The organism is Actinosynnema sp. NPDC023794, from assembly GCF_040639675.1.
GTDB classification, from domain to species: Bacteria; Actinomycetota; Actinomycetes; order Mycobacteriales; family Pseudonocardiaceae; genus Actinosynnema; species Actinosynnema luteola.
In genome coordinates, this window is record NZ_JBFAFR010000001.1 from 913,317 (window position 1) to 970,573 (window position 57,257).

Here is a 57,257-nt window from a genome sequence, read left to right on the forward strand (position 1 = left end):
ACGCTCATCTTGCGCTTGGCCAGCTCGACGTCGATGCGCACGATGATCGCCATCAGATCACCTGTTCCATGTCGGACCGCAGCGTGGTGGCCTGCCGCAGCAACGCGCGCATCACCACCACCAACAGCCCCACCACGGTGATGCCGATCGACATCAGGAACAGCACGAGCGGCACGCCGGGGTCGTCCGCGTTGAAGCCGACGTAGAGGAAGAAGCACTGGAACACCACCCACGCGGCGGCGATCGCCCGCACGATCGCGTCCACCCACTTCAACGACGACTCGCTGAAGATGCGGTCCTCCCGGACCAGGGTGAGCAACTTCCAGATGGACACGATGACCGCCTGGACGCACAGCACCCAGAACACCGACACGGCGGTCAGCGGCCACCTCAGGTACGCCAGGTCCGGCGACTCCTCGGCCATGCTCCGGAACTGGCCGGGCAGCGACATGACCTGGAACAGCACCAGGACGCCGAACATCAACACGAGGAACACCCGGAGCGCGACTACCGCTCGATGCGTCGTAACCATGCATCGAGTTTCGCGCGCTACCTATCGAATGTCAATTGGTACCTATCGAACCACGTTAAGTCAGCACGCCGTCACGGATCGTCAGGCACCCTCGCCCCCACCGTCCGACGTGGACGCCGAGATCGGCGCGGTCACCGCCGCCGCGCTCGCGGGGGTCACGACACCGGCCGGCGCGGCCACGTCCACGACCTTCGGACCGTGACGATCACCGACGTGCCGGCCGCGACTGGTCGACAACGAGGTGCGCTGCGCCGGCGCGGGCGGCGGCAACGTCGTCGTCGAACGGGTGCCGTCCAGGGGCAGGCGAACGGCCTGACCGACGAATCCGGACCCGCGGCCCCGCCGTGCCGCAGCACAACTGGGCGATGACGCACCTGTTCGCCGTGCCCGGCGACCGGGCGCCGTCGGGTCAGCGACGCCGGGGGTGCCCCAGCGCGGCGGGTGGTGTGTTGCCCGCCGTGGCGCCCTCGGCGTACTGCGGTGTCACGATGAAGACGAACTCGTGCACGCGGTCGGCGGCGAGCCGGTCCAGGACGTAGGACTCGCCGATGCGGATGCCGTTGCGCATCAGCAGTTCCTGGTGCACGGGGAACGCCGTGCCGTCGTCGTTGACCGGGTTGCCCAGCACTTCCAGGGCCCACGTGTCGCTGCCGACGATCGCGGGCCGGGAACGGGCGAGCCGGCGGGCCTCGCGGAGGTAGATGCCGGGCAACCCGCGTGCGCCCGCCCAGCGGGCGAGGTCGGCCGGGTCGCGGCGGGCCAGCAACTGGTTCCAGCCGGTGCGGAAGAGCACGACGTCACCGGGCTCCAGGCGGTGCACGCCGCCGAACTCCATGGCGTCCCGGATGTCCTCCAAGGTGATCCGGTAGTTCTCGCGCAGCAGCGGCCGGCCGTTGCTCGCGGGTTCGGCCAGGTCCTCGACGCGGTCGCGGGCGAGCTTCACCCCGAGCACGTCCAGCAGCACGCCCCGGGTGACCACCGGGCCCATGTGCTCGGCGCCGAGCCGAACGGTGCCGTGGCCGCGAGCGATGTCGGACCCGCGCAGGCCGTTGTAGAACAGGTCGGACGCGCCGATGTGGTTGAGGTTGTCGAGCTGGCTGCCGATCTGGTACGTCGCGGCGAGCGGTTTGGGGTGCCGGGGCGAGAACTCCGCCTCGAACCGCTCCTCGTGCACGCTCAGCCTGTTGCCGCCCAACGGTTCCAGCTGGACCAGGACCCCGCCCTGCTCGGCGAAACCCGGTGGCGGCGGGTAACCCCAGATCGTGAGCCGCTGCTCGTACGTGCGGCGCGGGTCGGTGCTGAAGGCCGGGAAGCCGTTCCACAGCAGCTCGCCGAGGTTGTACGTGGTGACCTCGCGGTGTGCGCGCAGCAGGCCGAGCGCGGCGGCGGTCTTGGCCGGGGTGACCTCGTTGAACGTGCCGCGCTGGTCGTCGGGCCCGTACCGGCTCGGCGCCCAGTCGGCCAGGTTCGCCGGGTCGGCGTAGTCGAACGGCGTGTCGTCCGGCCGGCCGGTCTCGGCGGGAGCGGCCCCCGCGGGAGCGGCTTCGGCGGGAGCGCCCACCAGGCCGGCGGCACCGGCCGCACCGGCCATCTTGAGCACGTCACGGCGTCCGAAGCGGTGCTCGGCGAGGTAGTTGCGCAGCAGGTCCGGGTTCACTCGGCGGCTCCTTCAGCGGTGGGCAACCCCTCAGCCCTATCGAATGCGCCCATGGACCGCAACGGACGTCACCTCTACGCGTGAACGATCCGTGCGGCAGGCACCTGCTCCGAGGATTGCCCGGTGATCCATTTGGGCACACCACCTTGGTGATGACGACACGTGAGGCGCGGCAGGTGGTGGTCGCCGAGCGGTTCGTGGTGCGGAGTGCGGCGTCGTGGGTGGCGGCTGCCGCGGCCGGTGTCGCGTTCGCGGTGGTCATGGTGTCCGTGTGGGCGGAGTGGGCGCCCGTGCGCGAGGTCGACCAGGCGATCTCGGACGGGCTCACGCGGTGGGTCGGCGGGTCGGGAGGTCTCGTCTCGGCGATGAGCGCGATCACGCGGCTCGGCGACACGGCGACGCTCACCGGGGTGACCGCGCTGGCGGCGGCTTGGCTGCTCCTGCGCCGGCGGCCGTGGATGGCGGCGCACGTGGTCGTCACGGCGCTCGGTGGCGGGTTGCTCGGCGTGGTGGTGAAGGAGCTGGTCGAGCGGCTGCGCCCGCTGGTCGACGTCGAGGTGGCCACCGCTCCGGGCTGGAGCTTCCCCAGCGGTCACACGCTGGGAGCCACCGTGACGTACGGCGTGCTGCTGCTGGTGTTCGCTTCCGTTCGGCGGGCCCGTCGCGTGTTGGTCCCGCTGGTGGTCGCGGTCGTGGTGGTGGTCGGCTTCACGAGGGTCGCGCTCGGCGTGCACTTCGCCACCGACGTGCTCGGCGGGTGGTTGCTCGGCCTGGTGTGGCTGGCCCTGACCACCGAGGTGTTCCGCCGGTGGCGGCGTGACGAAGGGCTGCCGGACGTGCCGCTGTCCCGCGGTTTGGCGCCGGAAGCGGCGGACGACCTCCGGCCCGTCTCCGGACGCCGGGTCCGGGTGCCGGCCGACGTCCGGCTCGTGGCGGCCCGGCTGCTGGTCGCGTGGGGCCTGCTGCTCGGCGCGTTGTCCGCCCTCGGCTCGTGGCTGACCGCCGCCGGGCCGGACGTGCCGACCGCGTGGGACCGGGCCGTCGTCGACTGGATCGCCGAACGCCGCGTCCCCGGCTGGAACGCGGCGATGGACCAGGTCGAGACCTTCAGCGGCACGTGGCCGGTGATCGGGGCCGCGGTGGTCGTCTGCGTGCTCGCGTTGGCCAGGACGCGCTCCTGGCGGCCCGTGCTGCTGGTCGCGCTGGGGATGCTGGGCGAGGTCACGCTGTTCCTGATCACCACCTCGATCGTCGACCGCGCCCGTCCGGCGGCCAAGCTCCCCGACGACCTGCCGCCCACGTCGAGCTTCCCGTCCGGTCACGTCGCCGCGTCGTTGGTCCTCGGCACGACGGTGGCCGTCCTGGTCGTGCGCGGCACGCGGAAGTGGTGGCGGTGGGTGGTGGTGGCGACGGCCCTGGCGATACCGGTGGTGGTCGCCGCGCAACGCCTCTACTCGGGCGTCCACTACCCCACCGACCTGCTCGGCAGCCTCCTGCTGGCCCTGCCCTGGGTCACCGCGGTGGCCCTGTCGACGGTCTGCGCACCGACGCCTGCGCCAGGTTCGGCCCGGTAGCGGCACCCCGCGTGCGCTGTCAGGACGCGGCGAACAGCGGGGTGAGGGCGGCGACCAGGTCGGTGACCAGCGCGGCGGCCCTCGGGTACCCGGTGGCGCTGTCGTGCCCGGTCAGCACGGCGACGACGTAACGGCGGTCGACCACGCCGGTGGTGTTGAGCACCCGCAGGCCGTCGTAGCAGCACGCCCAGCCCTGCTTCACGGCCCACTGGTGCGCGCCGACGGCGTCGGGGATGCCGAAGGTCTGGTCGAAACCGTCCGCACCGGTCGGCGTCGCGCCCTCCAGCGCGGGCACGATCACCCCGGCGTGCCGCGATCGCAGCACGTACCGGTAGACGGCGACGACGTCGCGCGCGGTCATCCGGGTATCGCCCCACTGGTTCGGGTCGGCCGGCGGCGACAGGCCCGGCAGCCCGATCTCCTCCGCCCAGCGGCGCGGGATCGACGTGCGCCACAGGCGGTTGGCGATGTCGTCGTCACTGGTGGCGATCATCCGGGCCACGTCACGGGCCGGCGCGGCGCCGCGGTCCAGCGCGTCGAGCGCGATCAGCAGCTTCACCACGGACGCCGTCGGGAACGGCTGGTCAGGGCGTTCGGCGAACAGGTCCGCGCCCGAGCGCAGGTCGAGCACCAGGACACCGCGACGCACCGACGGCGCGAGCCCGGCCAAGCTCACCGGCTCCGGCTCCGGCTCCGGTATCGGTATCGGCTCTGGCTCCGGTATCGGCGTGGGCTCGGGCGTCGGCTCGACCCACGCCGTCACCTCGGGCGAGGTCACGGTCGTGCCCGGCGCGCCGACCGTGACCGCCACCGACAACACCTCGGCTCCGGCCCGCGGCGAGGCGTCCTCGCCCTGGGCCAGACCGGTGACGACCATCGCCACCACCGCGCCGACGCACATCGCCACCAACCCGCTCTGCGCTCTGTCCACACCCCTTCAACGCCGGTGGTGCGGCGAAATGTTGACCGGAAGTCGAGGCAACCTCACAACCGCTCGCGCGTCCTGCGCGCGACCGGACCGGGCCGCGAAGGGCCGCGCCGGAGCGCCGGAGCACAACGATCCGTGCCATTCGAAACCATTCGAAGTCGAATGCGGTCGAATAGCGGAGAAGGCACGCACACCGCTCGCATTTCCGAGCGATCCGGAATACCCGAAAACTAATCCATTGAACGTTAAAGCTCTTCACCACAAGTCACTTCCCTGCTAGCGTCCGATTTCTGGAAACGTTCCCAGGAATCCCGCCGCCACCTGTTCTGATCATCCGACCAGGGAGCCGAAGATGCCACTGAAGTCATCACCAGGCCTGACCGGCAGGCGGCGGGCACGTCGCGGGTTCGCGGCGACCGCGGCGTTCGCCTTCGCCGCGGCCATGGCGCTCGGAACGGGCCCGGCCGCCGCCGACGTGACCGCCGCGGCGCGCGTGGACAACCCGTACGCCGGCGCGTCGGTGTACGTGAACCCGGACTGGTCCGCGAAGGCGCGGGCCGACGGCGGGTCGGCCGTCGCCAACCAGCCGACGTTCGTCTGGATGGACCGGATCGCCGCGATCAACGGCACGACCGGCGCCCGCGGCCTGCGCGCGCACCTGGACAACGCCCTGAGCCAGGCGGCCGGGCGCACGATGGTCGTGCAGTTCGTCATCTACAACCTGCCCGGCCGCGACTGCGCCGCGCTCGCGTCCAACGGCGAGCTGGGCCCGGACGACCTGCCGCGCTACAAGTCCGAGTACATCGACCCGATCGCCGCGATCATGGGCGAGTCGAAGTACGCGAACCTGCGCATCGTGACGATCATCGAGATCGACTCGCTGCCCAACCTGGTGACGAACGTCGGCAGCCGCCCGACCGCCACCGCCATGTGCGACCGGATGCTGCAGAACGGCAACTACGTCAACGGCGTCGGGTACGCGCTGGCGAAGCTCGGCGCGATCGGCAACGTCTACAACTACATCGACGCCGCCCACCACGGCTGGATCGGGTGGGACGACAACTTCGGCACCTCCGCGACGTTGTTCGCCCAGGCCGCACGCGCGTCGGGCAGCACGGTGAACAACGTCACCGGTTTCATCGCGAACACGGCGAACTACGGTGTGCTGAAAGAAGACCACTTCACGATCAACGACACCGTGAACGGCACTTCCGTGCGCCAGTCGAAGTGGGTGGACTGGAACCGCTACGTGGATGAGCTGTCGTTCGCCCAGGCGTTCCGCACGCAATTGATCAGCGCCGGGTTCCCGTCGAACATCGGCATGCTGATCGACACCTCGCGCAACGGCTGGGGCGGTTCCCAGCGCCCGACCGCGAAGGGGCCGACGACGAGCGTGGACGCGTACGTCAACGGCGGCCGGTACGACCGGCGCATCCACCTCGGCAACTGGTGCAACCAGTCCGGCGCGGGCATCGGCGAACGGCCGAAGGCGAGCCCGGCCGCGGGCATCGACGCCTACGTGTGGGCCAAGCCGCCGGGCGAGTCCGACGGCGCGAGCCGGGAGATCCCGAACAACGAGGGCAAGGGCTTCGACCGGATGTGCGACCCCACGTACACCGGCAACGCCCGCAACGGCAACAACATGTCCGGCGCGCTCGCCAACGCCCCGCTGTCCGGTCACTGGTTCTCCGCCCAGTTCCGCCAACTGATCGCCAACGCCCACCCGCGGCTCTGAGCCCCGACGTGACGGGGGTTCCGGGCCGTTCCGGAACCCCCGTCCGCCTGAGCGGCCGGCCGCGCCCAGCGCCTCGGCCGACCAGGCGGGTCCGTGGGTGAGTGATCCGTCAGCCCGTGGCGATCTGCCGTTCCGCCAACCGCTCCGCCGCCTGACGGCGTCCCGGCGTGAAGGGGTCGGTGGGCGCGCCGCGATCGGGCGCGTCCACCCAGCCGCCGATCTTCTCCGCGACCCGGGTCAGCGCCGGGTCGTCGGGCCTCACGTCGACCCGGAAGTGGCCCTCCTTCGGGGTCCTCCGGGAGTCACCGCCCCAGCGGACCACGCCCTCGCACTCGGCCAGGACGTCCCGGACGATCGCCACCTCGTGCGGGAACAGGCCGCCGGTCGCACCCGCCGGGTAGCTCGCGGGCCGGAGGGCGATGGCGGTCCCCGAGCGGTAGTCCGCGGCGAACGGCGTGCCGGCCGGTGGTTCGGCGTAGCCGGTGATGTCGTTCGCGCCCAGCGCGCCCACCTCGTAGTGGAACCGCCGGGCGACGTGCAGCAGCACGACGGCGGACGGCCCGGACAGCAGCGTCACGGACGCGTTGGAGCCCTCGACCGGGTACGTGGCGAGGTCGTCCGGGCGGGCAGGCGGGTTGGTGGGCGGCGCGGCGGAGGCCGCGGGCGGCACGGCCAGGCCGACCGACGCGACGACCGCGAGGCTGCCGGTGACGGCGAGGAACCGGCGACGCCCGAGCCGGCTCACGTCGGGTTCGTTCATGGTGGCTCACTGCTCCTTGCGGGATCGGGGGTTTCGGCGGGCGGCGACGGCCAGGCACGCGAACAGCGCAGCCGAGCCGAGCAGCACGACCACCGTCGGGTTGACGCAGGCGGGCACCAGGTCCTGGTAGGCGTTGCACGTGCGGGACAGCGGGAAGTAGGTCACCTGCCCGTGGGCCGGATCCCACCCGCCGCGCTCCAGGTCGCACGTCTCCCGGATGTCCGGCGTGTACAGGTGGATCGCACCCCAGGCGTACACCAGGAACGCCGCGAGCGGCGCGCACGACGCGGCGACCGCCCAGCGCCGGGCCGTTCCCGGAACTCCCACGGATCCCTCCCCGCACGCCGCGCGGGGCGTGCCGTCAGCTGCGCGACAACCTCTCGATCGTCTCCGCATAGCCTTGCAGGAACGGCTCCAGCTTGGCCGCGGGCAGCTGCGCGGGCAGCAGGCAGACGCCGCCGGTCCTGCGGATCGCGGCTTCGGTGAGCGCGGCGAGCTGCGCGTCGGCCGTGCTGCCGCCCAGCGCGTTCCAGGCGGCGTCGCGGACGCCGGTCACCGTCCCCCCGTGGCGGTTGGCGTAGAACTGCCGGAACCTGGTCCGGTGACCGTCGGTCAGGTGGGCCCGGATCGCCTGGTCGATCCTGGCGCCGTTGCGCACCGCGCTGCCGATCAGGTAGCCGTCCACGTCCTCCACGAGGTCGTTGAGCGGGAACGACGACAGCACGTTGATCTTGGCGAGGCGGTCGGCGCAGAACGCGTACCCCGAAGCGTACTCGTCGCCGTGCGACCGCCACTCGCCGTAGAACGTGGCCAGGTCGCCCGCCCAGCCGCCGAAGTCGCCGCGTCCGCCGTTCCCCCTGAGGTACACCGCGTTGGCGGTGGCGCCGAAGTGGTCGACGTCGACCGTGATGCCGAGCGACGGGTCCACATAGGACTCGACCCGGGCCGGCGCGTGCGCCCGCGCGTGGTCGACCCACGCCTGGTCGACGTCGCCGATCAAGGCCTCCCAACCGGACCATGCGCCGTTGTACGTGGGGTGGCGCAGGTACTCCATGACCCGCCGGTTCGCGTCGCCGCCGTAGGCCAGCGCGGTCGCGTACAGGCCGTCGATGTACCTCAGGTAGGCGTCCACGGGTGAATCACCGCCGCCGACGTTCTCCCGGCCGACGCCCGGGTCGTTGCCCCGGCGGACGTCGCGGTCGAGCGCGAAGACGTCGCCGCCCGCGTCGAAGTCGAACTCCTTGATCTGGTTGAACGACCAGTTCGCGGGCAGCGGGAAGCCCAGGTTGCCGGAGAAGCCCCACGACATGCCGGACACGAACGAGTACCGGGCGAACGCCTGGTCGCTGACCTGCGCGCACACGTTGCGCGAACCGTAGACACCGGCGACGTACCGCTTGCCGCGCGTGCCCAGACCGGCCTGGATGCCCTGGAAGTAGGGGATGATGTGGCTCGCGATCTGCTCGCCGGTGGCGTCGTAGTCGACCGCGAAGTAGATCACCGTGCCCCGGTTGAAGCCGTAGCCCACGGCCCGGTCGTGCGCGCGCAGCGCGTGGTCGTAGCCGTTGGACCAGGTGAAGTCGTCGACCGTGTCGGCGGCGTACTGCGAGATGGGGAACACGCGCAGGCCACCGGCGAAGATGGCGTCCAGCTCGCCGGGCTGGATCTCCTTGTCGAGCGTGCTCCACGGGTCTTCGTCGAGGTAGCGGCCGACCACCTCGTAGCCCGCGGCCTTCAGCGCCCGCGCGCGGGCGACGCTGATGTGGAACCGGGTGTCGCTCGCGGCGGCGGGGCGGTCCGGGTCACCGGTCGACACCAGCAACTGCGCCCACGTGGCGTAGTCGCCGATACCGGTGCGGGCGAGCACGGAGAAGTCCTGGAACCTGGTCACGAAGTCGCTCAGCGCCGCGTCCCAGCCGGAGGTGAACGCGGCGAACACACCGCCGACGCCGCCGTTGAACACGCAGGCGGCGCTGAACAGCCGCACCCAGGCCGCCGGGGAACCGGGCCGCACGGTGTTGTTGCGCAGGCCGTTCTGGGTGCCCGGCCCGAAGTGGCCGGTGGCCTGGTCCTCCGGGATGCCGATCTGGTACTGGATGGCCCGCATCAGGGCGACCTGCACGTCCCGCGTGTAGTGACCGTCGCACGGGATGACGAAGAACGTCGACTTGGTGATGTAGGTGGCGTTGAGCCAGCGCTGCACCTCCCGCACCGCCACCCGCCCGCCGGACAGCAGCACGTAGGCGTCCATGTTGAGGATCGCCTTGAAGATCTTCGGCGGGATGTGGCCGTCGGAGGTGAACCCGATGTTGCTCTTGAGGTCGCGCACCGCCTCGTACAGGCCGTTGTCGAAGACGCCGTTCGACGTGTCGCCCGCCGAATAGCCCTTGCAGAACAGGCCGTACTTCGCGATCCGCACGATGTTCGCGTTGGGATAGTTCGGGCCGACGTTGCCCCGCTCGGCGAGTTTGCCCAACGTGGTCGGGCCGAACGCGTCGGAAAGGGCCGTGATGCCGAGTTCGTGCTGGAGCGCGCGGGTCAGGGAGAACATGACCGCCCAGCCGGTCACACCGGTTTCCGCGCAGCGCTCGTAGCCCGGCACCGAGCCGTAGGTCGAGTTCACCCAGCGTTGGGCTTCGAGCACCTTCGGGTCAGCCATCGTCCGTGTCCCCCGGGATCGTTCGGTCCGCCACCCGCTGTCCGGGCACGGCTTCGCTCCCGCCGGCGGGACGACGGACACCGGCAACCCGGTCGGCTGCGCCTTCCCTCTCCGGCTCAATTCCCGGAATGCATTCGGAACCGGGTGCCCGAAGATTCCGGACAGCACCGCACCGAGCACTGAGGGAATCAGGAGAAGCAGCGAATCGAAATCACGTCACCGGCCCCATCGCACCGCCCCCTCGGCAGCGAAAATGAAGCTATCCACGCCCCGAAGAAGTGTCAACGATCGGATCGGCGCTTTCACATCTCCTTGATCCACCGGCCCGCTGCCGCCAGCACGGACGGCGCGAGCGCGTCGGCGATGAGCGCGTAACCGGCGGGCGAGGGGTGGAAGCGGTCCGCGGAGAACAGGGTCGGGTCGGTGGCGAACCGGTCGAAGAGGTCGGCCCCGGCCGCCGCCACCGCACCGCCGGCGCGGACCACCGCGTCGGCCTGCACGCGTGCGTAGAGACCGCTGGCCTGCGACACGAAAGCGCGGTACGCGGGCGGCACGTGCGAGACGACGCCGAGGTCCGGCGCCGTCGCCACCACCACCTGACCGCCCGCCCGGCGCAGGCCGAGCACGGCGTCGTGCAACAAACCCGCGCCCACCGCCGGCGGCGTGAACGACGTGAGGTCGTTCGCCCCGATCACGACCAGCGCCACGTCGACCCCCGTCCGCACCGCCGCGCGCACCTGCGCGTCCAGCCCGGAAGACCGCGCACCGGACACCGCGTGCACGCCGAGGTCGACGTGGTGCCCCGCCGAGCGGAGCACCACGGCCAACCGCTCGCCCAACGTCTCCTCGGGCCGGCTGCACCCCACGCCGGCGGCCAGCGAATCACCGAGGACGCGGAACCGGCAGCTCACCACTGCCGACACCCGGACCCGCCCCGGTGCTCCCGCGCGGTCACGTGCACGCGGCGGTGAGGTCGGCGACCTTGGTGGCCTTGTCCTCCAGCCACGCGGCCGGCTGGAGGACGAGGTCGTCCAGCGTCACCGCGCGCAGCGTCGTGGCCATGGCGGTGATGGCCTCGTTGACCGTCGTGTCGGCGGCGTTCGCGGCCAGCGCGCTCAGGTTGTCCGCCGCGGAGTGCGCCTGCTCGACGGCCTGCTCCGGGCTGGTGGTGTCGAAGGCGGTGGTGGCCTGCGCCAACGCCTCCGTGCACACCTGGACCGTGGACGCGGTGTCGGCGACGGCCCCGGCTGCCTGCGAGGCTTCCTGGAGCGCGCCGCAGGCGGTCAGCGCGGTGACGGCGGCGATCGTGGTGACGGCGGCGGCTAGACGGGCAGTGGCGCGCATGGCGTCCTCCTCCGGCTCAGATCCCGAACCAGAGGTCTCCCCGACCGCCGACCGCGGCGGCGCCGTGACCGGACCGCTGCGGAGCGGCCGTAATGACGATCACGGGCAGAGTGGGTACTCCCCTCTGCCACCAGGATGCCGGTCCGACCGCGCGGTGGTCAAAGTGACGCACGCAACGTCCTCGTTGCGCGCCGACGGGGCAACCTGTCGGCGCGCCACGAGTCGGGCCCGCGGCCGGTGCGCCCACCCGGTCGGGCGTCACGTCGATCAGCCACACGTCGAGCAGCAGGGCCGTGCACGGTGCCGGAGACCGCGTTGCCGCTCACGCCGGCAGCAACGCTCAGCGCGCGAAGGTCCACCGGGTGGCGCCGTGCGGCTCCACGGTGGCCACGCCGACGGCGCTGTTCAGGCTGAGGCGGTAGACGTGCCAGGGTGGGGGGCCGGCGCTCGGCGCGCTGTACGGAGCGGTGAGCGCGTCGCCCGCCACGGTGGCCGGCCAGCCGCCCTCGCGGTAGACGGCCGCGATCCGGTCCAGCACTTCGGTGTCCGTGACCCGGTGGGCCTCGCCCTCCAGCACCAGGTCGATGCCGCGCAGGCGCACCGAGGTGCTGCACGCCGGGTTCACGGCCAGGTTGCGCGACTTGCGCGTGCCCGGTCCGCTGACGAAGTACAGCGCGTCGTCCACCCAGATGGCTCCGACACCCGCCGTGTGCGGGCGTCCGTCGGGCCGCACGGTGGCGACGAAGAACGTCAGGTCGGCCGTCGGCGTGTCGGCGGCCAGGATCTCACGCGGACGGCTCCACGGCAGCTCCGCGGACCCGTAGCGGTCGAGGTTGTGGGTCGAGGTCGGCTCGGTCATGGTGTTCGTCATACCCCTGCGACGAACGGGCAGGCCCTCGTCTCGACACCCGGGCCGGGAGAGTCCGGCGAGTTTCACACCATCGTGCGATCGAGGAAGTCGGTGATCAGCGGGGCGATCTCGGGCAGCCGGTCCTCCAGGGCGAAGTGGCCCGTGTCGAGCAGGTGGAGCGCGGCGTCCGGCACGTCGCGCAGGTACGCCCGCGCGCCCGCCTCGGTGAAGAACGGGTCGTTGACGCCCCACACGACCAACGTCGGCGGGCGGTGCTCGCGCAGCCACGCCTGCCAGTCCGGGTAGGCCGCGACGTTGCGGTGGTAGTCGTAGGCCAGCGCGAGCTGCGCCTGCTTGCGACCGGGCAGGTCCAGGAACAGCTGGTCGAGCAGCCACCCCTCCGGCGCGACCAGGGCGGGATCGGCCGTGCCGCCCTCGTACTGGCCGCGGGTCGCGTCGAGCGTGAGCAGGTCCGTGATCGTCCGCTCGCCGTCGGGCGAGTCCGGCGTGACGGCGATGAAGTCGCGCGCCGGCCCCGACAACCCCTCGGCGTAGGCGTTGGCGTTCTGCACGACCAGCCCGGCGATCCGGTCCGGCCGGCGCAGCGCGAGCCGGAAGCCGACCGGCGCGCCGAAGTCGAACAGGTACAGCGCGAAGCGGGTCAGCCCCAGGCGGTCGACGAAACCCTCGACGACCTCGGCGAGGCGGTCGAACGAGTAGGTGAACCCGTCGGGCGCACGCGTGTGCCCGAAGCCGGGGTAGTCGGGCGCGATGAGCCGGTAACGCGTGCCGAGTGCGTCGATGAGCCGGCGGAACTGGTGCGAAGCGGACGGGAAACCGTGCAGCAGCAAGAGGACCGGCGCGTCGGCGCGGTCCGGCAGCGACTCCCGGTAGAAGACCTCGACCCCGTTCACGTCGACGTGGCGATGGGCGACCCGAGCGAGCATGTCACATGCCTCCTTGGCGTGATGATGCGTTAGGTATAGCCGGGTTGACCTAATGGGTCAAGTGGGGTTGGTAGCATTAGCGACATGAGTGACACCGGCCCGCTCACCGGCGAACACCTGGCCATCGACCTCGTCAACACCCGCCCCGCGACCGGGGACGGCCGCGCCGACCTGCTCGACACCCCTCAGCGGCTGGCCGCGTGGCTGGCCCTGGAACCCGCGCTCCAGGCGGAAGCGGGAGGCGCCACGCCCACGGCGGCCGACCTGACCCCGGTGCGCGCGGTGCGGGAGCACGTCGAGGCCGCCGTCCAGGCGCTGCTGCACGGGAACCGGCCGCCGAAGGCCGCCCTGCGCGGCCTGACCGAGGCGGAACGCGCGGCGCCGGCCGTGCGCGAGCTCGACTGGGACGGCGCCGCCGTCACCGCGACACCCCGGCGCGCCGGCCGACTCGGCGTCCGACTCGCCGCCCGCCTGGCCGAAGCCGCCGCCGACCTGCTCACCGACCCGGCGATCGGCGCCCTCAGGAAGTGCGAGGCCGACGACTGCGTGGCGGTCTTCCTGCCCGCGCACCCCCGCCGGCGCTGGTGCTCGCCGACGCGCTGCGGCAACCGTGCCCGCGTCGCCCGCTACTACCAACGCCACAAGGGCCGGACACCGTCGTGATGCCGAAGCGAGCCGTTGCGGCCCGCGCCGGCCGGAGCTATCTTGGAACGATCATTCCAAGATAGCGAGGCGGACATGCCGGACGTGAAGCACTTCGATCCCGAGTCGGTGCTCGACTCGGTGGAGGAGCTCTTCTGGCGACGGGGCGTGTCGACGACCGGCGTGCAGGACATCGTGTCGGCGACCGGCGTCAACCGGTCCAGCCTGTACGCGACGTTCGGCGGCAAGCGGGAGCTCTACGTCGCCGCGTTGCGCCGCTACGCCGACCGGCGTTCGGGACCGGTGTTCCGGCGGCTCGCCGAGGACGAGCGCGGGCTGCCGGCGATCGCGGACTTCTTCCGCGGGTTGATCGGGGTCCGCTGTTCCGGCGAGCACGCCCGGTGGGGCTGCATGGTCACCAACGCGCACGCCGGCGCGGAGCACGACGACCCCGACGTCCAGGCGGTCCTGCACGACCACCACGACCGCTTGCGGGCGGCGATGTGCGCGGCGTTGGAACGCGCGCGGGCCGCCGGCGCCCTGCGGCCCGGCGTGGTGCCCGAAACGTCGGCCGACGTGCTCGCGCTGCTGGCCTACGGGGTGAACGTCCGCTCCCGCGCGGGAGCGGCCCCGGAAGCGCTCGGCGACACCGTCACGGCCGTGCTCGACTCACTGGCGAACCGACCCGAGGAGATCCGCTGACATGGTGCAGTTCACCGTTCACGACGAGACCACCGCGCCCGAGGAGGCCCGCCCCGCCCTGGAAGCGGGCAAGCGCCGCCTGGGTTTCGTCAGCTCGCTCAACGGCGTGATGGCGGAGTCGCCGGAACTCCTGGCCGGCTACAACGCCCTGGCCGAGCAGTTCGGCAAGTCCTCGCTGTCCGGGCCCGCGAAGCACGTCGTGTGGATCACCACGAGCGTGCTGAACGGCTGCGAGTACTGCGTGGCCGCGCACTCCACGATCGCGCTCAAGTCCGGTGTGGACGAGGAGACCGTGCAGGCCCTGCGCGCCGGCAAGCCGGTGTCGGACAACGCCCTGGAGGCCGTCCGCGGGCTCACCGAGCGGGTGGTCACCGACCGGGGCTGGGTGGGCGACCGGGAGATCGAGGAGTTCCTGGCCGCGGGCCACACCCGCCGTCAGGTGCTGGACGTGATCCTCGGCGTCGGGATGAAGACGTTGTCCAACTACACCAACCACATCGCGCACACGCCGCTGGACCCGGCCTGGCAGGCGCAGGAGTGGAGGCGGGACGCGGTCTAGGAGGCTCCGCGCCTGGCGGGGGCCGGGTGCGCGCCGGCGGGATCGGGTGTGCCGGTGGGGCCGGGCGTGCGCCCGGCCCCACCGGCGTGTCGACGCCTGGCCGGAGCACGAGCGTCGCCGGCGCGATCACGGTGTGGGTGGATACCGTTGAGCGCGGTGCTGTCCGGTGGTCAGGAGCGTGCACGGGACTTCGACGTGGTGCCCTGGTCACCGCGGAGGTGGCGCTGGTCTTCCTGACCGGACTGGTGATCAACGCGGCGAGCGAGCACCTGCCGAAGTGGATGACCATCTCCTGGGTCGTGCGGCCGGTGCTGGTCGCCGTGCTCGGCGTGACGCTCGTGGCGGTGAGGTGGCTTTCGGGCCGGACCACCCCGGTGCGGCCGTCCACCTCAGCAACCTGGGCGTCGTGCTGAGCGAACTGGGGCGGCCGGAGCAGGCGCAGCCGTTCCTGCACCGGGCGCTGGCCCTCACCGAGGCCGCTTACGGGCCGCACCACCCCGCCGTGGCCGTGCGGCTGAACAACCTCGGCCTCGCCCTCCACGACCTCCGCAGGCCCGGTGAGGCGTTGCCGTTGATGCAGCGGGCCCTGGCGATCACGGAAGCGGCCTACGGCCCGGACCGGCCGATCGTCGCCCTCAGGCTGGACGACCTGGGGCTGGTCCTGCGCGAGCTGGCGCCCGAACGCGGCCAGGAGGCCGAAGCCCTGCACCGGCGTGCCATCACCGAAGCCGCGCACGGGCTCGACCACCCCGACGTGGCGAGGGCGCTGCACAACCTGGCCGCGGCGCTCGTCGACCGCGGCTACCCGCTCGACGCGCGACGGCTGTTCGAACGCGCGTTGGCGGTCAAGGAGGCGGCCTACGGCCTCGACCACCCCGAGGTCGCGAGCACGTTGAGCGATCTGGCCATGGTGCTGCGCAGGCTGCACAGCGCGGTCGACGACAGCCCTGCTGGTGAGGGCGGCGGCCCTGCTGGAGCGCTCGCTGGCGATCAGCGAAGCGGTGTTCGGCGGCGACCACCCGGTCATCGCGGTCCGCCTCGGCAACCTGGGCCCGGTGCTGAGCGACCTCGGCCGGGCGGACGAGGCGAAGTCGCGGCACGAACGCGCGCTGGCGATCGCCGAGGCCGCCCACGGCTCCGACCACCCCGACGTGGCCAAGCACCTGGACGGCCTCGCCGGCGCCTGGCAGGACCAGGGCCACCCCGACGAGGCCATCCCGCTGATGGAGCGGGCGCTGAAGATCACCGAGTCGTGGCACCAGGGCGACCACCACGACGTGGTCACGAGGTTGACCAGGCTGGGCCTGGCCCTGAGCCGCCTGGACCGGGAAGAGGAGGCCAGCCGGCTGATCAACCGCGCCCGCGCGATGCGGGAGCGACTGCCGGCCTGACGCGCGTGGCCGACGCCGCTCCCGCGCAGCAGTCCGGCCGTCCGTGCCGGATGTCGGGCACGTCGTCGACCAGCTGCCAACCGAGCAGGGACAACGCGTCGGCGGGCCGTGGGCGGCCGTCACCGCCCTTGTCGCAGAACGTCCGCTTCGTGATGACGTCCTGGCGCAGCACCACGGCGTTCCGGCTGTCCTCCTCCAACAGGGACAGGTCGTGATCACCGGATTCGAGCACCCAGCCCACGTGCCGCGCGTCCCGCGTTTCGACCCGCTCCAGCGGAACCCACGCCGGGGAGCCGTAGCTCGGGGTCGTCCAGCTCACCACCGCCCACGGCGCGAGCACGGAGACGGACATGAACACGCTGAACGCGACGGCCGCGAAATCCACGCCCCTGAGCACCGCGGGCAGCACGTGCACGTCGTACCCGACCCAGGCGAACAAGCTGAACGCCGCGAGCAGCACCGACCCGATCGTGACCGGCAAGGCGGCCGTCTCCAGCCGGGCGACCGAGGAGTGCGCGCGAGTCATGCCGCATTCTTCGGCCGGCCCGGCTGGAGCGGCAATCGCCGGCCGGGACCTTCAACCGTTCGTGCCGTTCCGCCCGCGCCGCGGAGCTCGCCGCTACGGCAACGTCGGCCCCAGGTAGGGGATCTCCGTGCTGGACGCCACCGCCACCGGCAGCTCGTCGCACAGCGCCGTCGCCACCGTGAGCAGCACGTTCTGCCGCGCCTCGACCGGGGCGCTGAGGTCCTGGTTCATGCCGACCGACGCCTGGCCGCCCAGGTCGGCGGTGTGCAGGCTCCACGTGTGGTAGCCGGGCACGTCGCCGCCGTGGCCCCACCAGTCCGCGCCGCCGCACGGGCTGGACAGGTGCATCAGGCCGAGGCCGTAGCCGAACGGCCCGAGCGCCTCCGGCCGCACGTCCCGCATCTGCGCCAGCAGGTCGGCCGGCAGCAGGCGCCCGCCGAGCAGCGCGCCGAAGAACCGGTTCAGGTCGTCCGCGGAGCTGACCACGTTCCCGGACGCCCACAGCCGCGACCACACGTACGTCGTCACGTCGGTCAACGGCGCCTGCTCGCCGTAGAGCCGCTCGTAGCCGTGCGCCGCCGGGTACGGCAGGAAGGGCTGGTAGCTCGGGAACGACGTGTCCCGCAGGTGCAGGGGCCGGAAGACGCGCCGCTCCAGCTCACCGGCCAGCGAACGGCCCGTGATCCGCTCGACGAGCAGGCCGAGCACCGTGTAGCCGGTGTTGGAGTACGAGAAACCGGCGCCGGGAGGGAACAGCAGCGGCACGCCGTCGGTCGCGAGCCGCACCAGCTCCCTCGGCGCGAAGCTCTCCCACCGCTTCGTGTCGATCTCCTCGGGCGTCTGCCAGTGCGCGATGTCGCGCGGCACGCCGCTGGTGTGCCCGAGCAGCTGGCGGACGGTGATCGGCTCGGCGTACGGCAGCAGGCCGGGCAGGTGGTCGGCGATCGGGTCGTCCAGCCCGAGCCGCCCCTCGCCGACGAGTTGCAGCACCACCGTGGCCACGAACGGCTTGGTCACGCTCGCGACCCGGAACCGGCCGCGCGGGTCGGGCGCCCGACCCGTCCGCAGGTCGCCGACGCCGGCCGATCCGCGCCAGGCCACCGCGCCGTCCACGACGGCCGCGTACGAGCCGGGCACGCCCGCCGCCACCACCTGCGCCAACGCGTCCCCCACCGGCGAGTCCCGGCTCGCCCGGGCACCGGACACCGATCCGGCGACGAGCGCCGCCACCACCCCGACCACGACCCCTGCGCGCTTGATCCCCATGCCGCCAGCGTGCCCGAACCGACCTCCGGCCGGCCACCCCCCGTTCAGACGTGGCCCCGCAGCCGGGACCAGGCCAGCACGACGTGGACCCGGTCCGGCACGCCGAGCTTGCCGAGCACGTTGGAGACGTGGACCTTCACCGTGTAGCGGCTGATCGCGAGGCGTCGCGCGATGTCGTCGTTGGCCAGGCCCTCCGCGATCAGCTCGCACACCTGCCGTTCCCGGGGCGAGAGTCGTCGGACGGCCTCCAGCAGCGCCCGGTCCTCGGCGGTCGGCATGGCGGGCCGGAACGCCGAGATCATCCGGGCGGTGGCCTCGGGAGCCAGCACCGCCTGACCGGAGGCGACGATGCGGATCCCGTCGCGCAGGCGTTCGCTGGGCGCGTCCTTGAGCAGGAAACCGCTGGCGCCGGCCTGGAGCGCCGCGTAGACGTAGCTGTCCAGGTCGTAGGTCGTCAGGATGAGGACCCTGGTGCGGCCCGCGATCCGGCGGGTCGCCTCGATCCCGTCGAGGACCGGCATCCGGATGTCCATCAGCACGACGTCCGGCGCGTGCCGGTCGACCGCCGACACCGCCTGGCCGCCGTCCGCGGCGACACCGACCACCTCCAGGTCGGGCGCCGCGTCGATGAGCTTGGTCAACGCCTCGCGGAGCAGCTGCTCGTCATCGCAGACGACTACGCGGAGCACGTCGCGCTCCGGGCCGGGAAGCGCGCCCGCACCTCGTACCCGCCGTCGACGCCCGGACCGGCGGTCAACGTGCCGCCGACCAGCTCGACGCGTTCCCGCATGCCGACCAGACCCAGCCCCGTCCCGGCACGTCGGGTCACCGCCGGCCGCCCGTTCGACACCACGACCGACAGCTGGTCGGACGCGTAGGTCAGGGACACGGTCGTCGCGACCGGCCCGGCGTGCTTGATCACGTTGGTCAGCGCCTCCTGGACCACCCGGTAGGCGGCGTGCTCGATGCTGGCGTCCAGCGGGCCCGCGTTGCCTTCGCGGACCACCGTGACCTGCGGGCCGCTGCCGGGCATGCCGCCGACCAGCTCGTCGAGCCGGTCGAGGCCGGGCGGCACGGTCAACGGGTCGTGATCGGCGTCGGACAGGCTCCGGCGCAGGATGCCGAGCAGCCGGCGCAACTCCCCGAGGGAGTTGCGGCCGGTCTGCGCGATGCGGTGCAGGGTCTCCCGCGACTCCTCGGGCGTCCCGGTCTCCGCCGCCGCGGTGGCGTCGAGCACCATGGCCGTCACGGCGTGGTTCAGGATGTCGTGCAACTCCCTCGCCAGAAGGGCGCGTTCGCGCGCCGCCGCACGATGCTCGATCTCGGCGCGCTCGGCCTCCAGCTCGAGGATCCGCGTCCGCTGCCGGCCGCCGAGCCACCCGCTCAGCAGGAAACCGACGAACATCACCGCCACCGACGCGATCCCGATCACGGCGATCCCCGCCGGAGCGCCGCCGGTGATGCTGAAGAACATCCCGACCGCCAAGGTCGCCAGGCCGATCGCCAGCCCGATGCGCTGCTGCGCGGGCCTTCCCCACGTGCCGAGCGCGGACGCCGCCACCAGGAACGCGACGAAGATCTCCGCGTCGACCGCGACGAGCACGCCCTCCAGGCCCATCACGACCAGCAGCACGGTCAGCGGGAACCGGCGGCACCACGCCAACGCGACGGACTGCGCCGAAGCCACACCCAGGACGGTCCACACCGATCCCTCGTCCGGACCGTCCAGGACCAGCAACCACGCCGCCGTCAACGGCAGCAGGACCAGCAGGCCGTCGCTCAGTCGTTCCAGGCCGGCACGGCCGACCGCCGGACCTTCAGCCACCTGCGGGTCAGCAGCACCAGCACCACCGCCCACGGCGCCATGCCGACCACCCAGCTCAGCGCCGCCGGCGGACCGGGCCTCGGCCCCGCCGCGACCGGCAGCGTCCCGGTCGACGTCCCGCCCGGTCCGTGCACGGTGAACTCGAAGCGCCACAAGCCCTCCTCGGGTAGTGCGACGACGTCCAGACCCCACGCGTGCCGTGCCAGCGGGTGCCGCTGGAGCTCCATGTCGGCCTCGCCGTCGAGACCCACGATGCCCAGGGCCGTCGGTTCCCCTGACGGCGTGATCGCCCGGAGGGTGCCGGAGCGCCCCTCGATCCCCCCGGCAGGCTCGAACGTGAAGTCTAGCGACCGCCCGGCGCGCACCGGCCAGTCCGTGAACGAGGCGGTCAACGTGCCGGCGCCCAGCGGGACCTGCTCGCTGTGCACGACGGTGAGCGTCGACGCCTGTGCGGTCGCGCCGGGCGCGGCCATCAGCGCCACCGCGGCCATCGCGCCGAGCACGGGTCGGAACCTCATCACGCCTCCTTCGGGGCGAGCCGGCGCATCAGCGCGGCCGACTGCCAGCCGAACCTGCCGGCGATCGCGCCGAGCGCCGTGACGACCAGCGCCGCGAGCAGCGGGTTCGTGCCGACCTCGTCGAGGAGCAGCTGGGAGATCACCACGGCCAGCGCGATCACCGCGCCCAACACCGCCATCGCGGCGCTCGGCGAGGTGCCGCGCCGGCGCGCGACCGCCACCGAAGCCGCGCCGAGGGCCGCCAGGAGCGGGAACACCAGCGGCATCGCCAAGGCGAGCAGCGGCACGCCCAGCGCGTTGTCCCGGAGCGGCTGGCCGATGCTCTCGGCGTACCAGCGGGTGGCGAACGGCGGGAAGAAGAACGTGGCCGCGTGCACCCCGACGAACAGCAGCCCGAGCGCCGCCACCCACCGCCCGCTCCGGGTGATCCCCGCGATGGCGCACAGGGTCCACGCGGCCACCGCGCTGCCGCCGAGCACGGTCAGGCTGACGCCGAACGCGTCGCCGTCGAGCACGATCGAGCCGGCCGCGACGCCGAACGCGCCCGCCGCCACCAGGCCCCACCTGCCGGACGTCGTGTCGCGCAGCGCGGCGAAGGCCATGACCACCGCGACCGCCTGCACCTGCATCGCGAGTTGCAGGCTGAGGTGCGACGGCGTGCTGTCCAGGAGGTCGAACCCGTAGACGGTGTGCCACCACAGGTCGGTCGCGCCGTAGAGCAGGTGCCCCGCCGCCCCGAGCCCGGCGACCAGGAACGCCACCGGCGCGCGGAAACCCAGCACCGGCACGCCCGGTCCCGCCGCCGCACCACGGCTCGGCAGCACCACCGCGAGGCTGGTCAGGCCGATCAGCGCGGAGCCGAAGTAGAACATCAGGTGTGGCGCGGTGAAGAAGGTGTCGGGGCCGACGTCGACGTGCCACTGCCCGTCCCACCCCACCCCGAGCCACAACGAGCAGAACCCGGTCAGCAACAGCCAGGAGCCGACCACTTGTCGCTTTGGTACCACCACAACTCCTATCCCACGGTGATGTCGAAGGTCACGATCTCGTCGTCGGCCCGCACGGTCAGCACCCACGGGCCCGTCATGGAGAAGAACTCGCCGGTGGCCCGGAAGCGGCCCGGTCGTTCTCGTTCCGCGACGACTTCCGGTGTCATGTGCCCCATCCGGGGCATCGTCGCGTAGAGCGACACCGCCGCCACGTCCACGGCGACTTCCACTTGCGCCGCAACGGTTCCGGTGCCCACTTGGTCGAGCAGCACGGTCACGCCGTCCTGGCCGAGCCGGACCGGGGCCGCGTCGGGCGAGGACGTGAACGCCAACGCCGCGACCGCGACGACGGCCATGACGACCGCGAGGGCGAGGAGGACCGACCGCCTCATCGGGCGTCCCCGACCTCGACCACGTACGGGACCGTCACGATCCGGAGGTCCTCGACGTACTGGAGCCACGCGAAGTACCGGCCCGGTCGGGGGAAGCTCAGCGTGAAGCGCAGCACCGGGTCGTGCCCGGCCACCGTGCCGTCCGACGAGGCCGACATGGCGCCCTGTTCGTGCACGTGGCCCAAGAAGCCGCCCGCCTCGTCCCGGACGATCAGGTGCCCCGCCATGCCCAGCCACGGCTGCAGGCCGGTGCGGCCGGTGTCGACCTCGATGGTGGCGGGACGGCCGTGCGGGAACGTCCAGGCGGCCGGTGCCGCCGGTGCGGCTGATGCGGCCGGTGCGGTCCCGCCGATCTCGAACGTGCCGGAGACCAACTGGCCGCCCGCGTCCGCGCGCTCGAACTCGGTGTGCGCGAGGTACCGGCCGGGCCGGTCGGCGGCCAACCGGACCTCGACCCGTCCCGGAGCCGTCCGCAGCGGGTGGACGTGGCGGAAGAAGCCGCCGTCCTGGCTGGTGACGACCAGGTGCGCGAGGGCGGCGTGGTGCACCGCGAGGTCGTCCACCGGCAGCCCGGTCGAACCGTCGACCAGGTCGAGCCGCAGGGTGAACTCCTCACCCACGGCCGGACGTGCCGGCGTGGTGGACAGGAAGCCCTGCGCGTGGGGACGTCCCGCGTCCCGCTGCTCCGCCCGGAGTCCGGGCGACACCACTGCGACCGTTGCCGCGACGACCGCCACCACCACGCCGACCCCGCCGAGCGCGAGCGCCGTCGTCCGCCTGGACCTGGCGCCCGCAACCAGGGCCGCCGCCAGGAACAACCCGGTGGCGCCGAAACCGCCGTACACCACCAGTTCCCAGGTGGCGGGCTTCGGCGCCCGCACGAGGAACGGCAGGGCCGAGGACTCGGCCGCCGTTCCCAACCGGAGTTCGTGCGCCCCGGTCTCCCGGACGTCCAGCACGACCGGGTAGGTGCCGGCGCGATCACGTCGCAGCAAGACCTCGCCCGCGCTGTCCCCCACCGCGACGTCGATCGCGAGGTCGCGCACCGGCTGGTGCGCGACGAGGTCGACGTGCAGCGGACCCGGCACCTCCGGTGTCCGCCTGATCACGACGGTGAGCTCGACGCCCCCGATCGTCTGCGCCAACCGGACGTCGGAGTCGGCGCCGACCACGTGCGCCGCCGCGGGCGTGGCGGTGACCAGCAGTGCGAACGAGATGCCCAGGACCCAACGGATGAACACCGCACCGACGTTAGGAACCGGACGGCGGCGGCACATAAGGCGCGAGTAGCGACTCCACTAGTGCCGGAGAACTACGCCGGGCGGCAGGGGTGCGCCGACACGCGCCGGCCATCGCGTCAGTCGAGGCAGAACTCGTTGCCCTCGACGTCCTGCATCACGATGCACGACTCCTCGACACCGTCGGCGAGCATCGTCCGCACGTGCGCCGCGCCCAGCTCGATCAGCCGTGCGCACTCGGCCTCGAGCGCGGCGAGGCGCTCCGCACCCACGAGCCCGGTGCCCGCCCGCACGCAGAGGTGCACCCGGTTCTTGACGACCTTGCCCTCGGGAACGCGCTGGAAGAACAGCCGCGGGCCGACACCCGTGGGGTCGACGCAGGCGAACGCGGCGCCTTGGCTCTCAGCGGGCAGCGAGCGGTCGTACTCGTCCCAAGTGGCGAAACCCGCCGGGGCCGGCGGCACGACGTACCCCAGCACCTCGCACCAGAACCGGGCGACGCGCTCCGGCCGCGCGCAGTCGAAGGTGACCTGGAACTGCTTGACCGCCGTCATGGGACCACCATAGTTGCGCGTACGGTCGCCGTCGCACGGCGGTGGGCTCGGCCGCGCCGGCCCACCGCCGCCCCCGCTACGGCACCAGCATCGGCTGGTCCAGGACCCACAGCCACGACCCGTCCGGCTGGCGACGGGCGATCTCGACGGTCATCTCACCGGTGGTCAGCGTGGACATCGTGAGCGCCAGGTCGCCGTTCACCAGCGCCGGGTGCTGCCGCCCCGGCGTGAGCACCGGAGCGGCGGCGACGAACTGCTCGTACACCTTGCGGATCTCCGCGTGCCCGGTCGCGAGGTTGCCGGGCGGGAACGCCAGCACGGCGTCCGGCTCGTACAACGCCACCAGTCCGTCGACGTCGCCCGCGTTGCCCCGCTCGATGAAGTGCTTGCCCAGGTCGTTCGGCTCGACGGCCGCGTTCTTGCTTGTCATGCCGTTGAGCCTCCAACCAATACACGACACCCTGTGTCATGTATTCCGCTAGAGTTTCCGCGTGCGCGCCGACCGGTTGGTGTCGCTGGTGCTGCTGCTGCGCCGGCACGGTCGGCTGTCCGCGACGGCGCTGGCCCGCGAGCTGGAGGTGTCCACCCGCACCGTGCTGCGGGACATCGAGGCGCTGTCGGCGGCCGGCGTCCCGGTCTACGCCGAACGCGGCCGGCACGGCGGTTTCGCGCTGCTGCCCGGCTTCCAGACCGAGCTCACCGGGCTGAACCACGACGAGGCGCTCGCCCTGCTGGTCGCCGGGTCGCGGCGCGGCGCGCAGGCGTTCGGCCTCGGCTCGGCGCTCGCGTCGGCCATGCGCAAGATCGTCGACGCGCTGCCCGAGAGCTACCGGGCCACCGCGGCCGGCGCGGCCGAGCGGTTGCTCATCGACCCGGGCACCGACCTGCTGTCACGTCGGGTGGTCGCCGAGGAGGTGCCGGACGCCGTGGTCGCCGAGGTCCGGCGCGCGGTGTTCGCCGGGCACAAGCTGCGCATCCGCTACGCGGCCGTGAACCAGGACGCGAAGTGGCGAACGGTGGACCCGATCGGCCTGGTCACCGTCCGCGAGCAGGGCTACCTGCTGGCCACGAGGTCCGGCCAGGACCGCACCTACCGGCTGTCGCGGATCCAGGCCGCGGAGGAACTCGCCGAACCCGCGCAGCGACCGGACCGGGTCGACCTCGACCGGGCCTGGCAGGAGCGCGGAACGCGGTTCCGGGCGGGCGGCGACCAGGTCACCGTGCTGGTGCTGCTGAACCCGGCGCGGCGGGAGGAGCTGGTGGGCACCGCGCTCGCCGTCCTCGCCGAGGACGTCGACGCGGACGGCCGGTTGCGGATGGAGGTGACCTTCCAGGACTCCTGGCACGCCGAGTGGGCGTTGTGGCGGCTCGCCACGAACGCCGAAGCCCTGGCGCCGCAGTGGCTGCGCGCGGTCCTGCGCGACCGCGCAGTCGCGATCGCGACCCGCTACGGAGCACCGTCCTCCGGGATGCCGTCCTGAGGGGCGGCCTCGGGCGAGATCAGCCGGGTGACGCGGGCGCGGCAGGCGTCCTGCATCGGCAGCTCGTGCTCGACGTGGACGCGGCGGCGGGTGGTGGTGACGGCGACCCCGCGCAGCGGGTGGCGTCGGTCTGCCGCCAGGGACACGTGGTCGACCACGTCATCCGTGCCCGCGCCGATCCGGATGCGGTCGAAGTGCGCGGGCTCGCCGGCGCGTGCGTGAACGCGGCGGGGGCCACCCCGGCGGGGATCGACACGATCTTCTCCACGCCGCGCCCGACCATGCCGTGGCGCGGGTCGAGCACGATCGACAACTCGTCGAACCCGTCGGCCGGCGCGGTCGCTCAACCGCGGCACAAAGCCGCACGTCGGGCACGCCTGGTTCGGTCGTCCCCGGCCGCGCCGCGGACCATCGAAGCGGTGAGATCCGGCGGGAACCGGTATCCGGGGATCCGCGCGCCGCGCTCCCCACCGGCCGCGACGGGCAGTGCCCATTCCTCGGCCGACGGATTGGTGTTGTCGAGCCCGGCGTCGAGCGCCTCGCCGATCAGCCGCAACTGCCGTGCCTGCCGTCGCCGCGCATTCGCGAATGCGTCCTTGCCGACGTGCACGTGCGTGCCCGCCGGCACCGTGCGGCAGAAGGTCGTCTTCCCCGACGCCTGAAGTGCGATCAAGATCGCGACCTCGGTCACCGGGCAATGCCGTGCGGCACGCCCGCCGCGCCCGACGGCACACCTCATTAACTGTCCACAGTGGACATATGCTATCGGTATTCCGCGCGAGTTGCTCCCATCGGAGGGATGGTGCGACAACCACTTGGCGTCCGATGAAGTCCCGTGATAAAGATTCCAGGCCCTGCTGACGCACTGGTATCCGGCAGCTCGCCCGCACCAGAGGAATTGATGGACCAACAAACACTCGCGGTGGCGTTCTGGTTCCTGCTCGCCATCGTGCTGATCGTCGTGTTCCTGCTGGCACGCCAACGGCGGACGACCCGCGCGTTACGACTCCGGGCCGAGGAGGTCGAGGCCCGGGAGCGGATCCGCGCCGAGGAGGAGCGGCACCTGGTCGACGCGCGGCTGCCCGCCCTGGCGGAGTCGCTGAACCACCGGCCCGTCGAGGTGCCCGGCCCGAGGCACCCGCGGGTGGCCGAGGCGCACGAGCCGGTGTTCGCGCTGTTCACCGACTCGGTCCGGCAGGCGAGCGCCCGTGGCGAGCAGTCGGCCCGCGCCACGCTCAAGGCCATGATGCGCGCGGTGCAGAGCCTGTCCAACGAGCAGCAGGTCGCGATCTCCGCGATGCAGGACCGGCACGACGACCCGGACGTGCTGGCCGGCCTGATGCGGATCGACCACATGAACTCCCAGCTGAACCGCCGGGCGCAGGCCACCGCGGTGCTCTGCGGCTCCTGGCCGGGGCAGCAGCGGTCGGCGTCCTCGCTGACCGACGTGGCGCGCGGCGCCACCTCGCGGATCCGCGACTACCTCCGGATCAACGTGCCGGCCGAGTCCGACGTCGCGGTGGTCAGCCGCGCGGTCGAGCCGGTCGTGCTGACCGTGGCCGAGCTGCTCGACAACGCCGCCCGGCACTCGCCGCCCAACACCAGCGTCGAGGTCAACTTCCAGCAGGCGCACAACGGCATGGCCGTGATGATCGACGACGGCGGCGTCGGCATGACGGTCGAGGAGCTGCAGCGCGCGGCCCGGCTGCTGGCCGGCGACGGCGGCAACGACATCAACCGGCTCGGCGACCCGCCGCAGGTCGGCTTCGCGGTCGTCGGCGTGCTGGCCAAGCGCTACGGCTTCCGCGTCTCGGTGGACACGCGCTCGCCGTACGGCGGTGTCCGCGCGGTCGTGTTCCTGCCGACCGAGCTGCTCACCCGGGTCAGCAAGCCGGCCATGCCCGACAACGCCGTGGCGCTGCCGCCCGAGCGGCAACCGGTCCCGCCCGTCGACCGCGCCGAGCCGGAACGCACCCCCGGTGGCCTGCCCAGACGGCGGCGGACGCAGACCGTCGACCAGGCCGCGCCGCCGGCCGTCACGACGCCGACCGAGCCGCGGATCGCGACCGGGCTGGCCGCCTGGAAACGCGGTACCGATTCGGGCCGGGCCACCACGCCGCCTGTCGCCGGAGGGCACACCCAGGCTTGACTTCCGCCCCTCCCCGGGGGGATGCCCGTCGGGTTCGCGCCCGGCAGTTCCTGCTTCTTCTCCCGAGGGAGGTTGTGACGGTTGCCACGCCGACTAGCGTCGGGTTGGTCTGACACCGTCTCCACGAGCGGTGACCACCGGCCCGGCGGCCGGGGTGCCGCGCGCGGCGTCGCGATCGTGCCGTGCTCCGCACCCGCAGGTCCAGACCCGGACGTGCAGCGGCAGGCGGTCGCGGAGCCGTCCGCGGGCCGAGCAGGTCGTCGAGCCGGGCAGCCGCCGGTCGACCACGACCAGGTCGCAGCCGTACCACCGGCACTTGCACTCCAGCATCGGCCGCGGGTCCGACCAGTCCGCGTCGGAGATGGCTCGGGCCGACGACCGGTTGCACGGCCTGGTGCGGACCGCCAGGCCCTCGATCACGACCAACCCGAACGGGCGCAGCACCTCCACGTCCTGCGCCGAAGACGCAGACACGCGGTACCGGAACTCCCGCTTCACCACCGACCCCGACGACACGTCTCACCCACCGACACCACAGCCGCTGAGCCATCCCACGGGTTTCAGGGCGACGGTGTCCTCCTCGGCGTGGACGCCGAGGTATCCACAGGACAGGAGCCCAGGTGAACACATTGGGTTGGATGCTCGACGACGCCCTGAAGATGCCGGAGACGCGGCACGCCGTCCTGCTCTCGGCCGACGGGCTGCTGATGGCGCACTCCGCCGGCATCGACCGGGACGACGCGGAACGGCACGCCGCCGCGATGTCCGCGCTGCAGGCGCTGGCCCGCGCCACCGCCGAGTTCTGCGGGCAGACCAGCGAACAGTGGCAGCAGACGGTCAGCGAGTTCGTCGGCGGCTACGTCTTCCTGGCCGCCGCCGGTCCGGGCGCGTACCTGGCCGTGTCGGCGACCGAGCAGGTGGACATGGAAGCGGTCTCGTTCCGGATCCAGGAGCTCGTCCAACGGCTGGGCAAGGAGCTCACCAGCCCGCCGCGACAGGCAGGACCCACGAGCCCGCCGCGGCAGGACGCGGGCAGCCCGGCGTGAGCGGCGACAACGGCGGAAAGCGCCTGCGGGGGCTGGTGCGACCGTACGTCGTGACCGGCGGCCGGGCGCACGCCAGCCGCAACACCCTCGACGCGGTCACGGTCGTGATCGCCACCCGCGAGCAGGTCTCCGGGCTGTCGCCGGAGAAGAAGCGGCTGATGGAGCTCTGCCGCGGCGGCGCGCTGTCGGTCGCCGAGATCGCCGCGCACCTCTCGCTGCCGATGAGCGTGACCAAGGTGCTGCTGTCCGACCTGGTCGACAGCGGCCACATCGCGACGCACGCCGCGGTCTCGCACGCCGCACGCCCGGACATGGAGCTGCTGAAGGAGGTGCTCGATGGCCTCCGCGCTCGCCTCTGACGGGGCGGCCCCTGCCGGCGTGTACTTGCGCGACACCGTGCGGACGGCGGTGAAACTGCTGGTCGTCGGCCCGTTCGCGGTCGGCAAGACCACCTTCGTCGGCACCCTCTCGGAGATCCGCCCGCTGCGCACCGAGGAGACGATGACGCAGGCAGGCGCCCTCGTCGACGACCTCGCCGGGGTGGACGGCAAGGGCACCACCACGGTCGCGCTGGACTTCGGCCGGCTGACGCTCACCGACGAGCTGGTGCTCTACCTGTTCGGCGCGCCGGGCCAGCAGCGGTTCACCAGGATCTGGAAGGACATCGCCCACGGCGCGCTCGGTGCGCTCGTGCTCACCGACACCCGCCGCCTGGAGCAGTCGTTCGAGGTCATGAGCCTGCTGGAGGAGCTCGGCATCCCGTACGCGGTGGCCGTCAACGCCTTCGACGGCGCGCCCGCGTTCCCCGGCGAGGAGCTCCGGGACGCCTTGGACCTGCTGCCGGAGACACCGCTGATGTTCTGCGACGCCCGCGACGCGACCTCGTCCACGGAGGCGCTCGTCACCCTCGTCGAGTACCTGTTAACCCGCAACCAGGAGAACGCGTGACCTCGCAAGCCGCCCCCGGGCAGGCATGTCCCGCACACCACGGCCGGATGCCCCTGCACGGCCCCGAATTCGCCGCCGACCCGGCCGCCACCTACCGGGCCCTGCGCGAGCACGGGCCGGTCGCGCCGGTCGAGCTGGCGCCCGGTGTGCCCGCCAACCTCGTCGTCGGCTACGCCGCGGCCCTGGAGGTCCTGCGCAATCCCAGCGCGTTCCCCCGCGACCCGCGCCGCTGGCAGGCGAAGATGCCGCCGGACTCCCCCGTGCTGCCGATGATGATGTACCGGCCGAACGCCCTGTTCACCGACGGCGCCCAGCACGCGCGGCTGCGCGCCGTGGTCACCGACAGCCTGAGCCGGGTCGACCCGAACGCGCTGCGCGGCCAGGTCGAGCGGACCGCGGACCTGCTGATCGCGCGGTTCGCCGGCAGGGGTGAGGCCGACCTGCGCGGCGAGTACGCGAAGCTGCTGCCGCTGATGATGTTCAACCACCTCTACGGCTGCCCGCCGGAGCTGGGCGACCGGCTGGTCGCCGCCATGAGCTCCATCTTCGACATGGTCGACCCGGAGCGGGCCAACGCCGAGCTGACGCGGTGCCTGGTGGAGCTGGTCGCGCTCAAGCGGCAGCGCCCCGACCACGACATGCCCTCGTGGATGATGGCCCACCCGGCCCGGCTGACCGACGAGGAGCTGATCCACCAGCTCGCGCTGCTCATGGGCGCGGGCACCGAGCCCGAGCAGAACCTGATCTCCAACGGCATCCGGCTGCTGCTGACCGACGACCGGTTCGCGGGCGACCTCTCCGGCGGCAGCCTGCCGGTCGAGGAGGCGCTCGACGAGGTGCTGTGGACCGACCCGCCGATGGCGAACTACTCGGCGAGCTACCCGCTCGAGGACACCGACTTCGCCGGAGTCCGGCTGCCCGCCGCCGAGCCGGTGGTGATCAGCTTCGCGGCGGCCAACAACGATCCCGCGCTGGCCGGCCAGCAGCGCTCCGGCAACCGGGCGCACCTCGCCTGGAGCGCGGGCGTGCACGCCTGCCCGGCGCAGCAGCCGGCCCGGCTGATCGCGTCGGTGGCGATGGAGAAGATCCTCGACGCCCTGCCCGACATGCGCCTGGCCGTCCCCGTCGACGAACTGGTCTGGCGGCCGGGCCCGTTCCACCGCGCGCTCAGCGCGCTCCCCGTGCGTTTCACCCCGGTAGCCGTGCCCGTCCGGCCCGACGAGTCACCTGGAGAAACCCGTTGGAACGTGCAGCCGACCCCATCGTCCTCGACCCCACCGGCCGTGACGTCCACGCCGAGTCCGCCGCCATCGCCGCGCGAGGGCCGGCGACCCTGGTGGAGCTCCCTGGCCAGGTTCGCGCGTGGTCGGTGACCAGCCAGCAGGCGCTGCGCGACCTGCTCGGCGACCCCCGCGTGTCGAAGGACGCCCGACAGCACTGGCCCGCGTTCGGCACCGGTGAGATCTCCGAGGACTGGCCGCTGCACCTGTGGGTCTCGGTGCAGAACATGTTCACCGCGTACGGGGGCGACCACCGTCGCCTCCGCTCGCTGGTGTCCAAGGCGTTCACGGCGCGGCGGGTGGCGGCGATGCGGCCGTGGATCGAGCAGATCACCGACCGGCTGCTGGACGAGCTCGACGCGGCGGAGCAGCCGGTCGACCTGCGGGAGCGGTACGCCTACCCGATCCCGATCGAGGTCATCTGCCAGCTGTTCGGCGTGCCCGCCGAGGCGCGGTCGGAGCTGCGGACGGTGGTCGACGGCGTCTTCGACACCACGATCACCGCCGAGGCGGCGCAGGCGAACGCCGTGCAGCTGTACGGGATCATGCACGAGCTGGTCGCGGCGAAGCGGGAGAACCCCGGCGACGACCTGACCAGCGGCCTGATCGCGGTGCGCGAGGACGACGGCTCGAAGCTGGAGGAAGCCGAACTCGTCGACACCCTGATCCTGGTGATCTCGGCGGGGTACGAGACCACCGTGAACCTGCTCGACCAGGCGATCACCGCCCTGCTGACCCACCCGGAGCAGCTGGCCGCGGTCCGCGCGGGCACGAGCGGCTGGATGGACGTGATCGAGGAGACCCTGCGCTGGCAGGCCCCGATCGCGAACCTGCCCCTGCGGTACGCCGTGGAGGACATCGAGGTCGGCGGCGGCGTCGTCATCCGCAAGGGCGAGGCGATCCTGGCGGCCTACGCGGCGGCGGGTCGGGACAGGTCGGTGCACGGCGAGACGGCCGACGAGTTCGACATCACCCGGGCCGACAAGACCCACCTGGCGTTCGGCCACGGCGTCCACTACTGCCTGGGCTCACCCCTGGCGCGGATGGAGGCGGAGATCGCGCTGCCGGCCCTGTTCGCCCGGTTCCCGGGGATCGAACTGGCGGTGGCGCCGCACGAGCTGGAGCCGGGCCAGTCCTTCATCTCCAACGGCCACCGCTCCCTGCCCGTGCGGCTGAAGTAGCGCGGGACCGGGGCGCGTCACCGCTCGTGACGCGCCCCGGTCCGGTCGACGGCCTCCCAGTCGCCGAGCGGGTCCCAGTGCTCGGCGTAGCGCAGCAGGGATCGGGCCAGGTCGGGATGGGTCGACGCCCACGCGGTGTCGAACAGGTACCACTGCTGGTACCCGAACGAGTCGCCGCAGTGCATGGCGAGTTGGACGAGGTGGTCCGCGACCCGCAGCAGGGAGGCTTCGGGACGCCGGTGGTCGGAGTACCGCGCTGCCTCCACCACCTCCACGGCACGGCGGTGCGCGGCGCCGTGGTCGGCCGGCAGATCGGGCCAGGGGTCGGCGTTCAGGTTGAAGCCCGGCCACCGGTTGCAGCGGTCGAGGGCGGGGCCGAGTGCCTCCTCCTCGGGGGCGACGAGCGCTCGGAGCACCAAGAGCTCGGGTGGCCAGTCGTCGCCACCGGGCCTGGTCGCCGTGCGCAGGTGTCGGCCGAGTGCCGGCAGTTCGACGCCCGGGAAGAGCACCGGTCGGGGGCAGGCCAGGCTTTCGCCGTCGTAGAAGGTGAAGAACACCGCGTAGGTGTCGGTGTCACCCTCGCCGACGGGACCGACGGGTGTCACCGGCACTGTCACCGGCACGTCCGGGACGAACGGCCGCGGCACGCCGGCCCGGTCCGGCAACGGCAGGCCCTCGTGCAGCGGGTAGGCCAGGCGGTCGGGCGCGGCGGCCACCACGTCGTCTTCGAAGAAGAAGTAGGCCAGTTCGACTTCGTCGTCGTCCGTGCGCACCCGGAGGCCGCGTTCGTCGAGCCGGATGTAGTCGCTGCCGCCTTCGACGTACAGGTGCTCGTGCAGCAGCACGCGCAGCTGCGCGGTGGACCCGGGCAGGGGCAGGTCCCGCTCGCGTGCCCGGCGGAAGATCGAGTCGAGACCGTAGACGTCCACGCCCAGCTCGTCCTCGACCCACGTCGGCGAGTCGCTCACCCAGCCCCGCCGGAACCAGGCGAGCACCGTCTCGTCGGGCAGCCGGCGCACCAGCTTGCTCGATGGCCCCTCGTAGTGGGACCGATACATGAAGTACACAGCCGAACCGTACGGCCGACCGGCGCCACCGCGCGCCAGGATCGGCGAGTTCGTGCTCGTCAAAGGCCTGCCGGCGCTCCGTGACACAATCGGCCGCGTGCAGATCGGGACGCTGGGGCCATTCGGGGTTCGCACGGACGACGGCGTCTTGGCCGACGTGCCGGGCGCGCGGTTGCGCGGGTTGTTGATCGCCCTCGCGCTCGAACCGGGTCACGTGGTCCCGAAGTCCTCGCTCGTCGACTGGATCTGGGGCGAGAACCCGCCTGCCGACGCGGCGAACGCCTTGCAGCGCCTGGTTTCCCGGCTGCGGAAGGTGTTGCCGGAGGGTTCGGTGGAGGGGCAGCCGCACGGCTACCGGTTGGTCGTGGCGCCCGACGCCGTCGACGCCGTCCGGTTCGAACGCCTCGTCACGCGGGCCCGCAACGAGGAGGGCTCCCAGCGCGTGCGGCTGCTGCGCGAGGCCCTCTCGCTGTGGCGCGGCGCGGCCATGCAGGACGTCGGCCTGCCGGACAGCGAGGCGTTCGACGCGGCCGTCACCCGGCTCGAGGGGCTGCGCCTGACGGCCATGGAGGACCGGTTCACCGCGGAGGTCGACCTCGGCCACGGCGCGGACCTGGTCCCGGAGCTGACCGACGTGGCCGCCGCGCACCCGATGCGGGAGCGGTTCGCCGTCGCGCTGATGCGCGCCCTCGTCGCGGCCGGCCGCGACACCGAGGCGCTGCTCGTCTACGAGCGCACGCGGGAGGCCCTGGCCGACGCGCTCGGCGTCGACCCCTCACCGGAGCTGTCCGCACTGCACGTCGCGCTGCTGCGCGGCGAGGTGGGCCGCCGCGAGGAGGAGAACCGGAAGACCAACCTGCGCGCCGAGCTGACGAGCTTCGTCGGCAAGGACGACGACGTCGCCGTGGTCCGCGGGTTCATCGCCGAGCAGCGGCTCACCACCCTGATCGGACCGGGCGGCTCGGGCAAGACCAGGCTGGCCGCGGAGACCGCGCGCACGCTGCTCGACGACCTTCCGGACGGCGCCTGGCTGGTGGAGCTCGCGGCGATCGGCGCCGACGGCGACGTGGCGCAGGCGGCACTGGCCGGGCTCGGTCTCCGGGACGCCCTGCTCGGCGACACCTCGAACGCGGAGCCGACGGACCGGCTCGTCGCCGCGCTCCGCGACCGCGAGGCGCTGCTGGTCCTGGACAACTGCGAGCACGTGATCGAGTCGGCGGCGGCGTTCGCCCACCGGGTGCTCGGCGAGTGCAGGCGGCTGCGGATCCTGGCCACGAGCCGGGAACCGCTCGGCATCACCGGTGAGGCGTTGTGGCTGGTCGAGCCCCTCAGCTTGCCGGAGGAGGGCGCCGACGCCGACGAGGTCGAGGCGTCACCGGCCGTCCGGTTGCTGCGCGACCGCGCGAGCGCGGTGCGCAAGGACCTCGCGGTCGACGCCGACACGTCGGCGACGATGGCGCGCGTCTGCCGGGCGCTGGACGGCATGCCGCTGGCGATCGAGCTGGCCGCGGCCAGGCTGCGCACCATGTCGCTGGACCAGTTCGCCAACCGGCTCGACGACCGGTTCCGCCTGCTGACCGGCGGCAGCCGCACCGCGTTGCCGCGGCACCGGACGTTGCGCGCGATGGTCGACTGGAGCTGGGAGCTCCTCACGGACGCGGAGCGGATCGTGCTGCGCAGGCTCTCGGTGTTCTCGGGCGGCGCGAGCCTGGAGGCGGCCGAGCGCGTCTGCGTCGACGAGGCGGTCGAGCCGGACGAGGTGCTCGAACTGCTCACCACGCTGGCCGAGAAGTCGCTGCTGGTCGCCGCGGGCGACGGCACGCCGCGCTACCGGATGCTCGGCACGATCAAGGAGTACGCCGCCCAACGCCTCGCGGAGGCGGGGGAAGCCGACCTGGCGCGTCGTGCGCACCTCGCCTGGTTCACCGAGCTCGCCGAGACCGCGGAACCGCAGCTCCGCCGCGCCGACCAGTTGACGTGGCTCGCCGTGCTCAAGGTCGAGCACGACAACATCGGCGCCGCGATGCGTGGCGCGCTCGCGGCCGGCGACGCGCGCGGCGCGATGCGGCTCGCGGCGGGCGCCGGCTGGTACTGGTGGCTCGCCGGGCACAAGTCCGAGGGCATGGAGCTGATCCTCGAGGCCACCGGCACACCCGGCGAGGTGCCCGACGACGTCCGGGCCATGGTGTACAGCCTCATGACGATGTTCCTGAACTCCGGCCTCGGCGACGAGCACCAGGCCGCCGAGTGGATCCACAAGGCGTACGAGGTCAGCCGGCGACTGGAGCGGGGCAGCCCGATCCTGGCGCTGGTCGTCCCGTTGGAACGCATGGTGCAGGAGCCGGGCTCGTTCCTGCCCGCGTGGGAACCGTTGCTGGACAACGAGGACCCCTGGGTGCGCGCGCTGGCCCGGCTGCACCTCGGCAAGATGCGGGTCATCCTCGGCCACGGCGGGCGCGAGGCGGACGCGTACCTCGAGACGGCGCTCGCCGAGTTCCGGGCCCTCGGCGAGCGGTTCGGGATCTCGTTCGCCCTGACCTCGTTGGCGGACCGCATCGCCACGCGCGGCGAGTTCGCCGCCGCGTGCGAGTACTACGAACAGGCTGCGGCCGTCGTCACCGAGATCGGCGCGACCGAGGACGTCATCCGGATGCGGTCGCGACAGGCCCAGCTGTACTGGCTGATGGGGGACAAGGATGCCGGCGAGGCCGCCATCGCCGAGGCCGCGCGGTCCGCGGCACGGGTCACCTGGCCGGACGCGCTGGCCGAGCTGGCGCTCGCGAAGGCGGAGCTCGCGCGGTGGACCGGCGACGCCGGTGAAGCACGCCGGCAGCTCGACATCGCGACGACCTCGTTGGGCGACAACGCGGAACGACCGTACATCCGCGCGATCACCCAGGACCTGCTCGGCTACCTCGCCGATGACCTGAGCGAGTCACGCGCCCACCGCGCGGCGGCCTGCCAGGCGGTGTCCGAGGCCGGGCACCCGACCATGGTCGCGCTGGTGCTCGTCGGGGTCGCGGACCTGGCCCTGCGCCAGGGACGGCACGAGCAGGCAGCCCGGCTGCTCGCGGCGAGCGCCGCCGTTCGCGGGCTCCCGGACCGCTCCAACCCGGACGTGGACCGGATCGAGCAGAGCGCGCGCGGCCACCTCGGCGACGCGCGGTTCGCCGAGGCGGCTCGGGAGGGCGCGGAGACGAGCTGGTCGGAACTGGTGACTGCCACGCTCGACTCTTGAACGTGGCCGTCTGGCGGCGGCTCTCCGACGAACGCGATGCCGACGCACGGGGCGGCGATCGCGTCGAGGGTCAGCCCGCCGCACGCCGGACGATGATGTCGCCGTGCCGCGTGCGGGCGTGGACGGTGACCTTGTCGTCGAACGCGGCCAGTTCTTCTTGCGGCGCAAGGGAGTTGCGCACCGTTCCGCGCTTGCTCTCGGCGTCCACCCGGGCCGCGGTGCCCACGCCGATGCCGACCTCGATGTCGCCCGAGCGGTTCGACAGCTCCGCCTGACCGCGGGTCAGCCGGCCGATCCGGATGACGCCGCCGCCGGTCCTGGCGGTGACGCTGCCGTCGGCGCGGTCGACGTCGAACCCGCCGCTGCCGCTGCTCAGGTCCAAGTCGGACGCGGCGTGGCCGATCCGGGTCCGGCCGCCCGAACTCGACACCCTGACCGCGCCCCCGACCTCGTCGATCCGCGCCGCGACCACGCCGCCGTCGATGTCGACGCGCCCGGCGACGTGGCCCACCGAGACCTCGCCCGCCGAGATGTTCGCCCGCAGCGCGTCGACGCGGTCCAGCTCGACCCGGCTCGACGCCGTGTGCAGCTCGCACTCGCCGAGCGGGCCGTCGGCGTGGACGGTCGAGTGCGCCAGGTACGTGACCAGGCTGGAGCCCGCGGGCAGGTCCATCGCGATGGCGACCGAGCCCGTCGCGCGCCCGGAGACGGTCGTCTTGACCGACAGCCGGCCGCCGGCGAAGTCGACCCTGGTCTTGTCCGCCACCTCGACGTCCGACCTGCTCGTCGGGTCGACGGGTTCGACCAGCACCGCGGTGTCGGTCCGGTCGCTCGCGGTGACCCGCACCCGGGCGCCGACGACGACGACGGTGGCGGCGATGGGTCCCGGGGTGGTGAAGGAAGGCATGACGACTCTCCTCTGGTTTCCGTGCTCGGTTCGGTGGGGGTGGAGCGTCGCCGGTCGAGCAGCGCCCGCAGGGACCTGGTCAGCAGCTCGTCCACGCCGTGTCGATCGCTGAACTCATGTCGGCGACTATCGGCAGCCGATCTGTCAGACCCCTGACACGACCCTGACACCGCGACTGACACGGGCCCACCGAGCAACGGAGCGATCGTCACATCACGGTCCGGTGGACGGCACTCACCCGCCGCGACGATTTGACGACGTGTGATCAGCACAGGGGTGGCGCGGCGATGAACGCGCGGGGTGCCTGAGATGAGTGAAGACGACGACCGCGGGCGCACGGCCCACTTAGCCCCGTTCTCGCTGCGGGGGGCAGCTGTACTGGATCCTGCCGATCACCCTGGCCACGATGTCGCTGACCGTGTGGCTGCTGGCGAACCCGCAGTGGGGCGGCGACGTGGCCGCGATCGTGGTGATCCCGATCAACGTCGCGGCCGTGCTGGTGCCGCTGATGATGACCTACGGCGCCCGTGAGGCCAGGAACGACCCCGACAACCGGACCAGGATGCGGCGGCTGAAGATCGCGCTGGCGTTCACCTCGGCCGCGCTGCTGGTGGTGAGCCTCGTCTACTGGTTCAGCCGCGAGGAGGACCCGCACGACTACCTGTCCGGCGTGCTGCGGGTGGGCGTGCTGAAGGAGAGCTACCCCGGCTGGAACAACGTGCCGTTGACGGTGACCGAGAAGCTGCGCGCCGGCCGGGCGGACGGCACCCTGTTCGGCCGGCTGGAGCACGGTGGCGAGGTCCGCGCCGTCTGCTACCGCCGGCCGACCCACCGCCTGAGCCTCACCGTCCTCTCCCCCGAGCAGACCGACGGCCTCGCCGCGCACCTCGCCGACCTCGGCCTCCCCCTCACCGGCGTCACCGCGGTGGACGGCACCGCCACCGCTTTCGCCGAGGCGTGGCGGCGGCACGCGGGCGTGGCGCCGGTGCACGGCCAACCGGTCCGCCTCTACCGCCTCGGCACGCTCACCCCGCCGGAGCCGGTCCCGGCGGGCCGGGGGCGCGTCGCGGAGGCGCGTGACCGCGCACAGGTCATCCGCTGGTGCAGCGAGTTCGTCGCCGCCGTCGGCGAGGCGCCCTCCATGGACGCCGACACGTGGGCGGCCTCGCGGTACGCCGAGAAGCACTACACGTTCCGGGAGACCCCGGACGGCACTCCCGCCTCCATGGCCGGCTCGACGTCGATGATCGCCGGGATGGTCCGGGTCGATCCCGTCTACACCCCTGCCCACTTGCGGGGACGTGGCTACGCGAGCGCCGTCGCGGTCGAGGTGAGCCGGGCCGCGCTGACGGCGGGCGCGACGGACGTCGTGCTGTTCGCGGACCCGGCCAACGCCACCAGCAACGCCCTCTACCAGCGCATCGGCTACGTCCCGATCGCCGACTTCGCCTCCTACGAGTTCTCCGACGACGCCCCCTGAGCCGGGGCCGCTCAGGGCGCGCTCGGACCGGCCAACGCGGTGCGGGCGAGATCGCACAACCAGACGTGCGCCGGGTCGGTGTCGCAACGCAGCCGAGAGCAGGCCGTCGTCAACGCCGCTCCCGGCGCGGGCCTCGCGAAGCGACTCCAGGAAGCGCTACCCGACACGCGCGTCGTCAAGACCCTCAACACGATGCTGCTCCCGGCGATGACCGCGCCCGCCGCGCTCACCCGGCCGACCGCCTTCCTCTCCGGCCAGGACCCGCGGGCCACCGGAGCCGCGGTCCTGTTCGTGCCGCACGCGATCCGGTCGGAGCGGGTTCACGCCCTCCGCCGTCTCGATCACCCGCTGACCGTGCGCACGTCGCCGCGCTCGCCGTCCGAGAGGAACGACGCCAGTTCCCGCCCCTCGTCGACGGCGGCGTTGTGCTCGGCCCGTGAGAGGCGGCGCAGCGGGGTCACGACCACGGCGCCCGCCTCGACCGCCCACGTGGCGGCGACCCGACCGTCGACCAGGACGACGCGCGCGCCGGCGACCGACAGGCCGCGGTGGGCGTCGTCGACGATCCGGCCGCGGTCGTGGTAGCCGAGGATCGCGTTGTCGAACGCGGGCAGGAACCGCACCGGGGCGGGCGTGTCGGGGTCGGGGCGCGGCGCGTCCGGGAGGTCCAGCAGTTCCCGGCCGTGCTCGTCGCGGAAGGCGATCAGCTTCTCGCGGGTGGCGGCCACCGCGCCCGGGAGCCCGGCGAGGCCGGACCAGGCGCGCAGGTCGGCCACCGCGGCGGGGCCGAACCCGGCCAGGTAGCGCAGCACCAACGTCTCCCCGACCGGGTCGGCGCCGTCCGGTGCGGGCGGGTCGATCTCGCGCCCCAGCCACGATTCGAGCAACACCGTGCGCGCGCCCGCCTTCCTGCGCCACAAGCCGCGCGGTGGCAGCTGGACCGTCGGGAGGAGGGCGGCGATCCCCATCTCGCCCAACGCCCGCGGTCCGACGGCCGGCCAACGCGCGGCGAGCGTCCGGCCGAGTTCGGGCATCGTGCGCGGCTCGCCGTCCGCCAGCACGGTCCGTGCCGCAGCCGCGAGCTCGTCGAGGTCCACGCCCTCGAACTCGCGGCGGTAGACCCCCAGCACCCGTTGGCGCAGCATGGAGCTGTGACGGGCGCGCCACGCCGGCGCGTCGTCGGCGGTGACGAGGTGGACGGTGCGGCGCATGAGGTGGGTCCGCACCACGCGCCGTCCGGTCACCAGGTCGTCGAGCGCGGCCGGGTCGAAGGCGCGCAGCCGTGACCACAACCCGACGAACGGCTCCTGCGGTTCCTGCGCTTGCATGCCGCACAGGTGCGCCACGGCGTCGGACACCGGCAGATCGGCGCGATCGAGCAGCAGCTGCCGGGCGAGCGTCGCGCGGTTGAGCGCCTTGGTCTCCAGCACCGTCATCGTGGTGGTGTCCTGTCGGGTTCGGTCAGGGGGTGGGCGGGAGCGTGCCCCGCCCACCCCCTGGACGGAGTTCGGGTTACGCGTTGTGCTCGCTGACGACGTCGACGACCCAGACGACGCCGAACCGGTCCCGCAGCATGCCGTAGGCCGGGGCCCAACCCGCCGGGCCCATCGGGATCACGACGGTCGCCCCGTCGCAGAGCCGCTCCCAGTAGCCGGTGACCTCTTCGGCGGTCTCGCCGCGCACGGAGACGAAGAACGAGTTCTCGCCCTGGTCGTAGCCCATCCGCGAGGGCACGTCGTAGGCCATCACGTGGAAGCCGTTCCCGCCGAGCACCTGGCCCCACATCACGTGGTCGGCCTCGGACTCCTCTTGGACGTTGCCGGCGTCCTTGTACGTGACGACGGCGAGTTGACCGCCGAACACGGATCGGTAGAACTCCAGGGCGGCGCGGGCGTCGCCGCGGAAGTTCAGGTGGGCGGTGGTCGTGACGGACAAGGTCGTTCCTCATTTCGACTTGATGCCTGACTCGGGGCAACAGTCGCAGGGGTAGCGGCCAGATCGTGTCCTCTTCTCTCGGGCAGGATGAGGGACATGCCGAAGACCTCAGCACGGCTGCTGTCGCTGCTGTCGCTGTTGCAGGCGCGTCGGGACTGGCCGGGTGCGCTGTTGGCGCAGCGGTTGGGGGTCAGCCCGCGCACGGTGCGACGCGACGTCGACCGCTTGCGCGAGCTCGGCTACCCCATCGTGACCACCAAGGGGCCGGACGGTGGTTACCGGCTCGGTGCCGGCTCGCAGCTGCCACCACTGCTGTTCGACGACGAGCAGGCCGTCGCCCTGTCCGTGGCGCTGCGGATCGCCACCACCACGGGCGTCGGCATCGAGGAGGCGGCGGCGCGGGCGCTGAACACCGTCCGGCAGGTCATGCCCGCGCGGCTGCGCCACCGCGTCGACACCCTCCAGGTCACCGCGGTGGAACGGGCCGCGGCGCCGCAGGTCGGCGGCGACGTGCTGATGGCGATCAGTGGCGCCGTCCACGCCCGCGAGGTGCTGCGCTTCGACTACACCACCGCGGCCCCGCCCACCACCACGGCCCCACCGCGCCGGGTCGAACCGCACCACCTCGTCACCCGGGGCGGTCGCTGGTACCTGGTCGCGTGGGACCTCGACCGCGACGACTGGCGCACGTTCCGCGCCGACCGGATCACCCCGCGCACCCCCACCGGCCCCCGCTTCACCCCGCGCGACCTGCCCGCCGAGAACGTGGCCGCCTTCGTCGCCGCCAGGTTCTCCGGCTCCGACGGCTCCGGCGGTTGGCCCTGCCACGGCGAGGTGATCCTCGACCTTCCCGCCGCCGACGTGTCACCGTTCGTCCACGACGGCGTGGTCGAGGAACTCACCCCGAACCGCTGCCGCGTCACCGCGGGCTCCTGGTCGTGGCCGGCTTTGGCCGCCACCATCGGCCGGTTCGACGCCGACATCGAGGTCGTGGGGCCGACCGAGCTCAAGGACGCCTTCGCCCACCTGGCCCGCCGCTACGCCAGGGCGGCGACCTGAAGCGGTGGTCCACCGGCGCACGACGGCTCCGCGATCCCCGGATCGGCGCGCCGACGGTGTGCCCGCCCGCGCGCCGATCCCGATCGCGGCGGACCACCGCACGCGTTTCCACACTATTCGGAAACAAGCTCACCAATGTTCACGACGAGCTCACGGGAGTCCAACTCCTCCGACAGCCGGACAAGTCGCCGATGAAATTCCGCGCTAATCGGAAGTTCATCCTCGTAAATCCATGAGCACATGACGTGGAATGCCAGTCCGTACTCCCCGACCTTCAGGAAATCGCGCACATCGACGATGACCGAAGGGGCACTTATCGGCGATTCTTCGAGCAGCTTCTTGATCTCTGCGGCGTACTCCCCCGCTTCCACGCCTCCTCCATCCATCAGGGATTGTACGGAAAACCGGTCACGATCCGACCCGTGGCAGGCTCATAGATCACCCTGATACTAACCCCGCGGACCACTCCCTCGATCGCCCACTGCGCCGGATCGTTGTTCTTCGTGTACATGGTTCCGCGCACACCGGTCTGCTGCTTCCACACGCTGTTGGGGCTCGTCGCCACCTCGGCGACGCTGTCGAGGATCTCGTCCGTGTCCCAGTCATACGGGAAGACGGTCTTGTTCGGCTGACCCGGGAACTTGTGGCCGCCTCCCGTCTTGTCACCGTGGATGATGTGCAACTGCTCTTGCCCACCGATCAGGTCCCGGCCGACAGGACAGTTGCTGTTGTGCACCAGGACCGGTTCGGCGCCGGCCAGCACGTAGTACGTGTGGACCGTGTCCACGGTGAGGTCGTGGACGGTTTCCTGGCGGGCGTGGGACCGGACGGCGGTGATGGTCGGTGATGAACCGTCGGCGGCGGACAGGTGTTGGCCCGGCTCCAGGTCGCCCAGGTTGACGAATCGCTGTTCCTCGACGAGCCACACCGGGTGCCAGGACGTGCCCTCCACGGTGCCCTGCGAGCCGTCCTGCGCGGTGACGGTCAGTTCGACCAGCGCGTCGCCCTCGTCACCGTGGACGAACGTCGCGGTGACCTCCCGGTCGGTGGTTTCACCCGTCTCCGGGTCGGTGGCCTTCACCCGGTCGCCGACCTGCACCTCGGAGATCGGCTTGGTGGAGCCGTCCGCCATCAGCACCGACGTCTCGCCGACGAAGCTGTGGCACGCCTTCACCGCCGACTGCAGGGCCTCGCCCGCGATCTTGGCGCCCTTGAGGATCTTGCCCACGGGCAGGATCCCGGCGATCTCGATGGTGCAGCCGCCCGCGCTGGCGCCCGATCCGACGCACGCGGTCGGGTCGAAGATCAGTTTGCCCAGTTCCGCGAACGCCTCACCGGCCGTCGGCCCACCTTGGGAGACGAACGGTCCGCAGCCCGGTGTCTGGTCGTGCTCGCCGCACTGGTACTTGGTCGCGGTGACCGCGACGGTCTCCTCCCACCCGACCAGGGAGTCGCCGCCCTTGTCGAAGCAGAAGTTGGAACCGACCGCGGTGCACGGCGGGGTGTGCAGGATCCCCGTGTACTGCACGGTCGTCATCGTCAGCAGGTAGCCCGACAGGTCCGCGTTGTTGTCCGGGTTGATGAAGACGGTCCTGACCGGCCCGCAGACGACGTTCTCGATCGTCACGCTCGTGGTGCCGGACGAGTCGCCGGCGCCCGGCCCGCCGCGGTTGTTCCACGCGTCCTTCGCGGCGTCCGACGGCGGCGGGTCGCCGGGGATGCCGCCGCACCCCACGTTGTCCGGTCCGCAGTTGAAGATCAGGCCGGACGGGTCGCTGAACGTCGCCGGGCTGTTGTTGGCGTAGGCGTAGGCGTTGAGCCGCTGCGGATCGCTCGGCACCAGCAACGGGTCCACCGAGATGAACCGCCCGGTCGACGGTTCGTACTCGCGGGCGCCCAGGTGGGTCAGGCCGTTCGCGTCGTTCGTGCCCCCGACGAACCCGCGGTCGTTGGCCCACGCCACGGCCCCACCGCGCGCACCGCCGAACGGCAGCGCACGGCGCTTGCTCACCTTCATCGTGCCCGGCTGGACCGCGATCTGCGCGGTGCCCTGGTGGTCGGAGGCCAACCACGTCAGCCCACCCACGCCGGCCGCGGTGCGTTGGGCGACGACCCGGCCGCCGTGGCTGTAGTAGCGGGTGGCGGTCTTGGCCTTGGTGGTCTTGTCGAGCCTGATCTCCTGCGACCCCAGGTACAGCGTGACGCTGGTCGGGTCCTTGCGGAGCAGCCGTCCGCCGTCCGCGTCGTAGACGAACGACGTGATCGCGGCGCCCGCCTTGTCGGATGTGAGCCGGCCCTCGACGTCCCAGTCCAGCTCGTGCGCCGCCGGCTCGCCCGCGATGGCGCGGGTCTTGGTGTTGCCCGTCGCGTCGTAGGTGTAGGAGTCCTCGGTCGTCCCGTTCGGGCCGGTCGTGTCGACCGACTTCAGCGCGTGGGGCTGGGCCTGGCCCGGCCGCGGGTAGTGGTAGGTCCGGGTCACGTCGGCGGCCGTGCCGACGCCGTGCAGGACCTCGGACGTCCGGTTGCCGGTGACGTCGTACTCGTAGGTGTGCCAGTACGGCGCCGCGCCGCCCAGGGTGTCCTTCTTCGGCGCCGTGCCGCAGTCGCCGTTGCCGGGCGTCCACGCCTCGACCATCCGCAGGAGGTGGTCGTAGTCGAAGCACTGGTGGTCGGGTACCGCCCCGGTCGGGGCGTCGGAGATCCCGGTGAGGTTGCCGGCCGCGTCGTAGGTGTAGTCGACCTTGGCCTGCATCGGCGCCGGCACCTCGGCGTCCACGATCGAGGTCTTGAGCCTGCGGCTGCCGTCCTCGTAGTAGTTGGAGATCCACGCCCGCCGACCGACGGACCCCAGGGTGACCTGGGCGAACTCGCCGTAGCGGGTGTAGTCCGTGCTGGAGGCGACGAACACCGTGGTGGTGCCGTCGGCGCCGGAGGTCTGCTGCGGCAGGCCGAGGTCGTCGTAGGTGTGCATGACGGTCTCGGCGGCCAGGTTGCCCGCCTTGGGCAGGCCCTCCGCGGCGAGGCTGCCGTCGGGGTTGTAGCCGAACACGGTGGTGTAGGTGTCGGCCAGCCCCGCCTCGGAGGCGGGGATGACCACGTCGACGGCGCCCGGCTGGTAGAGCGGGTTGTAGTTGGGGATCTTGGTGGCGTAGGCGTTGCCGTCGCCGTCGTAACGGGTGGCCGCCGCGAGCATGCCCTTGCCCTTGTAGGCGGTGTCGTACTCCCACTTGGCCAGCAACCTGCCCGTCGGGCTGTCGCGGTGCAACGTCGTCCGGCGGCCGAGCACGTCGTAGCCGTGCACCAGCTTCTGGCCCAGCGAGTCCGTTGTGGACACCAGCTGACCGGCGGCGTCGTAGGTGGAGTAGCCGTCGCCCTTGTCCGGGTCCTTGGCGTGGACCATCCGGCCGCGCTGGTCGTAGGTCCACGACCAGGTGTTGCCCGCCGGGTCGACGGTCGTCGCGAGCTGACCGCCCACCGTGTAGGTGTACTTCGTCGTGTCGTGGTCGCCGGTGGGCGTGGAGCCCTTGTGCTGCCACATCTCCGCGGTGCGGCCGTAGGCGTCGTTGACGACCGTGGTGGCGGTGCCGCCGGGCGGCGGCGTGCGGTACACCCGGTCACCGCCGTAACCGGTGGTGGCACGCCACTTCTCGTCACCGGTCACGCGGAACACCGACGCGGTCGTGCGTCCCGCGCCGTCGTACTCGGTGGTGGTCATGCCCGGGACGGCGCTGTCGGCGGCCGTCCAGAGGTCGGTGTCCACCGCGCCCGAGTTGTAGTACGGCCGCGTCGACTTCCACGGCCTGCCGTGCGAGTCGTAGCGGGTGTCGGCCAGCAGCCGGCCACCGCCGACGGCAGGCGCCTGGGACTGCCGCGGGCGCAGCAGGCCGTCGTGGAGCACGACCGAGCTGGTGTACCTGCCGTTGGGGCCGATGGTCTTCGTCGTGACGGCGGTGGGAGCGTCGTTGCGCACCAGGTAGGTGAAGCTGGTGTTCGCGGTGTTGCTCGCCCGCGGCCGGTTCGGCAGCCAGCTGTCGGTCAACCGCCCGAGCGCGTCGTAGGCGCTCTCGCTGACCCGCAGGTTGGCGTCGGTCGCCTTGGTCGGCACGCCCCAGGCGGGCTCGAACTCGGTGGCCGTCTCGAACCCGGCGGGGTCGGTCATGACCACCTTGGTCACCGGACCGCCGGTGGACGGCGTGTAGGTGGTCTTCGTCGTCCGGTTCAGCGGGTCGGCCACGGTCAGAGGGCGGCCGTAGCCGTCGTACGTGGCGGTGCTGGTGGTGACGTAGACCGGACCCGACGCGGGGTGTTCAGCCAGCTGCTCGGTCCTGGTGATGTCGCCCTTGGTCGGCGCGACGCCGAAGTCCTGGCTGTCGTAGGACGTCCGCAGGTCGGAGAGGGCGTGGTCGGGGAACACCGGGGTCTTGTCGCAGGCGGCGCCGACGGTCTGCACCCGCGACGGCAGCGCCAGCACCCAGGCGCCGGTGTTGCGGACGTAGGTGGTGGTGCTGCACTTGGCGTCCTCGGGCTTGGCCAGGTCGGCGACCCGGTTGACCTTCGTGGGCAGCCCGACGTCGTCGAACTCGTTGTCGGTCCGGCTCACGCGCCAACCCCGGCCGCCGTCCAGCGCGGTGTAGGACTTGGTGGTGGTCGTGCCGGTCCAGTACGCCTTCAGCCCCGCCCTGGTCGCCGTCGGGCCGCGCCAGGAGGGCCACGACAGGGTCCTGCCGATCGGGACGCCGCCGTCGCCGTCGCCGTCGAACGACGTCTGCTCGAACGGGTAGCCCGCCAACCAGTCCTCGTCCACGCGCGCGTTGCCCTCGGAGTCGGTCAGCGTCACCGGGCGCGACCCGTTGCCGGGCAGGGTGTCCGCGTGCATGCCGCGGTGGAAGCGCTGCTCGGACAACGTCTTCGGGCTGTCCTTGCCGTCGCCGCGGCGGACCCGCACGCGGCCGAAACCGCGGAACTCGTTCCAGGTCTTCTTGTCCGGCGGGGTGAACTCCGAGGTGTCGTAGTGCCAGGCCGCGCCGTCGAGGTACTCGTAGGCGGTCACGTCGCCGACCGAACTGCCGTAGCGGTCGAGCTGGGTGACGGTGTCGACCACGTACTTGTGGAAGTAGTCGACCCGCGGGTCGTAACCGACGCCCGGCACCCAGCGCACCGGGAAGCAGCGCGAGGTGTTGTGCTCGGGGTGCGCCTCGTCGGGCATCGACGAGCCCCACGCGCAGTCCGGGTCCGCGTAGTGCACGTCGACCACGCCGCCGGACTCCGACACGATGCCGGTCACCCGGTAGCGCAGCAGCGGGGCATAGCCGTCGGCCGTGGGTCCCTTGACCCGGTTGGCCATCGCCCGGCCCTCGAAGGTCACCTGGGGCAGCTCGATGCTGCCTCCGACCAGACCGGTGTGCCTCACCCCCTTGAGCCACAGCGACGCCTTGCCTCCGTCTCCCGGGTCGGGGAACTGGTGGTCCAGCTTCCAGGAGTCGACGTCGGCCAGGCCGTTCGGCCTGCGCACCTGGGTCCGCACGGTGTCGAGCCGCTTGGTGGAGAAGAACGAGGGCGAGTACTTCTTCGTGCACGGCGCCGCTTCGCAGGTGGAGTCCCACGGCACGTCCGGCCAGTTCTCCGGGTGCGCCCGGTCGCAGGCGGTGGCGCCGGGGACGCAGCGGTCGGCGACGTCGAACACGACCCGACCGACCGCCTCGCCGGCGACGCCGTCGCGCAGGCCGTAGTCGATGCGCTCCAGGGTGCCGCCGCGGACGTAGGACACCGGCGTGTCCTTCAGGTTGAACCCGTAGTTGTCGGTCTCGGGCGTGTAGTAGTAGCGGACCACGTTGCCGTGCCGGTCGACGACCTTGTCCAGGTTCCACCGCCACGCCTGGGTGCACGAGGAGCTGTCGAAGTCGGCGCCGTGGCACGGCTCGCCGGGGTTGGCCCCGAACACGGGCACCGTCCACGTGGACCGCGAGTCCTGCTGCGAGCCGAAGAAGTACTGGGTGCCGTCGACCGTGGTGATCTTCCAGTGCTCACCGCCCTGCGCGCCGTTGTCCGCGCCGGGCAGCTTCTCCACCCGCGAGCCGTCGTCGCCCTTGGGCCGCCACGCCCCGCTCGCGTCGTCCCGGATCAGCGGACCGGCCGAACCGTTGTAGGAGGCGTTGGCGTTGTCGCTGCGCCAGCACAGGTCGCCGGTCTTCTTCCCGCTGTGGTTGGCGTCGTCCGCGCAACTGCCGTAGGTCCGCTCCACGAAGCCCGGCGTGAGGTCCCAGCCGTCACCGACCCACGACGCCTGGTTGTTGGTGCTGCTGGTGCGCCCGTCCACGGCGGAGGACGAGTACGACAGGGCCAGCTTGGGCTCGAGCCCGCCCGGCACCGGCGGCACGCGGAACGGGTAGGACCAGCTGAAGGTGCCCGTGTAAGCGGAAACCGACCACGACGCCGACGCCGACAACGACGTGGCCTGCGTGTTGCCCGCACCCGGCAGGGAGCTGCCCTGCCCGGCGGGTTGATCGCCCCGCAGGGCGCTGGTCGTCGCCTGGTCCGGCGGGCGCGGCTCCTGCGTCTCCCTGGTCACCGAGGTCGACGGCGTGTCGGGCAGGGGCACCGACGGGCCGCCGGCGGCGTTCGCGGCGGACGGCACGACCGCCTGCGCCGCGGTCACGAGCATCAGAGCGGAAATCGCGACGGCTGTCCGTCGCAGGGCGGGACGAGCCGATCTGCCGTGTCGCACGACGTCCTCCAGAACGTGCGGGAACCACAAGGGTGTCCGAAGCGGGGGCGGATCCCGTTCCCGTGCGCCGGGAACGGGATCCGACGGGGTCAGAGGCTGGACAGCGCGTAGCCGAGCTGCTTCTCCGGCAGGACGCCCGCGCCTTCGCAGGTGTCGCTGCGGGTGGTCATGTGGCCGCCGTAGGGCAGCAGGCACCGGTACAGCGCGTGGCTGGACTGGCCGGCCGGCGCCTCGGTCCACACGTAACCCAGCCGTGCCACCAACTGCGCCCCTTCGCACGCCGCGTCGAGCGAGCTGAACTCGTCACGGCCGCGCAAGCAGCTGAACAGCGGCTGGGTGCCCGGCTGCTGCGTCATCGCCACCAGACCACGCGTGCTCTCGGCCCGGTAACCCGGATAACCGCCGTGCACGGTCGCCTGGTGGTGACCGGTGTACGGGTCGAAGTACCGCCTCAGCGGCGCGTAGGCGATGGTGTGCCCGATCAGCCCCTCGTTCACGACGCCCGGCACGCCGTCGCACGCCGCGTCGTTGGACTCGAAGTGGTCGCGGCCGGCGCGGCACCGGTGCACCGGCAACGTCGGCACCCCGGACGGGGGCGTGAGGTCGTACACCGTGCCCGCCACACCGAGCTTCACCTGCCCCTCGCAGTCCTCCTGGAGCGACGTGAACTCGTCGACGCCGAGGAACAGGCACGCGTACAACGTCCTGGTGCCCGACACCGAACCCGTCGGCTGCAGGCCGAGGGGCGTTTGGAACCGATAACCCGCCGGTACCTCCGCGAAGGGGGCGGTGTGGCTCCCGGCGTCGCCGGCGGTGTAGCGGTCGCCCGCCGCGTTGACGAACCGGCCCAGCTGCCCGCCGAGCGGCAGCGGGTAGGACGAGCGCTGCTGGATCTCGTCGACCGGCGTGACGCCGAGGGCGACCCTCACGTCGCTGACGGCGCCCGCGAAGAAGTCCGCGGCCTGGCCCTGCCGCTTGCCCCGGCCGACCGTCAGCACGCCGGCCTGCCAGCCGACCGCGCCGTCGCGCACCCCGGCGAGCCGGCCGTCGACGTAGAGCCGCAGCTGGCGTGCCCCGTGGTCGTACACGCCGACCAGGTGCGTCCACGCGCCCACCACCGGTGGCTGGTCGGACACCGCGGACACCGAGGCCGCCGCGTCGTCGTCGCGTTCGGGGATCGCGAACACCCAGCGGTCGAGCTCGGCGCGGTACTGGAGCACGAAACCGCTCATCCGCTTCCCGTCCTGGGCGAACGCCGTGCCGGTCTTGGCCTTGCCGTCCAGCCTGACCCACGCCGACACCGTCCGGCTGTCGAGGTGGTTGCCCGCGCCGTCGGCCGCGACGCCGGCGCCGTCCACGCCGTTGAACTTCAGCGCACCGCCGATCGGCCCCTTCGCCCAGGTCGTCCCGCCGGTCAGCGTGAAGTCGTTCTTCCGGTAGGACACGTCCTTGGCCGTCGTGCCGGTCGCGTCGTCCATCGGCCAGTACCCGACGCCCGCGGGCGGCACGTCGTCGTGCACCGCGCGCACCTCCGCGTCCGTCAGCACCCCGCCGAAGGTGCGGACGTCGTCCACCGCGCCGTTGAAGAAGTCGACGTGCAGGCCGTCGCGCTTGGCCCGGCCGACGCTCAGCGGCCCGTCGGCGGCGTTGAGCGTGACACCGGACTTGGCGCCGACCACCTGGCCGTTGACGTACAGCTTCAGCTGGTGCGCCGTCGCGTCGTAGACCAGGCCCAGGTGCGCCCAGCTGTCGCGCGGGGTCGCCACCGACGAGGTGAGCGTGGCGACGGTGGCGTTGTCGGCGCCGGGCGCCGCCACCACCCACCGGTCCACGCCGCCCACGTCGAAGTACAGCTGGAACGAGCTGACCCGATCACCGTCCTGGGCCAGGAACGTCCGGCGCTGCGCGCCCACACCGCTGCGGTAGACCCACCCGGTCACCGAGAAGCTCTGATCGGTGTGCACCGGTGGCCGCGCGGTCCGGGCGTGGGCCCCCACCGCGCCGTCCAGCCAGACGCCGGTCGTGCCCCGGCCGCCGTGCCACCTGGTGCCGGTGAGGGTCATGTCGTTGTCACCCACCGAGTCCCCGGCCACCGAACCGGTGTTCTCGTCGAACGTCCACCGGCCGGCCGGGACGGGCACCTCCGCCGGCGGGTCCTGCGCGGGGTAGGAGGCGACCAGCGCGGTGACCCGACCCGGGTCCAGCGTCCCGGTGTAGACCCGGACGTCGTCCACCTTGCCCGGCCAGTACCGCTGGTGGGAGCCGTCGACGGCGCCACGGCCGACTTGCAGGCCGCCCGAGGAGTTCCACGGCGTGTTCAGGGTGCCGTCGCCGACCCTCGCCCCGTTGACGTAGAGCCACACCTTGCCGATCGAGGCGTCGTACACGCCGGTCAGGTGCACCCAGGTGTTGATCTCCGTCGGCAGCGTCGACACCGCGGCCGTGGTGACCACGCCACCGTTGGCAGCCGACTCCGGCATGCTGAAGAACCAGTGCCCGTGGGTGCGCGTGTCGGGGTCGTACTCGTGCCCGAGCTGGAACTTCCCGTTCCGCTCGCCGTCCAGGCCGACCGCGGTGCGGATCGACCCGTACGGCCCCTTGTCGTTGAGCCACACCCACGACGACACGGTGAAGCTGGTGTCGACGCGCAGGTCGACGCCGGTGGTCGACACCGCGCCGGACACCCCGTTGAACACCGCGGCGTTGCCCGTCCGGCCGGGACCGAACGACGTTCCGCCGACCGGCGTGCCCGCCCGGCCGCCGACCGCGTCGCCTGCGTTGTCGTCGAAGCGCCAGTTGTGCACCAACGACAGGTCGCGGCCCGCGAGCTGGGCCGCTTCACCGGCGAAGATCGACCGGCTGTACACCCGCACGTCGCCGATCGCGCCGGGGAAGTAGTGCGCGGACTCGTCGTTCCACCTGCCCCGGCCGATCTGCAGCCCACCGGCCGCGTCGAACGCCGTCCGGTGCGCCGCGGAACCCGCCGACACCCCGTTGACGTACAACTCGATCTGCCCGGCCCGCGCGTCGTAGACGCCGACCAGGTGCGTCCACTGGTCCTTCTGCGCGGACCCCGGCGAAGCGACCCGGTCCGGCGTCGGTTGGCCGGCCAGGTCGGCGGGCATCGCCGCGAACGACCAGCGCCCGTCGGGCGTGGTCTGGAGGAAGAAGGCGGAGACGTGTCCGCCGTCCTGCGACACGACGGTGCTGGTCTCACCCACCCGGTCGAGCTTCACCCACGCGGCGACCGAGAAGCTCTCGTCCGTCTTCACCGTGCGGGGCGCCGACACGAAGTCGGTCCGGCCGTTGAGGCTGAGCGCGAGGTTCTTCGGGTCGGGGTTGGCCGAGTAGCCGCCCGCGGTGTAGCCGGGGGTGCCGGAGGGCGTCCCGTTGCGGCCGCGACCCGAGCTGTCCATCGTGTTGCCGTGGAGCTTCCACCAGCCCTCGGTCACGTTCGACTGCGCGACGATGGCCTCCACCTCCGCCACGGACAACGCCCTGCTGTAGACCCGCAGCTCGTCGACGTTCCCGCGGAACGGGTTCGCGCACTCCTGTCCCGCCCACTTGGCGCATCCCACCTGGAGCGGTCCGGCGGCGTTCCACGACCCGGCCGCGTGCGCGGCCGTGCCCGCGGGCCGACCGTCGACGTAGAGCCGCAGTTGCCCGGTCGCGGCGTCGAAGACCCCCGCGACGTGCGTCCACACGTCGACCTGCGCCTCGACCGTCGACAGGACCCGGTCAGCGGTCTCGGCCGCGGCGTCCGTCTTGGGCATCGCGAACTCCCACCGGCCGCCGTCGGCCGGCTGGTACCGCAGGGTGAACCCGGAGGTGGCGGCGCCGTCCTGGCCGACGACCGCGCGCACGGCGTCCTTGCCGTCCTTGTCGACCTTCACCCACGCCGCCACCGACAGTGCCGTGTCGGTGCGCACCACCGGACCGCTGCTGAACGCGTGCACACCGCCGCCGTCGAAGTGGACACCGCCGCCGATCGCGCCGTCCGAGGTGAACGCGTTGCCTGCGCTGAGCACCAGCGCCTGGCCGCCCGCCGAGTTGCCCGCCGTCGAACCGGCGCCCTCGTCGAACGTCCAGTGCCCCGCCCGCACGTCCGCGTGGGCGACCTGGCTCCGGATCGTGGCGGTGTCGAGAACCCGGTCGTACAGGCCGACGTCGTCGATCGCACCGGGGAAGTACCCGGTGACCTCGTCGTCGGCCTTGGCGCTGCCGATCCGCAGCCCCGCGGTGGCGTTGAAGGCCGGTGGGCGGACGTGGGTCCCGGCCTGCTCTCCGTTGACGTACAGGTACGCCCGGCGCGTGGCGCTGTCGTACACGCCCGCCAGGTGCGTCCACGCGTCCTCCTGCGCGGGCTGTGCGGAGATGGCCGCGGTCGAGGTGGCGGTCGCGGTGTCCGACGTGGTCAGGGAGAACGCCCAGCGGCCGTCCGCCAGCACGCCCAGGCGGAAGCCGCTGGTGTGCACGCCGTCCTCGGCCACGACGGTCCCGTCGGCGCCGACCTGGTCCAACCTCGCCCACGCCGACACCGAGAAGCTCTTGTCCGTGTCGACCGACGACGCCGCGGTCACGGTGCGGGTCGTGCCGTTGAGCTGGATCGCCGAACCGACCGCGCCGGGCACGTAGGTCGGCTCGCCGACGGCCGTGCCGTGGCGGTCGCCCAGGTAGGCGTCGTCCTCCGCGTTGCCCTCGAACGAGTAGTGCGCGCGCGGACCGTTGCCCGCCCGGACGTAGACCCGGTACTCCTTCGTGTCGCTCGGCTTGCCGCCGCGGTTCACCGCCTGCACGTACAGCGTCTGCGGTCCGTCGTGCTCCGGGGCCAACCGCACGGTCGCCGGGCCGCCGAGCGACTGCGCCTCTGCCTTCTTCGTCGGTGGGAACTGCCAGCCGTACAGGTAGTGGTCGATGTTGCCGGACCCGGGTTCTCCGGTGGAGTACGGGCGGCTGAAGGTGAAGTCGCCGAGCACGCCGACTCCGCCGTGCCACTGGTTGTCGTCGCGGTACAGCGCGCCCTCGACCGCCGGCGTGACCGGCTTGGCCCGTTCCACCCCGAACGGGCCCGGCCCGTTGGCGGTCGGCCCGTCGGCCGTGGCGTCGTTGCCGCGCACCGTCCAGGAGACCTGCCGGCCGTCGCGCCCGACCAGGCTGACGTTCTCGCTGAACCAGTTGTTCGAGCCCAGGTAGCCGCCCACCCGGTCGTTCGCCTCGCCGCTGACGCGCCACACCGGCTTGAGCGAGTCGCTGTCCGGGTCGGTCAACCGCGCCTGGAGGGTCACGCTGTCCGTGGCCAGGTAGGGGATCCCGTCACACCACCGGCACGGCGCCGGCAGCGGCGGGTCGGTCCGCAGCTCCGCCGGCGCGTCCGGCTTGCGGTTGTAGTTCACCGACAGCTTCACGCCGGCCGAGTCGTACTTGCGCCAGGAACCGTTGCCGCCCAACACCTTGTCGGCCGCCTTGAGCAGGTACTGCGAGGGGCCGGTGGTGTTGACCGTGGTGGTGTTGAACCACGCCTCGGAGTACGTGCAACCGCGGTGCACGGCGGGGATGCCGTCGTTCGACACCAGGTAGCCCTTTGGCGGGTCGAAGGTCAGGGCGTCGAAGGACTGGTCCATCGCCCACATCTCGTGCGTCGTGGTCGCGCCGCCGCAACCGGCGTAGCTCCACACCGTCGGCGCCTTCAGCGTCGCGCTGATGATGTCCGCGCCGGCCAGCGGCGCGGTGTCGAACTGGAAGTACGACCGCGTGTTCCAGTTCCCGTCGTCGGTGTGCCCGACCTTCGCCGGACGGCCCGTCCAACTGCCGTCGGACATCGTCTCCTCGTCGTTGGCGTTGCCCACGTAGACCTGACCGGTCCGCTCGTAGCCGACCGCCCACCGGGCCGGGCCGGGCGTGTACCAGCCCGGGTCGACGACCACCGGGTAGCTGGTCAGCGGATCGGCCAGGAGCGCCTGGTCCGGGACCAGCACCAGGCCCGAGCCGTCCTTGCGCACGGCGACGGCGGCCTCGCGGCGGTGGTTCGCAGGGTCGGCGCGGTCCGCCGCCCGCGGCTGCGGCCGGTCCTTGGGCGGCAGGGGAACCTGCGGGCTGTCCCACATCAGCGACCGCTGCGCGGCGAACACCGCAGCGCCCGCGGTGTCGACCAGCTCGACCGCGCCGTCGTCGTGCACCCGCAGGTCGAGCCCGTCCGCCTTGGCGTCCATGCGGATCCCCGCCAGCGCCGGGTTCTTCGCGGCGTCGCGGTTCTTGATCACGAGGTGCTGGGTGAACCCGTCCGCGGTGGCCCGCATCCGGAGGTCGACGCCGGGCAGCACCTCGCGGTAGGTCGCCAGGCTGCCTTCGAGCACCGGTTCCGGCAGCTCACCGGGCCACGACCAGTCCATCGCCCGGCCGCCGCGGGACAACCGGGCCAACGGCCCCCGCCCGCCGGCGGACAGAGTCACGCCGGCCGTCGTCGACCTGGCGGCGATCGAGCCGTCCGACCGGACCTCCAGGGTGGTGTCCACGGGCGCCCACGCCGCGCCGTTCCACACCCGGACGGGTCCGGGGCTGAACTCGGCGGTGTGCACCCCGTTCGGCTCGACGAACACCGTGCTCGTCTCGGTGCGCTGACCCGTGACCTCGACCCGGCTGCCCTGGGCGCGCGCCGCCTCGACGGCCTCGGCTTCGGTAGCGGCCTCGGTCACCGGCGCGGCGGGCGGCGGGGTGGCCGGCGCCGCGTAGGCGACCCCGGCGGTCACGGGCACGGCCAACGACACGACCGTCAAACCGGCGAGCAACAGGGGCGCGGCGCGCAAAAACGCACACCGCGCCGCAAAGCGACGCACCACGGAGGGCCCCCTCATGAGCAACCAACGCGGTCACCACCGACACGCGCCGCTGAAGCAGGGGAAGTGTCTGCTCGGAACCCCGTTCTCGGCAAGGCTTCGCACTTCGCACGGCCAAGACGAGCGTCACACCGGGCAAGAGCTTCCTAATCCCGTCGGCATGGGATACCGCGTGCCGTGCGCGTTGCAGACGATCGGAGGTTCTCCCGGCGCGCCGAACCTCCTAACGTCGGAGGCGATCGGAAAACCCTGCTCCCGGCCGCGTGCCTGCGGTCCGGGATTTCCGGGAGGAGTGCGACTCCGATGAAGATCTTGCGCATGACGGGGCTGGCGGTGCTGATCGCCTCCATGGTCGCGTTGTCCATGACGGCGGCCTCCGCGCACGACCCCGACACCCCTGAGGGACAGGCCGCGGTCCGCGCCTTCCTCACCGACCACCTCCCCGCCGACCGGCACGCCGTGGTCGGCGCCGCCGCCGGCGTGCCGTGCGTGAACGGCAAGGCCGACATCTACCCCTGCAAGAACGTGGACCTGCTCAGCGTGCTGCCGCTCGCCTCCATCGGTGGCGGCAACGGCAACGACATCTGGGGCTGGACCGACCCGTCCTCCGGCAAGGAGTACGCGATCGTCGGCCGCACGAACGGCACCGCGTTCGTCGACGTGAGCACGCCCACCTCACCGAGGTACCTGGGCAACCTGCCGTCCAACGGCGGCAGCAGCAGTTGGCGCGACATGAAGGTGTACCGCGACCACGCGTTCATCGTGGCCGACGCCATCAGCGGCCACGGGATGCAGGTCTTCGACCTGACCAGGCTCCGGGCCGTCACCACGCCGCAGACGTTCGCCGCGGACGCGTTGTACAAGGGCTTCGGCCCGGCGCACAACATCGCCATCAACGAGGAGACCGGCTACGCCTACGCGATCGGTTCCAACACGTGCCGCGGCGGGCCGCACACCGTCGACATCCGGACGCCGAAGTCACCGACCCAGGCCGGGTGCGTGTCCCAGGACGGCTACACCCACGACACCCAGTGCGTCGTCTACCGCGGCCCGGACCAGGCCTACCGCGGCCGGGAGATCTGCTTCAACTCCAACGAGGACACGCTGACCATCGTCGACGTGACCACCAAGTCCGCGCCGGTGCAGCTCGCCCGCACCGCCTACTCCGGCGCGCAGTACTCGCACCAGGGGTGGCTGACCGAGGACCAGCGGTACTTCCTGCTGGACGACGAGCTGGACGAGTCGCGCAGCACCGACAAGCGCACCAAGACCTACATCTGGGACCTGGCGAGGCTTTCCTCGCCCGTGCACACCGGCACCTACAGCTCGCCGGCCACCGCCATCGACCACAACCAGTACGTCAAGGGCAGGTACTCCTACCAAGCGAACTACCAGGCGGGCCTGCGCATCCTGGACGTCGGCCAGGTCGCCTCGGCCCGGCTGACCGAGGTCGGGTACTTCGACATCTACCCGGCCGGCGACGCGGCGCGGTTCAACGGGGCGTGGAGCAACTACCCCTACTTCGCCAGCGGCATCGTCCTGGTCAACGGCATCGAGCAGGGCTTGGTCGTGGTCAAGCCCAACCTCGGCTGACGGCGGCGACCGGCTCGACGCCTGACGCCTCCAGTCCCGACTTGCCCTTCCCCGTGCGCGGCCACCGGTCGCGCACGGGGCCGGCCGTCCCGCCGGACGTGAGGAGTGATGATGCGCAACCTGCGCCTCACCGACTGGGTGTTCGTCGTCCTGGCCGTCGCGATCGTGGTGGCCGGCGCGCTGGCGCTGGTCCGGACCTCGCCCGACCCCGCGCACTCGGCGCACCGACGAACAGCCGACCTGGTCCCCGCCGCGCACAGCGACGGCCTGTCGGAAGCCGAGAGCGGCTACCGGTTCGAGCGGGTCGCCGTGCCGTCGACGCGAGGCCCGGCCGTGCCGGTCGCGTTCCGGATCCTCGGACCGGACGGCCGGGCGCGGACGCGCTTCCTGGACAACCAGACCAAGCAGTTGCACTTCTTCGTCATCCGCGACGACCTGCACGTCTTCCAGCACCTGCACCCGACCCTGGTCGGCGACACGTGGCACGTCGACGTCCGGCTGGACGACGGCGGCGCGTACCGCATGTTCGCCGAGTTCGTCCCGCTCGACACCCGGGACCCCCGGCACCCGGTGGTGCTCGGCGTCCCGTTCAGCGTGCCGGGTGACACCACCCTGGTCCCCGTGCCCGCGCCCGCAGCCGTCGCGGTGACCGCCACCGGGTTCACCGTGACGCGGGTGGACGAGCCGGCCCAGCCCACCCCGATGCGGCCCCAGGAGCTGCGCTTCGCCATCCGCGCCCCCGACGGCT

The 57,257-nt window shown here is 72.3% G+C and carries 50 protein-coding genes and 1 pseudogene (2 of these 51 cut by a window edge); 20 read left to right on the forward strand and 31 right to left on the reverse strand.

Annotated features, from left to right (window positions below; all coding sequences use genetic code 11):
- The 3 genes from AB0H12_RS04155 to AB0H12_RS04165 form a co-directional block, all read right to left on the reverse strand.
- A protein-coding gene (locus AB0H12_RS04155; RefSeq protein ID WP_499620678.1) for a helix-turn-helix domain-containing protein crosses the window boundary here: on the reverse strand, positions 1-53 show its 5' end (the start). It extends 202 nt beyond the left edge of the window; only the first 53 of its 255 coding nucleotides appear in the window; the start codon lies at positions 51-53; its stop codon lies off the left edge, out of view.
- Positions 53-532: a DUF2975 domain-containing protein gene (locus tag AB0H12_RS04160; RefSeq protein WP_499620680.1), complete on the reverse strand. Its 480-nt coding sequence runs from the start codon at positions 530-532 to the stop codon at positions 53-55. The genes AB0H12_RS04155 and AB0H12_RS04160 overlap by 1 nt, the downstream gene beginning before the upstream one ends.
- A 409-nt stretch (positions 533-941) precedes the next feature.
- Positions 942-2,189, reverse strand: coding sequence for a cyclase family protein (locus AB0H12_RS04165; protein WP_499620682.1), 1,248 nt, complete (start codon positions 2,187-2,189; stop codon positions 942-944).
- A 152-nt stretch (positions 2,190-2,341) separates the two neighbouring features.
- On the opposite strand from AB0H12_RS04165, the gene AB0H12_RS04170 reads away from it, so the two are divergent.
- Complete coding sequence (locus AB0H12_RS04170) at positions 2,342-3,763, forward strand: phosphatase PAP2 family protein (protein ID WP_499620683.1); 1,422 nt, start codon at positions 2,342-2,344, stop codon at positions 3,761-3,763.
- 19 nt (positions 3,764-3,782) lie between these two features.
- On the opposite strand, the gene AB0H12_RS04175 is transcribed toward AB0H12_RS04170, so the two are convergent.
- Positions 3,783-4,694 (reverse strand): serine hydrolase, encoded by a 912-nt coding sequence (locus tag AB0H12_RS04175; protein ID WP_499620685.1) that lies wholly within the window; start codon positions 4,692-4,694, stop codon positions 3,783-3,785.
- Between the two features lie 349 nt (positions 4,695-5,043).
- Here AB0H12_RS04175 and AB0H12_RS04180 point away from each other — a divergent pair, with 349 nt between their 5' ends.
- Positions 5,044-6,426, forward strand: a complete 1,383-nt coding sequence (locus AB0H12_RS04180; protein WP_499620686.1) for a glycoside hydrolase family 6 protein — start codon at positions 5,044-5,046, stop codon at positions 6,424-6,426.
- A 109-nt stretch (positions 6,427-6,535) separates the two neighbouring features.
- On the opposite strand, the gene AB0H12_RS04185 is transcribed toward AB0H12_RS04180, so the two are convergent.
- The 7 genes from AB0H12_RS04185 to AB0H12_RS04215 form a co-directional block, all read right to left on the reverse strand.
- Entirely contained in the window at positions 6,536-7,186 is a 651-nt protein-coding gene (locus AB0H12_RS04185; RefSeq protein WP_499620687.1) for a hypothetical protein, read from the reverse strand.
- A 6-nt stretch (positions 7,187-7,192) separates the two neighbouring features.
- On the reverse strand, positions 7,193-7,513 hold the full coding sequence (locus AB0H12_RS04190; protein ID WP_499620688.1) for a hypothetical protein: 321 nt from the start codon (positions 7,511-7,513) through the stop codon (positions 7,193-7,195).
- Positions 7,514-7,547: 34 nt separating this feature from the next.
- Positions 7,548-9,845: a glycoside hydrolase domain-containing protein gene (locus AB0H12_RS04195; RefSeq protein ID WP_499620690.1), complete on the reverse strand. Its 2,298-nt coding sequence runs from the start codon at positions 9,843-9,845 to the stop codon at positions 7,548-7,550.
- Positions 9,846-10,147: 302 nt separating this feature from the next.
- The gene (locus AB0H12_RS04200; RefSeq protein WP_499620693.1) at positions 10,148-10,768 is read right to left on the reverse strand and encodes an SGNH/GDSL hydrolase family protein; all 621 of its coding nucleotides are present in this window, start codon (positions 10,766-10,768) and stop codon (positions 10,148-10,150) included.
- A gap of 28 nt (positions 10,769-10,796) precedes the next feature.
- Positions 10,797-11,189 carry a bacteriophage spanin2 family protein gene (locus AB0H12_RS04205; RefSeq protein WP_499620695.1) on the reverse strand — a complete coding sequence of 131 codons (393 nt, stop codon included), beginning with the start codon at positions 11,187-11,189 and terminating at the stop codon, positions 10,797-10,799.
- 340 nt (positions 11,190-11,529) lie between these two features.
- Positions 11,530-12,048: a pyridoxamine 5'-phosphate oxidase family protein gene (locus AB0H12_RS04210; RefSeq protein ID WP_499620696.1), complete on the reverse strand. Its 519-nt coding sequence runs from the start codon at positions 12,046-12,048 to the stop codon at positions 11,530-11,532.
- Positions 12,049-12,122: 74 nt separating this feature from the next.
- Entirely contained in the window at positions 12,123-12,986 is an 864-nt protein-coding gene (locus tag AB0H12_RS04215) for an alpha/beta fold hydrolase (RefSeq protein ID WP_499620697.1), read from the reverse strand.
- A gap of 84 nt (positions 12,987-13,070) precedes the next feature.
- On the opposite strand from AB0H12_RS04215, the gene AB0H12_RS04220 reads away from it, so the two are divergent.
- The 6 genes and pseudogenes from AB0H12_RS04220 to AB0H12_RS04245 all read left to right on the forward strand — a co-directional run bounded on the left by AB0H12_RS04220 (position 13,071) and on the right by AB0H12_RS04245 (position 16,280).
- Positions 13,071-13,649 carry a CGNR zinc finger domain-containing protein gene (locus tag AB0H12_RS04220; protein WP_499620699.1) on the forward strand — a complete coding sequence of 193 codons (579 nt, stop codon included), beginning with the start codon at positions 13,071-13,073 and terminating at the stop codon, positions 13,647-13,649.
- A 75-nt stretch (positions 13,650-13,724) separates the two neighbouring features.
- Positions 13,725-14,330 (forward strand): TetR/AcrR family transcriptional regulator, encoded by a 606-nt coding sequence (locus tag AB0H12_RS04225; protein WP_499620701.1) that lies wholly within the window; start codon positions 13,725-13,727, stop codon positions 14,328-14,330.
- A gap of 1 nt (position 14,331) precedes the next feature.
- Complete coding sequence (locus AB0H12_RS04230; RefSeq protein ID WP_499620703.1) at positions 14,332-14,889, forward strand: carboxymuconolactone decarboxylase family protein; 558 nt, start codon at positions 14,332-14,334, stop codon at positions 14,887-14,889.
- Between the two features lie 218 nt (positions 14,890-15,107).
- Positions 15,108-15,302 carry a hypothetical protein gene (locus AB0H12_RS04235; RefSeq protein WP_499620704.1) on the forward strand — a complete coding sequence of 65 codons (195 nt, stop codon included), beginning with the start codon at positions 15,108-15,110 and terminating at the stop codon, positions 15,300-15,302.
- A pseudogene (locus tag AB0H12_RS04240) lies at positions 15,296-15,802 on the forward strand (tetratricopeptide repeat protein); the annotation flags it as partial. The gene AB0H12_RS04235 and the pseudogene AB0H12_RS04240, both read left to right, overlap by 7 nt.
- A gap of 40 nt (positions 15,803-15,842) precedes the next feature.
- On the forward strand, positions 15,843-16,280 hold the full coding sequence (locus AB0H12_RS04245) for a tetratricopeptide repeat protein (RefSeq protein WP_499620706.1): 438 nt from the start codon (positions 15,843-15,845) through the stop codon (positions 16,278-16,280).
- On the opposite strand, the gene AB0H12_RS04250 is transcribed toward AB0H12_RS04245, so the two are convergent.
- The 10 genes from AB0H12_RS04250 to AB0H12_RS04295 all read right to left on the reverse strand — a co-directional run bounded on the left by AB0H12_RS04250 (position 16,240) and on the right by AB0H12_RS04295 (position 24,018).
- Complete coding sequence (locus AB0H12_RS04250; protein ID WP_499620707.1) at positions 16,240-16,806, reverse strand: hypothetical protein; 567 nt, start codon at positions 16,804-16,806, stop codon at positions 16,240-16,242. The genes AB0H12_RS04245 and AB0H12_RS04250 overlap by 41 nt on opposite strands.
- Positions 16,807-16,899: 93 nt before the next feature.
- Positions 16,900-18,072: a serine hydrolase domain-containing protein gene (locus AB0H12_RS04255; RefSeq protein WP_499620708.1), complete on the reverse strand. Its 1,173-nt coding sequence runs from the start codon at positions 18,070-18,072 to the stop codon at positions 16,900-16,902.
- Between the two features lie 44 nt (positions 18,073-18,116).
- Entirely contained in the window at positions 18,117-18,761 is a 645-nt protein-coding gene (locus AB0H12_RS04260) for a response regulator (protein ID WP_499620709.1), read from the reverse strand.
- A complete protein-coding gene (locus tag AB0H12_RS04265) occupies positions 18,749-19,897 on the reverse strand; it encodes a sensor histidine kinase (protein ID WP_499620711.1) in 1,149 nt (382 codons plus the stop codon). The genes AB0H12_RS04260 and AB0H12_RS04265 overlap by 13 nt, the downstream gene beginning before the upstream one ends.
- Positions 19,852-20,415 carry a hypothetical protein gene (locus tag AB0H12_RS04270; RefSeq protein ID WP_499620712.1) on the reverse strand — a complete coding sequence of 188 codons (564 nt, stop codon included), beginning with the start codon at positions 20,413-20,415 and terminating at the stop codon, positions 19,852-19,854. The genes AB0H12_RS04265 and AB0H12_RS04270 overlap by 46 nt, the downstream gene beginning before the upstream one ends.
- Positions 20,415-21,422: a hypothetical protein gene (locus AB0H12_RS04275; RefSeq protein ID WP_499620713.1), complete on the reverse strand. Its 1,008-nt coding sequence runs from the start codon at positions 21,420-21,422 to the stop codon at positions 20,415-20,417. The genes AB0H12_RS04270 and AB0H12_RS04275 overlap by 1 nt, the downstream gene beginning before the upstream one ends.
- Positions 21,423-21,430: 8 nt before the next feature.
- Entirely contained in the window at positions 21,431-21,796 is a 366-nt protein-coding gene (locus AB0H12_RS04280) for a FixH family protein (protein WP_499620715.1), read from the reverse strand.
- Entirely contained in the window at positions 21,793-23,037 is a 1,245-nt protein-coding gene (locus AB0H12_RS04285; protein WP_499620716.1) for a DUF8832 domain-containing protein, read from the reverse strand. Before AB0H12_RS04285 ends, AB0H12_RS04280 begins: the two co-directional genes overlap by 4 nt.
- Before the next feature lie 116 nt (positions 23,038-23,153).
- On the reverse strand, positions 23,154-23,588 hold the full coding sequence (locus AB0H12_RS04290) for a VOC family protein (protein WP_499620717.1): 435 nt from the start codon (positions 23,586-23,588) through the stop codon (positions 23,154-23,156).
- 76 nt (positions 23,589-23,664) lie between these two features.
- Complete coding sequence (locus tag AB0H12_RS04295; RefSeq protein ID WP_499620718.1) at positions 23,665-24,018, reverse strand: YybH family protein; 354 nt, start codon at positions 24,016-24,018, stop codon at positions 23,665-23,667.
- Positions 24,019-24,079: 61 nt separating this feature from the next.
- On the opposite strand from AB0H12_RS04295, the gene AB0H12_RS04300 reads away from it, so the two are divergent.
- Entirely contained in the window at positions 24,080-25,069 is a 990-nt protein-coding gene (locus tag AB0H12_RS04300; protein ID WP_499620719.1) for a helix-turn-helix transcriptional regulator, read from the forward strand.
- Here AB0H12_RS04300 and AB0H12_RS04305 read toward each other — a convergent pair.
- Together AB0H12_RS04305 and AB0H12_RS04310 are read right to left on the reverse strand one after the other, a co-directional pair.
- Positions 25,036-25,227 carry a hypothetical protein gene (locus AB0H12_RS04305; protein ID WP_499620721.1) on the reverse strand — a complete coding sequence of 64 codons (192 nt, stop codon included), beginning with the start codon at positions 25,225-25,227 and terminating at the stop codon, positions 25,036-25,038. The genes AB0H12_RS04300 and AB0H12_RS04305 overlap by 34 nt on opposite strands.
- A gap of 185 nt (positions 25,228-25,412) precedes the next feature.
- Positions 25,413-25,760, reverse strand: a complete 348-nt coding sequence (locus AB0H12_RS04310) for a hypothetical protein (protein ID WP_499620723.1) — start codon at positions 25,758-25,760, stop codon at positions 25,413-25,415.
- A 210-nt stretch (positions 25,761-25,970) separates the two neighbouring features.
- Here AB0H12_RS04310 and AB0H12_RS04315 point away from each other — a divergent pair, with 210 nt between their 5' ends.
- Positions 25,971-27,218, forward strand: coding sequence for an ATP-binding protein (locus AB0H12_RS04315; RefSeq protein WP_499620725.1), 1,248 nt, complete (start codon positions 25,971-25,973; stop codon positions 27,216-27,218).
- 93 nt (positions 27,219-27,311) lie between these two features.
- Here the strand turns inward: AB0H12_RS04315 and AB0H12_RS04320 are convergent, their stop codons facing one another.
- A complete protein-coding gene (locus AB0H12_RS04320) occupies positions 27,312-27,692 on the reverse strand; it encodes a zinc ribbon domain-containing protein (protein WP_499620726.1) in 381 nt (126 codons plus the stop codon).
- 146 nt (positions 27,693-27,838) lie between these two features.
- On the opposite strand from AB0H12_RS04320, the gene AB0H12_RS04325 reads away from it, so the two are divergent.
- The 5 genes from AB0H12_RS04325 to AB0H12_RS04345 are packed head-to-tail and all read left to right on the forward strand — an operon-like array spanning position 27,839 to position 31,673.
- Positions 27,839-28,264 (forward strand): roadblock/LC7 domain-containing protein, encoded by a 426-nt coding sequence (locus AB0H12_RS04325; RefSeq protein WP_499620727.1) that lies wholly within the window; start codon positions 27,839-27,841, stop codon positions 28,262-28,264.
- Positions 28,261-28,623, forward strand: coding sequence for a DUF742 domain-containing protein (locus tag AB0H12_RS04330; RefSeq protein WP_499620729.1), 363 nt, complete (start codon positions 28,261-28,263; stop codon positions 28,621-28,623). Before AB0H12_RS04325 ends, AB0H12_RS04330 begins: the two co-directional genes overlap by 4 nt.
- Positions 28,601-29,212, forward strand: coding sequence for a GTP-binding protein (locus AB0H12_RS04335; protein WP_499620730.1), 612 nt, complete (start codon positions 28,601-28,603; stop codon positions 29,210-29,212). The genes AB0H12_RS04330 and AB0H12_RS04335 overlap by 23 nt, the downstream gene beginning before the upstream one ends.
- Positions 29,209-30,585 (forward strand): cytochrome P450, encoded by a 1,377-nt coding sequence (locus tag AB0H12_RS04340; protein WP_499620731.1) that lies wholly within the window; start codon positions 29,209-29,211, stop codon positions 30,583-30,585. The genes AB0H12_RS04335 and AB0H12_RS04340 overlap by 4 nt, the downstream gene beginning before the upstream one ends.
- The gene (locus AB0H12_RS04345) at positions 30,522-31,673 is read left to right on the forward strand and encodes a cytochrome P450 family protein (RefSeq protein ID WP_499620813.1); all 1,152 of its coding nucleotides are present in this window, start codon (positions 30,522-30,524) and stop codon (positions 31,671-31,673) included. The genes AB0H12_RS04340 and AB0H12_RS04345 overlap by 64 nt, the downstream gene beginning before the upstream one ends.
- A gap of 17 nt (positions 31,674-31,690) precedes the next feature.
- On the opposite strand, the gene AB0H12_RS04350 is transcribed toward AB0H12_RS04345, so the two are convergent.
- Positions 31,691-32,740: a hypothetical protein gene (locus AB0H12_RS04350; protein WP_499620733.1), complete on the reverse strand. Its 1,050-nt coding sequence runs from the start codon at positions 32,738-32,740 to the stop codon at positions 31,691-31,693.
- Between the two features lie 97 nt (positions 32,741-32,837).
- On the opposite strand from AB0H12_RS04350, the gene AB0H12_RS04355 reads away from it, so the two are divergent.
- Positions 32,838-35,978, forward strand: a complete 3,141-nt coding sequence (locus AB0H12_RS04355; protein ID WP_499620734.1) for an AfsR/SARP family transcriptional regulator — start codon at positions 32,838-32,840, stop codon at positions 35,976-35,978.
- 70 nt (positions 35,979-36,048) lie between these two features.
- Here AB0H12_RS04355 and AB0H12_RS04360 read toward each other — a convergent pair whose 3' ends face one another.
- Positions 36,049-36,885 (reverse strand): DUF4097 family beta strand repeat-containing protein, encoded by an 837-nt coding sequence (locus tag AB0H12_RS04360; protein WP_499620735.1) that lies wholly within the window; start codon positions 36,883-36,885, stop codon positions 36,049-36,051.
- A gap of 406 nt (positions 36,886-37,291) precedes the next feature.
- Here AB0H12_RS04360 and AB0H12_RS04365 point away from each other — a divergent pair, with 406 nt between their 5' ends.
- On the forward strand, positions 37,292-38,365 hold the full coding sequence (locus AB0H12_RS04365) for a GNAT family N-acetyltransferase (RefSeq protein WP_499620737.1): 1,074 nt from the start codon (positions 37,292-37,294) through the stop codon (positions 38,363-38,365).
- Positions 38,366-38,706: 341 nt separating this feature from the next.
- On the opposite strand, the gene AB0H12_RS04370 is transcribed toward AB0H12_RS04365, so the two are convergent.
- Together AB0H12_RS04370 and AB0H12_RS04375 are read right to left on the reverse strand one after the other, a co-directional pair.
- Positions 38,707-39,801 (reverse strand): winged helix DNA-binding domain-containing protein, encoded by a 1,095-nt coding sequence (locus AB0H12_RS04370; protein ID WP_499620739.1) that lies wholly within the window; start codon positions 39,799-39,801, stop codon positions 38,707-38,709.
- Between the two features lie 76 nt (positions 39,802-39,877).
- Complete coding sequence (locus tag AB0H12_RS04375; protein WP_499620740.1) at positions 39,878-40,300, reverse strand: VOC family protein; 423 nt, start codon at positions 40,298-40,300, stop codon at positions 39,878-39,880.
- Between the two features lie 96 nt (positions 40,301-40,396).
- On the opposite strand from AB0H12_RS04375, the gene AB0H12_RS04380 reads away from it, so the two are divergent.
- Positions 40,397-41,359 (forward strand): helix-turn-helix transcriptional regulator, encoded by a 963-nt coding sequence (locus AB0H12_RS04380; protein WP_499620741.1) that lies wholly within the window; start codon positions 40,397-40,399, stop codon positions 41,357-41,359.
- Between the two features lie 113 nt (positions 41,360-41,472).
- Here AB0H12_RS04380 and AB0H12_RS04385 read toward each other — a convergent pair whose 3' ends face one another.
- The 3 genes from AB0H12_RS04385 to AB0H12_RS04395 form a co-directional block, all read right to left on the reverse strand.
- Positions 41,473-41,730: a MafI family immunity protein gene (locus AB0H12_RS04385; RefSeq protein ID WP_499620742.1), complete on the reverse strand. Its 258-nt coding sequence runs from the start codon at positions 41,728-41,730 to the stop codon at positions 41,473-41,475.
- A gap of 14 nt (positions 41,731-41,744) precedes the next feature.
- Complete coding sequence (locus AB0H12_RS04390) at positions 41,745-48,020, reverse strand: polymorphic toxin-type HINT domain-containing protein (RefSeq protein WP_499620743.1); 6,276 nt, start codon at positions 48,018-48,020, stop codon at positions 41,745-41,747.
- A gap of 152 nt (positions 48,021-48,172) precedes the next feature.
- Positions 48,173-54,886, reverse strand: a complete 6,714-nt coding sequence (locus AB0H12_RS04395) for a LamG-like jellyroll fold domain-containing protein (protein ID WP_499620744.1) — start codon at positions 54,884-54,886, stop codon at positions 48,173-48,175.
- 333 nt (positions 54,887-55,219) lie between these two features.
- Between AB0H12_RS04395 and AB0H12_RS04400 the strand changes: the two genes are divergently transcribed.
- Both AB0H12_RS04400 and AB0H12_RS04405 read left to right on the forward strand, forming a co-directional pair.
- Positions 55,220-56,509, forward strand: coding sequence for a choice-of-anchor B family protein (locus AB0H12_RS04400; RefSeq protein WP_499620746.1), 1,290 nt, complete (start codon positions 55,220-55,222; stop codon positions 56,507-56,509).
- A gap of 111 nt (positions 56,510-56,620) precedes the next feature.
- Positions 56,621-57,257, forward strand: the 5' portion of a protein-coding gene (locus tag AB0H12_RS04405) for a DUF8832 domain-containing protein (protein ID WP_499620748.1). Its footprint extends 236 nt past the window's final position; 637 of the gene's 873 nt are visible here — the first part of the coding sequence; the start codon lies at positions 56,621-56,623; its stop codon lies beyond the right edge, outside the window.

Excerpts from the sequence above, each read along its gene's own strand:
- AB0H12_RS04160 (WP_499620680.1), bottom strand. The coding sequence starts at position 532 with ATGGTTACGACGCATCGAGCGGTAGTCGCGCTCCGGGTGTTCCTCGTG.
- AB0H12_RS04170 (WP_499620683.1), top strand. The coding sequence starts at position 2,342 with ATGACGACACGTGAGGCGCGGCAGGTGGTGGTCGCCGAGCGGTTCGTG.
- AB0H12_RS04180 (WP_499620686.1), top strand. The coding sequence starts at position 5,044 with ATGCCACTGAAGTCATCACCAGGCCTGACCGGCAGGCGGCGGGCACGT.
- AB0H12_RS04185 (WP_499620687.1), bottom strand. The coding sequence starts at position 7,186 with ATGAACGAACCCGACGTGAGCCGGCTCGGGCGTCGCCGGTTCCTCGCC.
- AB0H12_RS04195 (WP_499620690.1), bottom strand. The coding sequence starts at position 9,845 with ATGGCTGACCCGAAGGTGCTCGAAGCCCAACGCTGGGTGAACTCGACC.
- AB0H12_RS04205 (WP_499620695.1), bottom strand. The coding sequence starts at position 11,189 with ATGCGCGCCACTGCCCGTCTAGCCGCCGCCGTCACCACGATCGCCGCC.
- AB0H12_RS04210 (WP_499620696.1), bottom strand. The coding sequence starts at position 12,048 with ATGACCGAGCCGACCTCGACCCACAACCTCGACCGCTACGGGTCCGCG.
- AB0H12_RS04215 (WP_499620697.1), bottom strand. The coding sequence starts at position 12,986 with ATGCTCGCTCGGGTCGCCCATCGCCACGTCGACGTGAACGGGGTCGAG.
- AB0H12_RS04220 (WP_499620699.1), top strand. The coding sequence starts at position 13,071 with ATGAGTGACACCGGCCCGCTCACCGGCGAACACCTGGCCATCGACCTC.
- AB0H12_RS04225 (WP_499620701.1), top strand. The coding sequence starts at position 13,725 with ATGCCGGACGTGAAGCACTTCGATCCCGAGTCGGTGCTCGACTCGGTG.
- AB0H12_RS04230 (WP_499620703.1), top strand. The coding sequence starts at position 14,332 with ATGGTGCAGTTCACCGTTCACGACGAGACCACCGCGCCCGAGGAGGCC.
- AB0H12_RS04250 (WP_499620707.1), bottom strand. The coding sequence starts at position 16,806 with ATGACTCGCGCGCACTCCTCGGTCGCCCGGCTGGAGACGGCCGCCTTG.
- AB0H12_RS04255 (WP_499620708.1), bottom strand. The coding sequence starts at position 18,072 with ATGGGGATCAAGCGCGCAGGGGTCGTGGTCGGGGTGGTGGCGGCGCTC.
- AB0H12_RS04270 (WP_499620712.1), bottom strand. The coding sequence starts at position 20,415 with ATGAGGTTCCGACCCGTGCTCGGCGCGATGGCCGCGGTGGCGCTGATG.
- AB0H12_RS04280 (WP_499620715.1), bottom strand. The coding sequence starts at position 21,796 with ATGAGGCGGTCGGTCCTCCTCGCCCTCGCGGTCGTCATGGCCGTCGTC.
- AB0H12_RS04290 (WP_499620717.1), bottom strand. The coding sequence starts at position 23,588 with ATGACGGCGGTCAAGCAGTTCCAGGTCACCTTCGACTGCGCGCGGCCG.
- AB0H12_RS04295 (WP_499620718.1), bottom strand. The coding sequence starts at position 24,018 with ATGACAAGCAAGAACGCGGCCGTCGAGCCGAACGACCTGGGCAAGCAC.
- AB0H12_RS04315 (WP_499620725.1), top strand. The coding sequence starts at position 25,971 with ATGGACCAACAAACACTCGCGGTGGCGTTCTGGTTCCTGCTCGCCATC.
- AB0H12_RS04335 (WP_499620730.1), top strand. The coding sequence starts at position 28,601 with ATGGCCTCCGCGCTCGCCTCTGACGGGGCGGCCCCTGCCGGCGTGTAC.
- AB0H12_RS04360 (WP_499620735.1), bottom strand. The coding sequence starts at position 36,885 with ATGCCTTCCTTCACCACCCCGGGACCCATCGCCGCCACCGTCGTCGTC.
- AB0H12_RS04365 (WP_499620737.1), top strand. The coding sequence starts at position 37,292 with ATGTCGCTGACCGTGTGGCTGCTGGCGAACCCGCAGTGGGGCGGCGAC.
- AB0H12_RS04370 (WP_499620739.1), bottom strand. The coding sequence starts at position 39,801 with ATGACGGTGCTGGAGACCAAGGCGCTCAACCGCGCGACGCTCGCCCGG.
- AB0H12_RS04380 (WP_499620741.1), top strand. The coding sequence starts at position 40,397 with ATGCCGAAGACCTCAGCACGGCTGCTGTCGCTGCTGTCGCTGTTGCAG.
- AB0H12_RS04390 (WP_499620743.1), bottom strand. The coding sequence starts at position 48,020 with ATGCTCGTGACCGCGGCGCAGGCGGTCGTGCCGTCCGCCGCGAACGCC.
- AB0H12_RS04400 (WP_499620746.1), top strand. The coding sequence starts at position 55,220 with ATGAAGATCTTGCGCATGACGGGGCTGGCGGTGCTGATCGCCTCCATG.